Annotated in this window: 56 protein-coding genes and 2 tRNA genes (1 of these 58 running past the window's edge); 24 read left to right on the forward strand and 34 right to left on the reverse strand. The window is 61.8% G+C overall.

Annotated elements, in window-relative coordinates:
• The first annotated feature begins 131 nt into the window (after positions 1-131).
• Both AADZ90_RS09420 and AADZ90_RS09425 read left to right on the forward strand, forming a co-directional pair.
• On the forward strand, positions 132-1382 hold the full coding sequence (locus tag AADZ90_RS09420; RefSeq protein WP_367309735.1) for an efflux RND transporter periplasmic adaptor subunit: 1251 nt from the start codon (positions 132-134) through the stop codon (positions 1380-1382).
• A 3-nt stretch (positions 1383-1385) separates the two neighbouring features.
• Positions 1386-4445: an efflux RND transporter permease subunit gene (locus tag AADZ90_RS09425; protein WP_367309736.1), complete on the forward strand. Its 3060-nt coding sequence runs from the start codon at positions 1386-1388 to the stop codon at positions 4443-4445.
• 3 nt (positions 4446-4448) lie between these two features.
• On the opposite strand, the gene gltS is transcribed toward AADZ90_RS09425, so the two are convergent.
• The 4 genes from gltS to AADZ90_RS09445 all read right to left on the reverse strand — a co-directional run bounded on the left by gltS (position 4449) and on the right by AADZ90_RS09445 (position 8509).
• A complete protein-coding gene (gene gltS / locus AADZ90_RS09430) occupies positions 4449-5657 on the reverse strand; it encodes a sodium/glutamate symporter (RefSeq protein WP_367309737.1) in 1209 nt (402 codons plus the stop codon).
• A gap of 38 nt (positions 5658-5695) precedes the next feature.
• Positions 5696-6814 (reverse strand): M48 family metallopeptidase, encoded by a 1119-nt coding sequence (locus AADZ90_RS09435; RefSeq protein WP_367309738.1) that lies wholly within the window; start codon positions 6812-6814, stop codon positions 5696-5698.
• 1 nt (position 6815) lies between these two features.
• Positions 6816-7994, reverse strand: coding sequence for a DUF898 family protein (locus tag AADZ90_RS09440; protein ID WP_367309739.1), 1179 nt, complete (start codon positions 7992-7994; stop codon positions 6816-6818).
• 89 nt (positions 7995-8083) lie between these two features.
• Positions 8084-8509: a SufE family protein gene (locus AADZ90_RS09445; RefSeq protein WP_367309740.1), complete on the reverse strand. Its 426-nt coding sequence runs from the start codon at positions 8507-8509 to the stop codon at positions 8084-8086.
• Positions 8510-8627: 118 nt separating this feature from the next.
• Between AADZ90_RS09445 and AADZ90_RS09450 the strand changes: the two genes are divergently transcribed.
• Entirely contained in the window at positions 8628-9104 is a 477-nt protein-coding gene (locus AADZ90_RS09450) for a hypothetical protein (protein ID WP_367309741.1), read from the forward strand.
• A gap of 38 nt (positions 9105-9142) precedes the next feature.
• Here AADZ90_RS09450 and rnd read toward each other — a convergent pair whose 3' ends face one another.
• Genes rnd through purM form a run of 3 tightly spaced genes read right to left on the reverse strand, consistent with a single transcriptional unit; the run spans position 9143 to position 11955 of the window.
• Positions 9143-10297, reverse strand: a complete 1155-nt coding sequence (rnd, locus tag AADZ90_RS09455; RefSeq protein WP_367309742.1) for a ribonuclease D — start codon at positions 10295-10297, stop codon at positions 9143-9145.
• A gap of 9 nt (positions 10298-10306) precedes the next feature.
• A complete protein-coding gene (purN, locus tag AADZ90_RS09460; protein WP_367309743.1) occupies positions 10307-10915 on the reverse strand; it encodes a phosphoribosylglycinamide formyltransferase in 609 nt (202 codons plus the stop codon).
• Positions 10912-11955, reverse strand: coding sequence for a phosphoribosylformylglycinamidine cyclo-ligase (purM, locus tag AADZ90_RS09465; RefSeq protein WP_367309744.1), 1044 nt, complete (start codon positions 11953-11955; stop codon positions 10912-10914). The genes purN and purM overlap by 4 nt, the downstream gene beginning before the upstream one ends.
• A 334-nt stretch (positions 11956-12289) precedes the next feature.
• Between purM and AADZ90_RS09470 the strand changes: the two genes are divergently transcribed.
• Together AADZ90_RS09470 and AADZ90_RS09475 are read left to right on the forward strand one after the other, a co-directional pair.
• Positions 12290-12559: a hypothetical protein gene (locus AADZ90_RS09470; RefSeq protein WP_367309745.1), complete on the forward strand. Its 270-nt coding sequence runs from the start codon at positions 12290-12292 to the stop codon at positions 12557-12559.
• A 44-nt stretch (positions 12560-12603) separates the two neighbouring features.
• Positions 12604-12680, forward strand: a tRNA-Ile gene (locus tag AADZ90_RS09475).
• A gap of 462 nt (positions 12681-13142) precedes the next feature.
• Here the strand turns inward: AADZ90_RS09475 and AADZ90_RS09480 are convergent.
• On the reverse strand, positions 13143-13640 hold the full coding sequence (locus AADZ90_RS09480; RefSeq protein ID WP_367309746.1) for a YciE/YciF ferroxidase family protein: 498 nt from the start codon (positions 13638-13640) through the stop codon (positions 13143-13145).
• A gap of 96 nt (positions 13641-13736) precedes the next feature.
• Positions 13737-15050 carry an ATP-binding protein gene (locus tag AADZ90_RS09485; protein ID WP_367309747.1) on the reverse strand — a complete coding sequence of 438 codons (1314 nt, stop codon included), beginning with the start codon at positions 15048-15050 and terminating at the stop codon, positions 13737-13739.
• A 38-nt stretch (positions 15051-15088) separates the two neighbouring features.
• On the opposite strand from AADZ90_RS09485, the gene AADZ90_RS09490 reads away from it, so the two are divergent.
• The 5 genes from AADZ90_RS09490 to AADZ90_RS09510 all read left to right on the forward strand — a co-directional run bounded on the left by AADZ90_RS09490 (position 15089) and on the right by AADZ90_RS09510 (position 18088).
• The gene (locus tag AADZ90_RS09490) at positions 15089-15988 is read left to right on the forward strand and encodes an MBL fold metallo-hydrolase (RefSeq protein ID WP_411996989.1); all 900 of its coding nucleotides are present in this window, start codon (positions 15089-15091) and stop codon (positions 15986-15988) included.
• A gap of 60 nt (positions 15989-16048) precedes the next feature.
• A tRNA-Asn gene (locus AADZ90_RS09495) sits at positions 16049-16123 on the forward strand.
• Between the two features lie 124 nt (positions 16124-16247).
• A complete protein-coding gene (locus tag AADZ90_RS09500; protein WP_367309749.1) occupies positions 16248-17015 on the forward strand; it encodes a helix-turn-helix transcriptional regulator in 768 nt (255 codons plus the stop codon).
• Between the two features lie 279 nt (positions 17016-17294).
• Positions 17295-17624 carry a TfoX/Sxy family DNA transformation protein gene (locus AADZ90_RS09505; RefSeq protein WP_367309750.1) on the forward strand — a complete coding sequence of 110 codons (330 nt, stop codon included), beginning with the start codon at positions 17295-17297 and terminating at the stop codon, positions 17622-17624.
• A gap of 26 nt (positions 17625-17650) precedes the next feature.
• Entirely contained in the window at positions 17651-18088 is a 438-nt protein-coding gene (locus AADZ90_RS09510; RefSeq protein ID WP_367309751.1) for a DUF4112 domain-containing protein, read from the forward strand.
• Here the strand turns inward: AADZ90_RS09510 and ndk are convergent.
• Positions 18085-18507, reverse strand: a complete 423-nt coding sequence (ndk, locus tag AADZ90_RS09515) for a nucleoside-diphosphate kinase (protein ID WP_367309752.1) — start codon at positions 18505-18507, stop codon at positions 18085-18087. The genes AADZ90_RS09510 and ndk overlap by 4 nt on opposite strands.
• Before the next feature lie 107 nt (positions 18508-18614).
• Between ndk and AADZ90_RS09520 the strand changes: the two genes are divergently transcribed.
• Positions 18615-20459 carry an ABC-F family ATP-binding cassette domain-containing protein gene (locus tag AADZ90_RS09520; RefSeq protein ID WP_367309753.1) on the forward strand — a complete coding sequence of 615 codons (1845 nt, stop codon included), beginning with the start codon at positions 18615-18617 and terminating at the stop codon, positions 20457-20459.
• Positions 20460-20530: 71 nt separating this feature from the next.
• The gene (locus tag AADZ90_RS09525; protein WP_367309754.1) at positions 20531-21109 is read left to right on the forward strand and encodes a retropepsin-like aspartic protease family protein; all 579 of its coding nucleotides are present in this window, start codon (positions 20531-20533) and stop codon (positions 21107-21109) included.
• Between the two features lie 16 nt (positions 21110-21125).
• Here the strand turns inward: AADZ90_RS09525 and AADZ90_RS09530 are convergent, their stop codons facing one another.
• From AADZ90_RS09530 to AADZ90_RS09555, 6 genes are all read right to left on the reverse strand, one after another.
• Positions 21126-21890, reverse strand: a complete 765-nt coding sequence (locus AADZ90_RS09530; RefSeq protein ID WP_367309755.1) for an HpcH/HpaI aldolase family protein — start codon at positions 21888-21890, stop codon at positions 21126-21128.
• A gap of 1 nt (position 21891) precedes the next feature.
• On the reverse strand, positions 21892-22983 hold the full coding sequence (locus AADZ90_RS09535; protein ID WP_367309756.1) for an ABC transporter ATP-binding protein: 1092 nt from the start codon (positions 22981-22983) through the stop codon (positions 21892-21894).
• Between the two features lie 21 nt (positions 22984-23004).
• A complete protein-coding gene (locus AADZ90_RS09540) occupies positions 23005-24663 on the reverse strand; it encodes an alpha-glucosidase family protein (RefSeq protein ID WP_367309757.1) in 1659 nt (552 codons plus the stop codon).
• An 11-nt stretch (positions 24664-24674) separates the two neighbouring features.
• Complete coding sequence (locus AADZ90_RS09545; protein WP_367309758.1) at positions 24675-25928, reverse strand: carbohydrate ABC transporter permease; 1254 nt, start codon at positions 25926-25928, stop codon at positions 24675-24677.
• Complete coding sequence (locus AADZ90_RS09550; RefSeq protein WP_367309759.1) at positions 25928-26905, reverse strand: carbohydrate ABC transporter permease; 978 nt, start codon at positions 26903-26905, stop codon at positions 25928-25930. Before AADZ90_RS09550 ends, AADZ90_RS09545 begins: the two co-directional genes overlap by 1 nt.
• A gap of 107 nt (positions 26906-27012) precedes the next feature.
• Positions 27013-28356, reverse strand: a complete 1344-nt coding sequence (locus tag AADZ90_RS09555) for an ABC transporter substrate-binding protein (protein WP_367309760.1) — start codon at positions 28354-28356, stop codon at positions 27013-27015.
• Between the two features lie 244 nt (positions 28357-28600).
• On the opposite strand from AADZ90_RS09555, the gene AADZ90_RS09560 reads away from it, so the two are divergent.
• Positions 28601-29926 (forward strand): GH1 family beta-glucosidase, encoded by a 1326-nt coding sequence (locus AADZ90_RS09560; protein WP_367309761.1) that lies wholly within the window; start codon positions 28601-28603, stop codon positions 29924-29926.
• Between the two features lie 10 nt (positions 29927-29936).
• Positions 29937-30914: a glucokinase gene (locus AADZ90_RS09565; RefSeq protein ID WP_367309762.1), complete on the forward strand. Its 978-nt coding sequence runs from the start codon at positions 29937-29939 to the stop codon at positions 30912-30914.
• 44 nt (positions 30915-30958) lie between these two features.
• On the opposite strand, the gene AADZ90_RS09570 is transcribed toward AADZ90_RS09565, so the two are convergent.
• From AADZ90_RS09570 to AADZ90_RS09610, 9 genes are all read right to left on the reverse strand, one after another.
• Complete coding sequence (locus AADZ90_RS09570) at positions 30959-32674, reverse strand: ABC transporter substrate-binding protein (RefSeq protein WP_367309763.1); 1716 nt, start codon at positions 32672-32674, stop codon at positions 30959-30961.
• A 60-nt stretch (positions 32675-32734) separates the two neighbouring features.
• Positions 32735-33010 carry a DUF2160 domain-containing protein gene (locus AADZ90_RS09575; protein WP_367309764.1) on the reverse strand — a complete coding sequence of 92 codons (276 nt, stop codon included), beginning with the start codon at positions 33008-33010 and terminating at the stop codon, positions 32735-32737.
• Positions 33003-33365, reverse strand: a complete 363-nt coding sequence (locus tag AADZ90_RS09580) for a hypothetical protein (RefSeq protein ID WP_367309765.1) — start codon at positions 33363-33365, stop codon at positions 33003-33005. Before AADZ90_RS09580 ends, AADZ90_RS09575 begins: the two co-directional genes overlap by 8 nt.
• A complete protein-coding gene (locus tag AADZ90_RS09585; RefSeq protein WP_367309766.1) occupies positions 33365-34249 on the reverse strand; it encodes a carbohydrate ABC transporter permease in 885 nt (294 codons plus the stop codon). The genes AADZ90_RS09580 and AADZ90_RS09585 overlap by 1 nt, the downstream gene beginning before the upstream one ends.
• A complete protein-coding gene (locus AADZ90_RS09590; protein ID WP_367309767.1) occupies positions 34246-35115 on the reverse strand; it encodes a carbohydrate ABC transporter permease in 870 nt (289 codons plus the stop codon). The genes AADZ90_RS09585 and AADZ90_RS09590 overlap by 4 nt, the downstream gene beginning before the upstream one ends.
• Positions 35112-36182 carry an ABC transporter ATP-binding protein gene (locus AADZ90_RS09595; protein WP_367309768.1) on the reverse strand — a complete coding sequence of 357 codons (1071 nt, stop codon included), beginning with the start codon at positions 36180-36182 and terminating at the stop codon, positions 35112-35114. The genes AADZ90_RS09590 and AADZ90_RS09595 overlap by 4 nt, the downstream gene beginning before the upstream one ends.
• Positions 36182-37267, reverse strand: coding sequence for an ABC transporter ATP-binding protein (locus tag AADZ90_RS09600; RefSeq protein WP_367309769.1), 1086 nt, complete (start codon positions 37265-37267; stop codon positions 36182-36184). The genes AADZ90_RS09595 and AADZ90_RS09600 overlap by 1 nt, the downstream gene beginning before the upstream one ends.
• 48 nt (positions 37268-37315) lie before the next feature.
• Positions 37316-38917, reverse strand: coding sequence for a glycerol-3-phosphate dehydrogenase (gene glpD, locus AADZ90_RS09605; protein ID WP_367309770.1), 1602 nt, complete (start codon positions 38915-38917; stop codon positions 37316-37318).
• Positions 38918-39014: 97 nt separating this feature from the next.
• Positions 39015-39542 (reverse strand): hypothetical protein, encoded by a 528-nt coding sequence (locus AADZ90_RS09610; RefSeq protein WP_367309771.1) that lies wholly within the window; start codon positions 39540-39542, stop codon positions 39015-39017.
• 65 nt (positions 39543-39607) lie between these two features.
• On the opposite strand from AADZ90_RS09610, the gene AADZ90_RS09615 reads away from it, so the two are divergent.
• Entirely contained in the window at positions 39608-40144 is a 537-nt protein-coding gene (locus AADZ90_RS09615) for a DUF2975 domain-containing protein (RefSeq protein ID WP_367309772.1), read from the forward strand.
• Entirely contained in the window at positions 40144-40380 is a 237-nt protein-coding gene (locus AADZ90_RS09620; RefSeq protein ID WP_367309773.1) for a helix-turn-helix domain-containing protein, read from the forward strand. The genes AADZ90_RS09615 and AADZ90_RS09620 overlap by 1 nt, the downstream gene beginning before the upstream one ends.
• Before the next feature lie 55 nt (positions 40381-40435).
• Here the strand turns inward: AADZ90_RS09620 and tsf are convergent, their stop codons facing one another.
• From tsf to AADZ90_RS09645, 5 genes are all read right to left on the reverse strand, one after another.
• Positions 40436-41311: a translation elongation factor Ts gene (gene tsf, locus AADZ90_RS09625; protein WP_367309774.1), complete on the reverse strand. Its 876-nt coding sequence runs from the start codon at positions 41309-41311 to the stop codon at positions 40436-40438.
• 81 nt (positions 41312-41392) lie between these two features.
• Positions 41393-42286, reverse strand: coding sequence for a 30S ribosomal protein S2 (gene rpsB, locus AADZ90_RS09630; protein WP_367309775.1), 894 nt, complete (start codon positions 42284-42286; stop codon positions 41393-41395).
• A gap of 159 nt (positions 42287-42445) precedes the next feature.
• Positions 42446-43018: a GNAT family N-acetyltransferase gene (locus AADZ90_RS09635; RefSeq protein ID WP_367309776.1), complete on the reverse strand. Its 573-nt coding sequence runs from the start codon at positions 43016-43018 to the stop codon at positions 42446-42448.
• A gap of 76 nt (positions 43019-43094) precedes the next feature.
• On the reverse strand, positions 43095-43757 hold the full coding sequence (locus AADZ90_RS09640; RefSeq protein WP_367309777.1) for a hypothetical protein: 663 nt from the start codon (positions 43755-43757) through the stop codon (positions 43095-43097).
• 33 nt (positions 43758-43790) lie between these two features.
• Entirely contained in the window at positions 43791-44747 is a 957-nt protein-coding gene (locus AADZ90_RS09645; RefSeq protein WP_411996990.1) for a homocysteine S-methyltransferase family protein, read from the reverse strand.
• A gap of 199 nt (positions 44748-44946) precedes the next feature.
• Here AADZ90_RS09645 and AADZ90_RS09650 point away from each other — a divergent pair, with 199 nt between their 5' ends.
• Positions 44947-45567, forward strand: coding sequence for a TetR/AcrR family transcriptional regulator (locus tag AADZ90_RS09650; protein ID WP_367309779.1), 621 nt, complete (start codon positions 44947-44949; stop codon positions 45565-45567).
• Positions 45568-45577: 10 nt separating this feature from the next.
• Here the strand turns inward: AADZ90_RS09650 and AADZ90_RS09655 are convergent, their stop codons facing one another.
• Positions 45578-46873 (reverse strand): HupE/UreJ family protein, encoded by a 1296-nt coding sequence (locus AADZ90_RS09655; protein WP_367309780.1) that lies wholly within the window; start codon positions 46871-46873, stop codon positions 45578-45580.
• Positions 46874-46877: 4 nt separating this feature from the next.
• Between AADZ90_RS09655 and AADZ90_RS09660 the strand changes: the two genes are divergently transcribed.
• From AADZ90_RS09660 to AADZ90_RS09680, 5 genes are all read left to right on the forward strand, one after another.
• Entirely contained in the window at positions 46878-47744 is an 867-nt protein-coding gene (locus AADZ90_RS09660; RefSeq protein WP_367309781.1) for a DUF4198 domain-containing protein, read from the forward strand.
• A gap of 40 nt (positions 47745-47784) precedes the next feature.
• Positions 47785-48660, forward strand: a complete 876-nt coding sequence (locus tag AADZ90_RS09665) for a PfkB family carbohydrate kinase (protein ID WP_367309782.1) — start codon at positions 47785-47787, stop codon at positions 48658-48660.
• Complete coding sequence (locus AADZ90_RS09670; protein WP_367309783.1) at positions 48660-49559, forward strand: pseudouridine-5'-phosphate glycosidase; 900 nt, start codon at positions 48660-48662, stop codon at positions 49557-49559. The genes AADZ90_RS09665 and AADZ90_RS09670 overlap by 1 nt, the downstream gene beginning before the upstream one ends.
• Positions 49560-49637: 78 nt before the next feature.
• Positions 49638-50354, forward strand: coding sequence for a DUF502 domain-containing protein (locus AADZ90_RS09675; protein WP_367309784.1), 717 nt, complete (start codon positions 49638-49640; stop codon positions 50352-50354).
• Complete coding sequence (locus AADZ90_RS09680) at positions 50351-50962, forward strand: LysE/ArgO family amino acid transporter (RefSeq protein ID WP_367309785.1); 612 nt, start codon at positions 50351-50353, stop codon at positions 50960-50962. The genes AADZ90_RS09675 and AADZ90_RS09680 overlap by 4 nt, the downstream gene beginning before the upstream one ends.
• A 13-nt stretch (positions 50963-50975) precedes the next feature.
• Here the strand turns inward: AADZ90_RS09680 and AADZ90_RS09685 are convergent, their stop codons facing one another.
• From AADZ90_RS09685 to AADZ90_RS09695, 3 genes are all read right to left on the reverse strand, one after another.
• The gene (locus tag AADZ90_RS09685; protein ID WP_367309786.1) at positions 50976-51095 is read right to left on the reverse strand and encodes an entericidin A/B family lipoprotein; all 120 of its coding nucleotides are present in this window, start codon (positions 51093-51095) and stop codon (positions 50976-50978) included.
• A gap of 71 nt (positions 51096-51166) precedes the next feature.
• Positions 51167-52207 (reverse strand): patatin-like phospholipase family protein, encoded by a 1041-nt coding sequence (locus tag AADZ90_RS09690; RefSeq protein ID WP_367309787.1) that lies wholly within the window; start codon positions 52205-52207, stop codon positions 51167-51169.
• 9 nt (positions 52208-52216) lie between these two features.
• Positions 52217-52990 (reverse strand): 3-hydroxybutyrate dehydrogenase, encoded by a 774-nt coding sequence (locus AADZ90_RS09695; RefSeq protein ID WP_367309788.1) that lies wholly within the window; start codon positions 52988-52990, stop codon positions 52217-52219.
• Positions 52991-53165: 175 nt separating this feature from the next.
• On the opposite strand from AADZ90_RS09695, the gene AADZ90_RS09700 reads away from it, so the two are divergent.
• Both AADZ90_RS09700 and AADZ90_RS09705 read left to right on the forward strand, forming a co-directional pair.
• Positions 53166-54452: a calcium-binding protein gene (locus tag AADZ90_RS09700; protein ID WP_367309789.1), complete on the forward strand. Its 1287-nt coding sequence runs from the start codon at positions 53166-53168 to the stop codon at positions 54450-54452.
• Between the two features lie 253 nt (positions 54453-54705).
• Positions 54706-55788 carry the 5' portion of an extracellular solute-binding protein gene (locus tag AADZ90_RS09705; protein WP_367309790.1) on the forward strand. It continues 735 nt past the right edge of the window, so the window shows 1083 of its 1818 coding nt (coding positions 1-1083); the start codon lies at positions 54706-54708; the stop codon falls past the right edge of the window.

Consider the following 55788-nt stretch of genomic DNA (forward strand, 5'->3'; position numbering starts at 1 on the left):
AAGGGCGCAGACCGCCAGCACTCCTGTTCCGTAAAGAATCTGCGTCATCAAAGACATGGCAAAGCTCTCACTATTCACCGCGGATATCATCGAATAGGCTGGCGGCGAAGCTAAGGCTCTGGATGGTGATCATGAAGACGTTTCTCGCTCCGGCAGTTCTTGCTGCCACGATTCTTGTCGGACACGTCGCTGTTGCCCAAGGTGATGCCCCTGCGCCGCGACCGGCCAAGGTGGCGACGGTCACATCGGGCGACAGTGTTCTTCAGCGGACCTATCCGGCCATCGTCCTGCCCTCGCGCGAGGTCGAGCTGTCCTTTCGCGTCAGCGGGCGGATCGAGGAACTGCCCATTCGCGGCGCCATGCAGGTGGCCGAGGGCGACGTGATTGCCCGGCTCGACCCGCGGGATTTCGAAACCCAGATCCTGCAGCTTGAAAGCCAGCTTGATCAAGCCAATGCGGAACTCCGCGCCCTTCGCAGTGGTGCGCGGGCTGAAGAGATCTCTGCCCTCGAAGCGGCGGTCGCCTCTGCACAGGCGCAGGTCGATCAGGCCAGGGATCAGGCGGAGCGGACCCGCGAACTGGCCGAGCGCGGCGTCGTCGCAGATGCGCGGCTGGAACAGGACGAAGCCAACCTGCGCGTCGCGGAGGCCAACCTTCAGAGCCAGCGGGAACAGCTGCGGATCGGCCAATCGGGCGGCCGGCCAGAAGAAATCGAGGCGGCGGAAGCGGCGATACGGGGGCTTGAGGCGCAGCTTCAGGTCGCCCGCAACAATCTGGACGATGCGACCTTGCGTGCGCCGTTTTCTGGCATCATCGCGCGGCGCGATGCGGAAAACTTCACGAACATCCAGGCGGGGCAAAGTATCGCCCTGCTGCAAGCGCTTGCCGTGGTTAATCTTGCCTTCGACGTGCCGGGGCCGGATGTCACGGCTCTGACCCGCAACGGACCGGATCAGATCAGCAATCAGGTCGAATTCGATGCGCTGCCGGGGCAGCGCTTTGATGCGGAAGTCGTGGAATTCTCGGTCCAGGCGGATACGGCAACGCAGACCTATCGCGGCCGGGTTGCCGTCACTCTTCCGGAAGATGCCTTCATCCTTCCCGGCATGGTGGCCCGTGTCATTTCATCTGCGCCGGGCGGTGATCCGATGCTGACAGTCCCGTTGAGCGCGATTGGCGCCGATCCCGACGGGTCGTCCTTCGTCTGGGCGGTCGATGACAGCAGCAGTGTTTCGAAACGGTCTGTATCCTTGGGAGAGGTCGCAGGCGGCAGCGTCGCCATCTCTGGCGATATCGCCGAAGGGGATACGGTGATTGCCGCAGGGGTCAGTCAGATCCGTGAAGGGATGGTCATCCGGCCCGTTACCCGCATCGGAGGCTGATCCATGGACCTCGCCAAGTTCGCGATCGAGAAGCGGGTGATCTCTGCCGTCTCGACGCTCCTGATCCTGATTGCCGGCTATTTTGCCTATATGAACCTGCCGCGGTTCGAGGACCCGGAATTCATTATCCGTCAGGCCCAGATCATCACGCCCTATCCCGGCGCTGGCGCTGAAGAGGTCGCCGAGGAGGTGACAGAGGTCATCGAAAACGCCCTGCAGCAGCTTCAGGGCGTCGACGAGGTGCGATCAGTCTCGTCCCCCGGCCTCAGCAACGTCACGGTCGAGTTCACGATCCAGTCGACCCCCGATTACTTCGAGCTGTACCAGCGTTTCCAGCAAATGCGCGCCAAGATCGGGGATGCGCAATCCGAGTTGCCGCCGAATGCCTTGGCAAGCCAGGTCTTCGACGATTTCGGCGATGTCTACGCGCTCTACTTTGCCGTCACGGGCGAAGGCTACAGCCTGCCGGAGCTTTACGAATACGCGAAGGATCTGCAGCGGGAGCTTGTGACGGTCGATGGCGTCTCCAAGGTCGTGCTGAACGGTGTGCAGGATGAGGTCATCTATGTGGAGTACTCCCCTGCCCGGCTGATCGAGCTTGGACTGGCACCCCAGCAGATCGAGCAGATCCTCGAGGGCCAGAACCTCGTCGCGCCTGCAGGGTCGATCGTGGCGGGTGAGACCCGCCTGGAATTGCGCCCGGAAACCGCCGTCAGCTCGACCGAGGCGATCGGCAACCTTCTAATCACCAATCCGCAGACGGGCGCCTCTTTCCGTCTGTCCGATATTGCCGAGATCTCGCGCGGGCTGGCGGAACCGGCAACCACGCTGCTTTTCCGGGACGGTCAGCCCGCCATCGGGATCGGCATCTCGAACACGATCGGCGGCAATGTCGTGAATATGGGTGATGCGGTGAAGGCGCGGATGGATGCGCTGATCCCGGAACGCCCCGTCGGCATCGATGTCGTCCCGATCTCGGACCAGTCCGCGACGGTGCGGGTGTCGGTCAACGATTTTGTGGTCAACGTCGTCGTCGCGCTCGTCATCGTTGTGGGCACGCTGCTGGTCTTCATGGGCCTTCGCTCTGGCATCCTGATGGGGGGCATCCTGCTTGTGACGGTCGCGGGCACGCTTTTCGGGATGTATCTTTACGGGCTCGACATGCAGCGCATTTCGCTTGGCGCGCTCATCATCGCGCTTGGAATGCTTGTCGATAATGCCATTGTGGTTGTCGAAGGTACGCTCGTCCGTGTTCAGAAGGGAGAAACGGCGGCGTCCGCCTCACGCGCTGTCGTCGCGCAAACCCGGTGGCCGCTTCTGGGCGGCACGATCGTCGGCATTCTTGCCTTTTCGCCGATCGGGTTCTCCCCAGACAATACCGGCGAATATGCGGGCAGCTTGTTCTGGACGATCGCCATCGCCCTGCTTTTTTCGTGGCTCGTTGCGATCTGGCTGACGCCTTACTACTGCACGCTCCTCCTGAAGTCCGGCACCGCCGAAGACAAAGGGGAGAACGCGATCCTGCGCGGCTACCGCACTCTTCTGCGCCGGGCGATCAACGTTCGCTACATCACGGTCGGCGCCATCGCGCTGCTTTTCGCCTCATCCATCGCGATTTTCAGTGCCGTCCCGCCGGGCTTTTTCCCGTCCTCGACCCGCGACCAGTTCGTGATCGACTACTTCCTGCCCCAGGGCACCGATATCGCCGCGACCGAGGCCGACCTGCTTGAGATCGACGCGCATGTTCGCGGCATCGACGGCGTGACCGGCACCAACCTCCTTGTCGGCGGCGGCCATCTGCGCTTCATGCTCATCTACGAAAGTGAAGATCAGAACCCCGCCTACGGCCAGATCCTTGTCGATGTCGAGGATTACCGCCTGATCGACGAGATACGCGGCGATCTTCAGGCCCATATCGACGACACCTATCCGGATGCCAACGCCAAGGTCTGGCAGTTCGTGCTTGGCCCCGGCGGCGGCTCGAAGATCGAGGCTCGCTTCTTCGGTCCCGATCCCGTCGTATTGAGGCAGCTTGCAGAGCAGGCCAAAGGCATCATGGGCGACGCAGGCGCCATTGCGATCAAGGACGACTGGCGCGAGCAGGTGCAGGTCATCCGCCCCGTCATCAATACCGAAAACGCCCGCCGCCTAGGTCTGACGCAGAGCGAGATCTCGAATGCGCTCTACAACCACCTGAGCGGCGCGCGCCTGGGCGTCTACCGCGAGCGGGACGAGCTGCGGGATGTCATCATGCGCCCCTTCGAAGCCGATCGCGATGAGGTCGCCCGGTTGAGCGACGTGCAGGTCTACAGCCAGACAGTCGGCGGCTACATCCCTATCGCGCAGGTGGTCGACCGGTTCGAACTGGTCTTTGAGCCCGGCAACCTCCGGCGCATCGACCGCCAGCTGGCCATCACCGCCCAGGCGGACAACGCACCCGGCGTCCTGTCGGGAGACCTCTTTGCAGAAGTCCGCGGACCGATCGAGGCGATCCCGCTGCCGCCCGGTTACGCGATGGAATGGAAGGGCGAATACGGCAACTCGCAAGAGGCCAATGCCGGCCTTGCCGCGACCATGCCGCTTGGCTTCGGGGCGATGATCCTGGTGGTCATCCTCCTCTTCAACGCGTGGAAGCAGCCGCTGATCATCTGGCTGACTGTGCCGCTGGCGCTGATCGGGGTGATCTACGGGCTGGTTGCTTCACAAACGCCGCTCGAATTCATGGCGATCCTCGGGATCTTGTCGCTGACGGGGATGCTGATCAAGAATGCCATCGTCCTGATCGACGAAGCCGACAGCCAGATCGAGGCCGGGAAGGAGCGGATGCAGGCGGTCGTCGACGCTGCCGTCAGCCGGGTCCGGCCGGTCTCTCTCGGCGTGCTGACGACCGTGCTGGGGGTCGTGCCCCTGCTTTGGGATCCTTTCTTCCAGTCGCTCGCCGTCGTGATCATCTGCGGCCTCAGCTTCGCAACGATCCTGACGCTGATCATCGTGCCCACGCTCTACACCATTTTCTTCGGCATTCCCCGGGAGGACAGCCCAGCGCAGGAACAGGCTGCCTGACGCTCAAAGGCCCACGAAGAAGCGGATCGTGAAGGCATTCGCGAGGTCAACGAAGAAGGCCGAGACAAGCGGAAGTATGATGAAGGCCAACGGCGCGGCGCCGTAGCGCTTGGTCACAGAAGACATGTTTGCAATCGCGGTCGGCGTTGCGCCAAGGGCGAAGCCCGCGAAACCCGAACTCAGGACAGCCGCAAGATAGGTTCGGCCGACGACCCTGAACACGACGAAGAGGATGAAGAACGTCGTCATCAGAACTTGCATTCCGAGAACAATCAGCAGCGGCCCGCCCAGCTCTGCCAGGGTCCAGAGCTGCATGCTCATCAGCGACATCGCCAGGAACACCGACAGGCTGTAATCCGAGATCACGGCCAAGGCCCGGCTGCCCGAGGGCCACGTCATCCGTCTGAATACGTAAGGGATCGTGTTCGACATCACGATCCCCATCAGAAGGCACGGGACAAAGAGGGGCAGGCGCAGCCCCATCTCTTCGATGATCTGGTGAGCCACGTATCCCAGAAGGATGGCCACATGCGCAGCAAGCGTGGCCCGCATCAGGCTGATGTGGTTGACCACCTCGTCTGGTTCGCCCTCCTCCTCAAACTCAAGGCCGACAACCGGTGCAACATCATGCGGCCCTTCCAGACCGTTCCGGTCGATCAGCCATTTCGCGATCGGCCCGCCGATCAGGGCGGCGGCGACCAGGCCGAGTGTCGCCGTCGCGATGCCCACCTCGTCGGCGGCGGCAAATCCGGTCATCTCTTCGATCTGAGGGCCCCACGCGATCGCCGTTCCGTGGCCGCCGATCAGGGAAGCCGATCCAAGCAGCACCGAAACGGCCGTTGGCAGGCCGAAAAGCGTGACGCCCAGCAAGCCGACAAGGTTTTGCAGCAACAGGAAACCTATGGTCAGACACAATAGCATGATCAGAAGCCGCCCGCCCCGGAGCAGATCCACGATCCGGGCATTCAGCCCGATCGTTGAAAAGAACAGCACCAGCAGGTAGTCACGCACGTCCATTTCAAAGACGATCTGCTGTCCTGTTATCGTGAAGAACAGCCACGTGAGCAGGGCCACCGCGATGCCGCCCGACACCGGCTCGGGAATGTTGTAATCCCTCAGGAACGCAACGCTGCGCGTCAGAAACGCCCCTAAGAAGAAGACGATGAAGCCCAGCGTGACTGCGATGAAGGCCGGTACAACGATTTCAGTCATAGGACGTCCCGTTTAGTAGCGGCCAGTCCTGAGATCCCCTATTCGCAGATCGACCGCAAGGCCGACCACTCATCCTCGGTCAGAAGCGGTTCGGCAGCTGCCGCCGGTTTCATGCCCGTCGCCATATTGGTTGCTGCAATGCGCTCTCCGAACCCTGGATGGGTTTCCAGATACTTCGCCACCCCGGTGCGCTCTGTCTCAAACATCATCAGAACTGCAAAAAGCTCGCTCATGGCGCTCAGCGGGATCCCCTCACGGACCAGAACCTCGCGCGCGAACTCATCTGCGATACGTTCATTCTCTCGGGAGTATTCCGCAAAGATCAGTCTTTGCGACAGGCCCGCGACAACCTCGCCGCCGGTAAATTCGCCCATCGTCAGCTCCAGGATCCCGGTCGAGGCCGACCGGCGCAGCGTCCGCGTCGTGGCATGTTCGTGATACAGATGCCCGAGTTCGTGAGCCAGCGCCCCGGCCAGCTGTTCCGGCGTCTCAGCAATCCGGAAGATGCCGTTCATCAGCGTCATTTGCCCGCCGGGCTGGCCCATCGCATTCATCGGACTGGCGTCGATGACGGTTGCGTTGAAGCCGTGCGGCAGTTCGATATCGCCGATCAAACGGTCCATCAGCTTGACCAGCGCCGCATCTCCGGCGGGCGTCGAACAGATCCGCGCCGGTTCTCCGTCGTCTGACGCATAATACTCTCGCAGCATCGACAGGGCATTTTCCGCCAGTTCATCCGCAGTCTCCTGCGGCAAGGCCAATGTCAGCGCCGCAGACATCCGCGGCAGCAAGACGAAGTAGGACAGAAAGACAGAGGCAATCGCGGCTGTCCCCCAGGCGAGATAGCGCAGACGGCTGGCGACTGGCGGGGCCTTCCGCAACCTGTGTGCTAGCCTTTCCAGTACCGCCTGCCCATCGGGATCGCGCACGACAAGCCGCGCATCCTTGTAACCGCAATTCAGGACGAGCGGCGCCTCGTCTGCCCGATGCGCAGGCGCCCGCAGGTCTGAGAGCGGCCAGTTGAGGGATGCGTCGCCGACATGAATCACGATCCGCGTGGTATCGTCTTCCACACGAAACGTTGCCGCCTGGTCGACGGGCGTGACACCATCAAAAAAGGTTGCCTCGTACCAGATGCCGCGCCGATCCTGAGCCATCCTAGATGCCCGGGCCTAGATCAAGCACCTCCAACAGACCATCGGCCGCCAGCGTCGTTTGCATCTCCACCTGCCGGACCCGATCCAGACCCTCCGCCCCCTCGATCGAGACGCTTTCCGCGAAGAGCCGCGCCATCGGCAGCTTGATGAGCAGATGGCTCAGGACGCTCCACAGCACGTAGAGGAAACAGGCATAGGCAAAGATCGACAGGATGAAGAGGCGCTGCTCGGCCGCATCCCTGTTGAAGGCCAGCAGTTCGGTGTACGAGAGCGCATCGAGCCGCCCTTCGAAGGCCGATCGTCCGTAGGTATAGAGCAATGCGAGGATCGCGAAGACGATGATGCTGCCGATCATGAACCGCTTCGTCACCGCGACCGCATCCAGATCGGAGCGGAACGCCATTCCGCCTGCTCTCAGCGCGCTCGTCATCAGCCGAAACCGCTCGGCCCGGAAATAGGCCCACGCGGCGAGCCAGGCCGGAACGGTCAACCACAGCGCATACAGCGCGTCACGGTTGATCAGGAGGGCAGCCAGAACAACGGCCAGGTTTGCCGCCACCGCGATCTGGCCGTATCGCCAGGCCGGCTTTAGTAGGCTGGCATCGCCCCCTTGCCGAAACGGCGCATCACCGTAAGAGATGTTTTCATTCTCGAACTTCTGAAGCTCGAAGGCCGCGCGGGGAAACAGAAATCCAAGCGTCAGGATCGAGGCGCCGAGATACCGGAGACCGAGCAGCATGAAGCGAAATCCGCCCGGTGCCATCTGGAAGCGAACCCCTCGCCATGCGGTCCGGTTCACGATGTAACGCCAGCCTTGATATCGTGCGTACAAGACGACCGGCAGCAGACCGATCACCGACAGGATATAGGCCCCATAAGCTGTGTAGAGCAGGGCAATGCTGCCCGACATAAGCAGTACATTTACCACAGCCAGGTAAAACGTGAGAAACGAGATCGCGACGAGAAACCCCAAGAATTTCTCGCTCGCTGTGCCGGAATACTCGAAGGGCTGCCCGCCGATATTCACCGACGACCAATACCACTGCCTCAGCCGCGTCTTCATCCAAGACCGATAGAGCCCCAACGTTGCCGAGGTGATACAGGCAGTGATCAGAGAAAGCCGCAGAACCTCACCGCGTGTCCCGACAAATCCGGTTCGAAGCGCTCCGACAGCCCCCATCGACCCGCCCCCCAACAAAACAGCAGCGTCTTCTCTTTGTTAAGCAGATCCGTGCCTTGGACCAAGGTCTTTCGGCTAGCCCTTGCCCGTCAGGCCGCTTCGGCCGCCGCGATTCCGCGCAAGCGCTCCACCATCGCGCGGAGCCCGTTCGACCGCTGGGCCGAAAGATGATCGTTCAGGCCCAGCCTGGTCAACTCGGCCCTTGCATCGACGGACAATGCCTCCTCCAACGTCAGCCCGGCATAGAGCGCGTGCAAGATCGCGATCAGTCCACGCACGATCATCGCATCACTTTCGCCTTCGAAGTCGAGCACGGCGGAGGCCCCCTGCCCGTCAATCCGCGGTACGATCCACACTTGACTCGCGCAGCCCTCGACCTTGGTCGCCGGCACCTTCAGCGCATCGTCGAGCGGCGGCAGCGCTTTGCCCAGTTCGATGACGTGTCGATAGCGATCTTCCCAGTCATCGAGGAATTCGAACGTCTCGGCGATCTCTTCGAAGGCTTCTGTGGCCATATCTCACTCCTTTCATCTCGATTTAGGCGGCGACGGCGCAGAGGTCCATGGCTGTGGCTGCGGCTTTTCAAGCCGCGCGCAATGGGATAGCCCGAGCGACAGATGATGGGAGGATCCCTTGATACGCACGTTCTGCCTTTTGCTGTCTGTGGCCCTGGTATTGTCAGGCTGTCAGAGGATCCAGGAATCTCGCTTCAATCCGTTCAACATCTTGAGTGGGCCCCGTGTTGAACCGGTCGAGGGGCGAAATGCGCTGCTGCCGGACAGTGCCTTGCGGCCGGGTCCGCTCGACCAGCGGGGGCGGATAGATCAGATTGCCGGCGTTGCGACCGATCAGATCCCAGGCGGAATTATTTTGCGCGCGACAGGCATCGCCGAGGTGCAGGGTGCGTACGACGCGGAACTGGTGGAGCTTGGCCGAAGCGGTGGCACGTTAGTCTACGTGTTCTTGACCGAGTTGCCGCTGGGCACCGGAACCGGCACTCAGTTCTCAAGGCAGGTGATAGCGGCGGTCGCTCTCTCTGATCAGGAACTGGCCGGGATCACAACAATCCGAGTCGAGGGCGCGCGGAACGCAGTGACGGTCCGGCGGTAGCGTCTAAGGCGGGTAAGTCGCTGCGCCCGAGACGCCGATCAGAGCGCCACGACCTTCACCGTTTGCCCCTTCGCGGTGAGCGCTACCTCTCCTGCGCAGAGGCGCAGAGCATCGTTGCCAAAGACCTCTTTCCGCCAGCCGGTGAGCGCAGGAACGTCCCGTATCCCGGCCGAGATCGCATCGAGGTCGTCGGCGGTCGCGATCAGCTTCGACGCCACGCCTTCGCCTTCCGACTTCGCTTTGAGCAATACGCGCAGCAGATCGGCCAAGGCTGGATTGACCTGCATTCTATCCCGCGACCGGTTCGGCTGTGGCAGCTGGTCTTGCGGCAGGGCAAGCGCCGTCTCGATGGCCTTGAGAATGCCGTCGGCGATATCGCCTTTTCGGGCTTCGCGCAGAAGAAGTCGGGATCGGCCGAGATCCTGCAGACTTTTCGGTTTGGTCGAGGCAAGCTCGTTCACCGCATCGTCTTTGAAGATGCGGGTTCGGGGGATGTCCCGCTCCTGCGCGTAGCTTTCCCGAAAGCGGGCGAGTTCGCGAACGATCGCAAGATAGCGTGGGGAGTTTGTGCGGGTCTTGACCCGCTTCCAGGAATCCGCTGGATCGTTCACGTAAGTGGCGGGATCGGTCAGCACGGCCATCTCCTCGGCCACCCAGCGTTCTCGGCCGTTCCTGGCGAGCTGATCGCGGAGCTTTTCGTAGATCACCCGCAGGTGGGTCACGTCGCCGATCGCGTACTTCTTCTGGGCATCCGACAGGGGCCGGCGTGACCAATCCGTGTAGCGGGACGATTTGTCGAGCGACTGTCCTGCTAACTTTCGTACAAGGGTTTCATATCCTACCTGCTCGCCGAAGCCGCAGACCATCGCGGCAACCTGCGTGTCGAAGAGAGGCGCTGGGATAATGCCCCGGTCGTTATGAAAAATCTCGAGATCCTGGCGGGCGGCGTGGAAGACCTTGGTCACACTCGGATTGGCAAAGAGCTCATAAAGCGGATCGAGAGAGAGGCCGTTGGAGAGCGGGTCGACAAGGACAGCCGCGTCCGAGCCGCCGTCATGGGCAAGCTGAACGAGGCAAAGCTTGGAGTAATAGGTGCGCTCGCGCAGGAACTCGGTATCGACAGTGACATAGGATTGCGTGGCGGCCTCGGTACAGAAGGCGGCCAGCGCATCGGTGGTGGTAATCGTCTGCATTGCGCTCCCTTAGCGCGGCTTTGCCTCCGGGGAAAGGTCGAGGCGCGTCCGGTCCCCCGCTGCGACGCGACGGAGGACGCGCGCATAAAGGTCGTGTTCGAGCGGGAGGAGGCGTTTGGCGAGAGTTTCAGGCGTGTCGCTTCCGAGGATCGGCAGACGGATCTGACCGAGGATCGGCCCATCGTCGAGGACCGGCGTCACCTCGTGAACGGTCGCGCCGTGTTCGGTATCGCCTGCTTCGAGAGCGCGGGCATGGGTGTGAAGGCCCGGGTATTTCGGCAAGAGCGAGGGGTGGATGTTGAGGATCTGGCCGGGCCACCGCTTCACGAAAGTGGGCGTGAGGATGCGCATGAAGCCGGCGAGGCAGATCAGATCCGGCCGGGCCTTGGTGAGAATATCCTGCAGCGCGGTTTCGAAGGCGGCGCGGCTGTCAAAGGCGCGGTGATCGACCGTCGCGGTCGGCACGCCAAGGCGCGCGGCTCGGTCGAGGCCCCCTGCCCCAGGCACGTTCGAGACGACGAGGACGGGTCGCGCCGGATGGTCACCTGTCATGGATCGGACAAGCGCCTCCATATTCGAGCCGGAGCCCGAGATCAGAATCGCGACGCGGAGGGTCACGCGAGGTCGTTAAGGACCCGCAGGCCGGGTGTGTCGGTCACTGTGCCGATACGGTGAACGGTTTCCCCCTCCTTCGAGAGCTGGGTTTCCAACGCGTCTGCGTCGCCAGGCGAGACCGCAAGGACGAGCCCGATCCCGGCGTTGAAGGTGCGCAGGAGCTCATCATGCTCCAAAGCGCCTTCGCGGCGGAGCCAGTCGAAGACTGGTGGAAGGTTCCACGCGGACAAATCGATCTTCGCGCCGCAACCCTTCGGCAAGAGGCGCGGCAAGTTCTCAGGCAGGCCACCGCCGGTGATATGGGCGATCCCATGGATGCCGCCTGCGCGGATCGCAGCCAGCGCCGGTTTGACGTAAAGCCGCGTCGGAGCGAGAAGCGCCGCGCCGAGCGTATCGTTGGCAAAGGGCGCGGGCGCATCCCAGGCAAGGCCTGTCCGCTCCACGATCCGGCGGATCAGGGAGTAGCCGTTAGAGTGGGGCCCGTCCGAAGCGAGGCCAAGAAGGATATCGCCCGGCGCAACATCACGGGGCAGCGCAGCGCCGCGATCCATTGCGCCGACGGCGAATCCCGCAAGGTCAAACTCGCCCGGTCCATACAGCCCCGGCATCTCGGCCGTCTCACCGCCGAGGAGCGCGCAATCGCAAGCGACGCAGGCCCTGGCCACCCCTTCTACAATCCGGGCGGCATGATCAACCGACAGTTTGCCAGTTGCGAAGTAGTCTAGGAAAAAGAGCGGCTCTGCCCCTTGGCAGATCAGATCGTTGACGCACATCGCGACGAGGTCGGTGCCAAGGTCGTCCACGTGCCCCGTCTCGATCGCGATCTTGAGCTTGGTGCCCACCCCATCGGTCGCTGCCACGAGGATTGGGTCGTCATAGCCTGCTGCCTTGAGGTCGAAAAGCCCGCCGAACCCGCCAAGCCCACCAATTACGCCTGCACGTTTGGTCGCCTTGGCCGCAGGTTTGATCCGGTCGACAAGCGCGTTGCCCGCCTCGATATCGACGCCTGCATCGGCATAGGTGAGGCTTGTCTTGCCGGTCATCTCCGCCCTCCGACGATCCCTTGCGGACCGGTAGCGGAACACTGGGCAAAGCGCAACGCGGGCGATCCATGGTAGGGGGTGTCAGGATGACTTCGGGATCCTTGCCGTCCCCCCGGGATCGGGGGTGGAGCGGGTTTCACTGGACAGATGGGGGAACGATGACGCAAAATGTTCAAGGGCGAGAGCGGTCTGGAATTCCCGACTTCGCGTTGCGCCCAGATACGGGCAAGTTGGTCCGGTCAGAAATATGAACTTGTTTAGAGAAACGCGCAGGTTTTCTGCAACTTTAGAGCGTTTCAATGAATTGATGGTATGATGTGTTTGGAGTGCTGCCATGCGTTCTTTTCTTGCTCTATTCGCCTTTGCTGTTGCATCGGGTGCTGTCTATGCGGATAGCCCGCAGGCAAGATTCAGCGACTATCCCGATGAGCCGTGGAGCGTTCTTCCCGCCGAGGCCGATCTTGAGGCTTTGATGGCGCCGTTGACCTATGACGACATCCTCATGATGGCCGATCTGGACGGCAATCCGTCGATAATTACAGACGAGGAAGCGCGGATGATCGCCTTGCTTCAACAGGTGCTTTTGGCCGGCCCGGTTCAATAAGGTCGCTTGACCGGCCCGCGCCGCCTGATAGGACGGAGCCCGGCGGGCCTGTAGCTCAATTGGTTAGAGCAGAGCGCTCATAACGCTTTGGTTGGGGGTTCAAGTCCCTCCGGGCCTACCACCTTTCAAAGAACTCTCCGCAGTCGGCCCAAGGAGCGGGATCCTCGTTCTTCCTGATCGAGAGCGAGCAATTTCTTGATCGCTGTTCAATCATCAAGAAGGCTTCGATAGCGATCCCGGTTCTGAGATTTCGAAAGCGTCCCGCCAGTCTTCTCGTCAGTCTGATGGTCGCATCTTGCGCGACAGATCCTTTTGATACGTTGTTCGCGCCGGTCGTGCTGCCAATCGGGATGATCCGCTGATGCTCGCGCAGTGGAGCGTTATGCGTCGGTAGGGGGGCCGGGGAGGCGGCGAAATGTCGATTGCGGCAACGTTTTCTCAACCGCCGGAGTTTCGGCCTGATATTTCGGGTTATCCTGAACTGATCGTGGTGCCTTTTAGATAGGTCCACAGGCAGAGTAGATACCTCAAAAAAGAGAGGCGATCCGAAGATCGCCTCAGTTTTGCGCAGTCTTGGTTGTTATTAGGCTGCCGCAGCTGCATTCACCGTGCGCGTGGCAATCTCGGTCATTGTCCGATCGCCTTCGTAAGCGCTGTCCAGGCACCGCTCGAGAACCGGAATGTCCTGCGATTGGCCGAGACGTTTGGAGAAGGCGAGCAGTGTGCCGTATCCTGCAATCGCGTAGTGAGCGAGGCGCTGGTACTGGCTGATGATCATCGCGTCGCGCGCGTCGTCGTCGGAGAAGTCAGCTTCGATCGCGTGAGCGCGCGCTTCTTTGACAAGACCTTCGGTGCCTTTGCAAAATTCACCATCGGGATCGATGCCGTGACGTTCGCAAAGCTCAGCAATGTCTCTCATGCCAGTTTCGATTCCGTCGACACCAGCCTTGAGTGCGGCTGCAAGATCTTTGTCAGAGGCTGCCTTGGCCATATCGGCTGTGATCGGTGCCGATTGCTTGCACGCGCTGTAAAGGTCTTGAAGCTGGTCGAGATAGACGTCCTTGAGGCTATTCATTGCCATGAGATCCTCCTTATTTTCTTACGTTCACTGCGCCAATGCGGCGGCGTTACGGATCGTTCCGAAAGAAATGTCAGATGCGACAGCTTTGCGCAGGGATCAGCGTGCGATGACAAGATCGGCGCGCAGGCCGCCTAGATCCTGACTGTCCCCTAGGCGCAGCATTCCCCCGTGGGAGCGGGCGACGTCAGCAGCGATTGCCAATCCAAGCCCTACCCCGCCGCCCCTGTCCTGGTTGCGAGCCGGATCAAGACGAGAGAACGGGCGAAGGGCCTCTTCCCTGTCCTCTTCGGGGATGCCGGGCCCGTTATCCTCGACGGTGAAGCGCGCCGCCCGCTCGGTGATCGAGAGGCTTAGGCGCACCGTGCTGCCATGGCGAGCGGCATTCGCGATGAGGTTTTGGAGCGCGCGGCGGACAGCGAGGCCGTTTATCTTGATCTCCCCCTCACCTTCGACCGAGCCGAGCGTCACTGTACGGCCCGCGCGTTCGGCGTCCTGTGCAAGTTCTTCCAGCAGCTGGCGGGGATGGATCTTTTCCCTTTCACCCTCTGTCGTGCCGCGAGCAAAGTCGAGGTAGGCGTCGAGCATCTGCTGCATCTCTGCAACGTCCCGTAGGAGTGGTTTTGCATCGTCCTCATCCACCATCGACAGGCCGAGCTTCAGCCGTGTCAGTGGCGTGCGCAGGTCGTGACTTACGCCCGAAAGCATCATCGTGCGCTGCTGGATCTGGCGTTCGATCCGGGCGCGCATGTCAAGAAACGCGTTGCCGGCCGCGCGGACCTCCGCGGCGCCGGACGGCGCGTACTTCGTGACCCGGCCGCGCCCGTAAGCGGAGGCCGCGGCGGCGAGGCGATTGATCGGGCGTAGCTGGTTCCTCAGGAATACGGCCGAGACGAGCGTCATAAACGCGCCGAGGACGATCATGATGACGAGAAGCTGGTGCGGATTGGAGGCCGAGACCCGCCTGCGGGAGAACTCAACCTCGAGGACGCCGCGCGCCGTATCGATCCACAGGAAGACGCGGCGATTGCGCGTGACATCGATAGCGATGATGCTGGGCAAGTCCGACCGGAGGGTCGCGATCATGGCCCGTCCGGATAGATCTCCGAACCGCCTGAGATCACCAGACAGCGGCGGATCGACCGGCAGCGCTATATCGAAATCAAGCGGCGCCGCGACGGATTCACCTGCGGCGAGCGCCCGGCCCGGTGGGGCGCCTTCGACCATCTCGACCAGATGGGTGAGTTCGCGCACAATGGAACGCGTCATCTGTTCGGTCACGTCTTCATAGTGCCGCTGGATGAAGACGATGGAGACGATGAGTTGAAGGCTCACCACCGGGAAAACCAGGATCAGTGCAGCCCGGCCGTAGAGCGAGCGGGGCATATAGCTTTTGAGCCAGCTGAAAGACATGACGCACGCTACCGTGCCAGGCGCAGAGGGAAAAGCGGGTGAACGGGGCGCCGGAGCCTGGGGTTGCGGAGGAGATCGAGCCGGGGATCCGACGCATCCTCGCGCCGAATCCGTCCCCCATGACGTTTCGGGGAACCAATACCTATCTGATCGGGCACGAGGACGTGGCAATCGTCGATCCGGGCCCCGATCATCCCGCGCACTTGCACGCGATCCTGGAAGCCACGCGTGGCGCCAGGATCGGCGCGATCCTTGTCACGCATGCCCACATCGATCATTCGCCCCTCGCCCGGCCTCTTGCGGTTCAGACTGGCGCTGCAGTTTATGCGTTTGGCGACGCGCTTGATGGGCGACGACCTGTCATGGAGGCACTTGCAGCGTCGGGTTTGGCCGGCGGCGGCGAAGGGCTCGATGTCGCCTTTGCCCCCGATGAGCGTCTGTCAGATGGCTCGGAGCTGTCGCAGTGGGGGCTGACAGCGATCCATACTCCAGGCCATCTGCCGGGGCACCTGTGTTTTGCGCTTGGTGATGTGGTGTTGACCGGAGATCACGTGATGGGCTGGGCGTCTTCATTGGTTTCCCCGCCCGACGGTGATCTAGGCGCCTTTATGGAGAGTTGTCTTCGCCTGCGTGACCATCCCGCGCGGCGGTACCTGCCTGGCCATGGCCACCCGGTGGAAGATCCAATGGCGCGTCTCGACTGGCTGATCGCCCATCGTAGGGAGCGGGAGCGCCAGATTGCGGCGGTTCTTGACGCGACGCCGCGGTCAATCGGTGAGATTGCCGCGGCCGTCTACACCGATACGCCCCCTGCCCTTTTGCCTGCGGCAGAGCGGAATGTCTTTGCCCATCTCATTGATATGATTGAGAAGTCGCGCGTTACCTGCATCGGGCCACTTGCGGTGGATGCTCGGTTTCACGCTGCAAATGTCGTCTAAGAATTTCCCGACATACCTCTGGACGCCGGAATTTCCCGTTGCTATAGCGCTGCTCTGTGTTCCGGCGTAGCTCAGCGGTAGAGCAGTTGACTGTTAATCAATTGGTCGTAGGTTCGATCCCTACCGCCGGAGCCAATATCCTCTCATCCAATTCACCTGTTGCCTGAGTGTCGAGTCTGGAAAACCTCCACCTTCGGCAACTGGAACGGCCCCTGTTTTCGCGATACACCCGATATGAGGGAAATGGAGGGCGTTCGGTATGACGCTGGTCGCCGCTGCTGGCAGACTGGAGCGTGTGGAGTCGATCGAGGCATTGTGGGCCGGAATCACCGATGCGCTTGCGCCCCTTGGGTTTGCGTTCTTCACCTACCTGACGGCCCGCTCGAACGGTGCGCCGCCTTTTCTGCGCACCAACATGCCATCGGTCTATAATGCATTCGAAGCCAACGCGGACCCCTTTCTGAACTGGTGCTGCGATAGCTATGAGCCGAGCTATACCGGCATCGCGTTCATCGACGACTATCCCGAGATCAGCGGTACCGAGCGGGCCTTTATGGAGGCGGCGGCCGAGGTCGGGTTTCGCAGCGGGTTGGCGGTGCCGGTGAGGCTTGAGGGAGCTGCCGAGGCGGGTGGCTTCAACCTTGGCACACGGATGAGCAAGGAGCTCTTCCTTGATCAGGTCGCGCCCAACGCGGAGGTGGTTCAGCTGTTCTGCCTGCTGATGCACCGTCGGATCGAAGAGCTTTCACGCCGAGCCCGTGCGGAAGGGCGCGGATCCGGCGATTATCTGAACGGCGCGTCTGCATCGCAGATGGCGAGCCGGATGAGCCAGCTGAGCCCGCGGGAGCGGGAGATCCTGTTCCTGCTGTCCCGGGGGCTGTCGCGAAAGGAATGTGCCAGGCTTCTCCAGATCTCGCCCAACACGGCGTCGGACTATATCAAGAGCCTCTATCGCAAGCTCGATGTGTCGAACCGGGTCGAGGCGGTTCAGGCGCTGATGGCGACCGGAACGACGATGGAAGTCTGATGCTGGCAGTGGCTTGACTGTCACAAAATCTGAACTTTTCGAAATGCCACGTTGTTGCCCAGATGATTCGGTAGTTTGATCACTGGGTGAGGGGCGCAGAGAACGTCCCCAATGCTAAGGAGACGAGGCATGGCATCGACAGTACGTCCTCCCAAAGACGCGACCCCGCGCAAGCCGGGCCAGCAAACGCCGCAACCCGCCCCCGTTCGCTTTACAGACTTCGCGAGCATCTGAGGGCCGCCCTTCCGGGCTGACGATAACGCGGCTACGGTCACTGCTATGGCAGCGATCACCACGATCCGAAATCTCGGCCCCGCGATGGAGCGGGACTTCAGGAAATGCGGTCTGACGACAGCAGAAGAGATTCGCGCGCTTGGTGCAGATGAGGTGTATGGACGGCTGATCGGTACGGGGGTTCGTCCGCACTTTGCCGCGTTCCTCGCCCTCGTCATGGGGCTGCAGGATCGCGACTGGTTGTCTCCCGATCCAACGGAGAAGGCGCAGTTGAGGAAACGCTTCGATTCGATCCGGTCGGTGACGAAGGACGCGCAGACAGGGATCGAGGCAGAGCTGGACCGGTTAGGTATTCGTCCAAATCAGGGAACTTGAGTGCGGGATCTGGGCGTTGGATCCCTATGAAGGATACTCACAACATTGCAGACGATCCGGAGCTTGAAGCGCTTGAACGGCTTGCCCGCCGGATGGACAGTGCGTTTCGCATTCCGCTGACCGGTATCCGCATCGGGTGGGATAGTCTCATTGGGCTGATCCCGGGCATCGGAGATGCGGCCGCAGTCGCCCCAGCAGGATACATCGTCTATCGCGCCCGCCAACTCGGCGCGCCTGATCATCTGCTGCTGCGGATGGGCAGCAATATCGTATTGGATGCGGTGCTGGGCTCTATGCCGCTTCTCGGCGATCTTTTCGACGTTGGCTTTAAGGCGAACCGGCGAAACGTTGCTCTTCTTCGCAAACACCGCCAGGCCGAACGTAAAGCGGCCTCCGCGCCGGTGAAGGGCGAAGGCCGTCTATCGTCGCATCGCCCGGAGATCTCCGGACCTGCGGCGCGTTAGCCGACGAGTTCGAGACCTGCGAAGAAGAACGAGATCTCTTCCTTGGCCGTCTCCGGTGCGTCCGACCCATGGACCGAGTTCTCGCCCACTGACTCCGCAAATTCAGCACGGATCGTACCGGGGGCGGCGTCTGCAGGATTGGTCGCCCCCATCACTTCGCGGTTCTTCGAAATGGCGCTGTCACCTTCAAGGACTTGCACCACCACGGGGCCTGACGCCATGAAGTCGGTCAGTTCGTCGAAGAAAGGGCGCTCCTTGTGGACGGCATAGAATTCGCCCGCTTGTGCCTTTGTCAGCTTGATCCGTTTCTGCGCGACGATGCGGAGGCCCGCTTCTTCGAACTTGGCATTGATCTTGCCAGTGAGGTTGCGCTTGGTCGCATCGGGTTTGATGATCGAGAGCGTGCGTTCCACAGCCATATGTCCTTCTTGGTTGTCGGGAGCTAAAAATCGGCGTTCGCGTAACACGGGGTCTAAGCGATGACCAGACCGTTGACTGGGGCGGACGGCTGCGGCACTGACCGCCCATGCTGCGGATCGAGGACATCACCTATTCGGTCGAGGGCCGCCCTTTGTTCGAGGGTGCGTCCGCCGTTATTCCGGATGGACACAAGGTTGGCCTTGTCGGCCGGAACGGGGCGGGCAAGACAACGCTGTTCCGTCTGATCCGAGGAGAACTAGCGCTCGAATCCGGGGCGATCTCTGTCCCGAAAGGCGAGCGGATGGGTGGTGTCAGCCAGGAGGTTCCGGGCTCTGACGTATCACTTCTGGATACGGTGCTCGCGGCCGATACCGAGCGAGCGGAGCTTCTGGCGGAGGAGACGGAGGATCCTGCCCGCATTGCCGAGATCCAGACCCGACTTGCCGATATTGATGCCTGGTCGGCCGAGGCGCGAGCCTCGATGATCCTGAAAGGGCTTGGCTTCACGGACGAAGAGCAGCGGATGCCCTGCTCTGCCTTCTCGGGTGGGTGGCGGATGCGCGTGGCGCTGGCAGGCGTGTTGTTTGCGCAACCGGATCTGTTGCTGCTCGACGAGCCGACCAACTACCTCGATCTTGAAGGGGCGCTGTGGCTCGAGAACTATCTGGCCAAGTATCCCCATACAGTGCTGATCGTGAGCCATGATCGTGGGCTTCTGAACCGGGCAGTTGGCGGGATCCTGCATTTGGAGGACCGCAAGCTTTCTTACTACCCCACACCCTATGACCGGTTCGCTGAAGTACGGCGGGCGCGGATCGCGGCGGCGGAGGCGGAGGCGAAGCGGCAGGACGCGCGCCGGGCGCATCTGCAGTCCTATGTCGACCGGTTTCGTTACAAGGCCGACAAGGCCAAGCAGGCGCAAAGCCGCCTGAAGATGATCGCGCGGATGCAGCCGATCACCACCCCGCAGGAGGCTGCTTTGCGGGCCTTCACCTTCCCCGCGCCGGAAGAGCTGTCGCCGCCCATCATCACGATGGAGGGGGTTGCCGTTGGATATAATGGGACACCGGTGCTGGACCGGCTTGAGCTGCGGATCGATCAGGACGATCGCATCGCACTGCTGGGCCGCAACGGGGAAGGCAAGTCGACCTTATCGAAGCTTCTCGCTGAACGTTTGGCGCCGTTGCAGGGCAAGACTGTCCGCTCGCGAGCGCTGCGGGTGGGGTATTTTGCCCAACACCAGCTTGACGAGCTGCGCCCGGAGGAAACGCCACTCGAACATCTGCGCCGTGCCCGCCCACATGACACGCCCGGGCAGCTCCGTGCACGGCTCTCTGGTTTTGGCTTGATGGCCGCACAGGCGGAGACACCAACGGGCCGGCTTTCGGGCGGGCAGAAGGCGCGCCTGTCGCTCTTGCTCGCCACGCTCGATGCACCGCATCTTCTGATTCTCGACGAGCCGACGAACCACCTGGACATCGAAAGCCGAGAGGCGCTGGTCGAGGCTCTGACCGCTTACAGTGGCGCTGTGATCCTTGTGAGCCATGACATGCATCTGCTGGAACTTGTCGCAGACCGCCTTTGGCTGGTCAAAGACGGGCGGGTCAGATCCTACGATGATGACCTTGAGGCTTACCGACGGATGTTGCTGGCTTCCGAAAAGCCGGCGAAGTCCGACAAGGTTTCAGAGAAACCCAAGCGGCCATCCCGTGAGGAGTTGCTGGAGCTACGGGCAGATGTTCGCAAGTGCGAGGCGCGGATCGAGAAGCTTGAGGAGATGCGAGAGAAGCTGGCGCAAAAGCTGGCCGATCCGGCAATGTATGAAGATGTTAAAATCGCCGAAACGGAAGTTTGGCAAAAGAAGTATGCCGAGGTGATGGACGGGCTCGACCGGGCGGAAGCTCTTTGGCTGGCGGCTCAGGAACGTCTGGATACGGCAGAGACGCCTTGAACGTGCGGAACCGGACACTCTTAGAGGACTTGCCCCTTTCGGACTGGGAAACGGCTGACTAGGTAGAACGTATGAGCGACATGCCGATCGATATGCTGTTCTACATCGCGTTTCTTTGCGCGGCGGTCATTGGGTTGTTTATGCTGCCGTCCCGCAAGGAGGGCGACGACAGCGGCCCGCCTGCATCCGTGTGGACTTTCCTGGCGCTTGGCGCGATTGGCGGAATTGGTTTGTGGGGCAACCTGACCGATGAAAGGTTGAGCGTGCAACGCGTCGGTGAAAGCGGCGCCATCACAGTTCCGCGGGAGAGCGATGGGCATTATTATCTGACGCTCGATGTAAACGGGGTGCCTGTCCGGTTTGTTTTCGATACTGGCGCAACGGAAATGGTGCTCACGCTTGAAGATGCCGCACGGGTCGGGCTTGAGGAAGATCGGCTTGCCTTCTTCGGATCGGCCAGCACAGCGAATGGCATTGTGCGAACTGCTCCGGTTGTTCTTGACGAAGTCTCGCTCGGTGGGGGGACGGATTACCGGGTACGGGCCTGGGTCAATGAAGGCGAGATGGAAGAAAGCCTTCTGGGCATGGGGTATCTGCAGCGGTTCGATCGCATCGAGATTACGGGGGACGAGCTGATCCTGGAGCGCTAGCTAGCTGCCCCGCGTGTCAGCTGAGATCGGTTCTGAGGCGCGCCAAGGCATCGCTGAGGATCGTCGCATCGCCTCCAACACCCAGGAAGGTCACACCCTTTTCTCGGTATTCGGCAAAGCGGTTTGGATCGAAGGTGATGATGCCCGCCGCCTTGCCTGCGGCGGTGATTCTGGTGATCGCATGGTCGATTGCCCTCTCGACCTCAGGAGCGTCGGGACGACCGGGATAGCCCATATCTGCGGAAAGATCTGCCGGTCCGATAAAGACGCCATCGACGCCATCGACGGCGGCAATGTCATCGATCGCCTCAATGGCAGCAGCACTTTCCGCCTGAACGAGAAGGCAGATCTGGTCGTTCGCGGTGGCGACATAATCGGTAATCCGGCTGTAATCGGAGGCGCGTGCGAGCGCCGCACCCATCCCACGAGCCCCCTGCGGCGGATAACGGACGGCAGAAGCAGCCGCACGCGCCTCTTCCGCGCTGTGAACGAGGGGGACCAGAACACTCTGGCAGCCGAGATCGAGCACCTGTTTCAGGATCCACTCGTCGCCAGCGGGCACACGTACCACGGCGGGGCAGTTCTGTGCGGCGAGTGCCTGAAGTTGGGCCTGTATCGTGGTGAGCGTGTTTGGCCCGTGCTCTGCGTCGATCAGGCACCAATCGAGACCGGCGCCGCCCGCGAGTTCAGCCACCGAAGCGCTCGCAAGTGCAAGCCAGAGGCCATGTTGCACGTCGCCTCGTGCAAGCGCAAACTTCAGAAGGTTTTTCGGCGCAGGCACGTCAGTGGCGGTAGAGAAGCGACTGGCCGTTCGAAAATAGATGCACCTTCTCTGGTGCGGCTGTCATGCGGACTTTCTGGCCTCTCAGATCGGCATGGATACCGGGCAGTTTGCCAATGATCGCATCGCGATCACCCTCAGGCTCGAAATAGAGGAGTGTGACTTCGCCCAAAGCTTCGGTGATGCCGACGGTGCCGTTATAGATGTAGTCACCATCTGTTTCGACGAAGTCTTCCGGGCGGACGCCGACATTCACCTTGAGGCCGCGATCGGAGGTCTGGGACGGGACGGCGCTGATGGCAGTGCCCCCGCCTTCGAGGCGAATGGTGGTGTGATCGCCGGTTTCGACAATTTCCCCTGGCAACAGATTCATAGAGGGTGATCCAATGAATTGCGCGACGAATTCGTTCTCGGGCCTCTGGTAGAGCTCGAGCGGGCTGCCGACCTGAGCGATGCCTTTGTTGGCCAGCACCACGATGCGGGAGGCTAGCGTCATCGCCTCCACTTGGTCGTGGGTCACGTAGATCATCGTGGATTCAGGCATAGACTCTTTGAGCTGCGCGATCTCAATCCTGGTGGCGACCCGCAAGGCAGCGTCGAGGTTCGAGAGTGGTTCGTCGAAGAGGTAGACCTTCGGGTCGCGAACGATAGAGCGGCCGATGGCAACTCGCTGCCGCTGACCCCCCGACAACGCCTTGGGCAAACGGTCGAGATAGGGTTCCAGTTGAAGAATACGCGCAGCGTTGTTGACGGCCTCTTCGATCTCTTCATTTGACTTCTTCGCGAGTTTTAGGGCGAAAGACATGTTGTCCTTAACCGTCATATGCGGATAGAGAGCGTAGCTTTGGAACACCATCGCGATGCCGCGCTGGGCGGGTGGCACGTCGTTGACCTTCTGCCCGTCGATCTCCAGCGTTCCGTCAGTGATCTTTTCGAGCCCAGCGATCATCCTCAGGAGCGTCGACTTTCCGCATCCGGAGGGCCCGACGAAAACGATTAGCTCGCCCTGTTTGATGTCGAGATTGATATCCTTGAGTACTTCCACCGTGCCGCCATATGTCTTTGCGACGTCGGTTAGTCTGAGATCCGCCATCGGTTCCTCCCGTTATTCTTTCTAGTCGCCACGCTTGAGCGCGAGACAGGGCTGCCAGGGCCCGAGATGCAGCCGGTAATCCGGTGTTGGTGCGGCACCGCCGAGTTCTGACCCGATCGTCATCCAATCACCCGCGGGCATACCGTGGACGGAGGGCGTGTCGGACAGGTTGAAGGCACAAAAGATTGTCTGATCCTCGTAAGTGCGGGTGAAGGCGAGGATGTCGCCGTAAGCGAAGATGCCCTCATGCCGGCCGTGCAGAAGCGCCTTATGGGCGCGGCGGAACGCGATGGCGCGGCGGTAATGATGCAGGATCGCGCCTGGGTCATCTTCTTGCACGGCTACCGCACGATTGAGGTGGTCATGGCTGATCGGAAGCCAGGGATCACCTTGAGTGAAACCGGCGTTCTGGTTGGACTGCTCCCAAACCATCGGTGTGCGGCAACCGTCGCGGCCCTTGTATTCCGGCCAGAATTCGATGCCGTACGGGTCTTGCAAATCCTCGAAAGCAACGTCCGCCTCGGGCAGGCCCAATTCTTCGCCTTGATAGAGGCAGACGGATCCGGGCAGGCACATGAGCATCGTGGTGAAAGCTCTGTGAGCCGCAGGGGTCAGTTCCCACCTTGAAGTATGGCGCGTCACGTCGTGGTTGGAGAAGGCCCAGCAGGGCCAACCGTCTTTGGCGACGCGGTCGACCTCGGCAAAGACTTCGGCGATGCGTTGGGCGTTCAACTGGTTCTTGGCGAGGAATTCGAAAGCATAGCACATCTGCACCCCATCGGTCCCGCGTGTGTATTCACCAAGAAGCTCGAGCCCCCGCTGTGCGTCACCGACCTCTCCCACCGCGGCGGCGGCGGGATATTCGTCAAGCAGTTCGCGGAAGCGGCGAAGGAACCCGAGGTTTTCCGGCCGATTCTTGGAGTAGACGTGGTCCTGATGATTGTAGGGGTTCACCGAGGGCGCGATATACGCGTTGCGGCTTTCTTGGGGGAGCGCGGGATTGTCCCGTAACTCCTTGTCGGCAAAGTAGAAGTTGATCGTATCGAGGCGGAATCCGTCAACACCGCGATCGAGCCAGAAGCGTGTGACACCGAGAAGCGCGTTCTGAACGTCCTCATTGTGGAAGTTGAGATCCGGCTGGCTGACAAGGAAGTTGTGCAGATAGTACTGCTCGCGCCGCGCATCCCATTGCCAGGCAGGCCCGCCGAAGATTGAGAGCCAGTTATTGGGTGGTGTGCCATCGGGCTTGGGGTCGGACCAGACGTACCAATCGGCGCGGCGGTTGTCGCGGTTCTGGCGGCTCTCCTCAAACCACGGGTGCTGGTCCGAGGTGTGCGACAAGACGAGGTCGATCATCACCTTCACACCCAGCCGATGCGCAGTGTCGATCACCGCATCGAAATCGGCGAGCGTGCCGAACATCGGATCGACATCGCAATAATCGCTGACGTCGTAGCCGAAATCCTTCATCGGCGACGTGAAAAAGGGCGAGATCCAGATCGCGTCAACACCGAGCGAAGCAATGTAGGGCAGCCTCTGGACGATGCCCAGAAGGTCGCCGACCCCGTCGCCATTGGTGTCCTGGTAGCTGCGCGGATAGATCTGATAGATGATGGCGCCGCGCCACCAATCCTTATCCACTTGTGTGCCGCCGATCACCGGCCGCTCCATCGTGTTCATCTGGCGAACCCTTATTTAACCGATCCAGCGAGCAGGCCGCGGACGAGATAACGTTGCATCGTGAAGAAGACGATCAGCGGCACGGCAATCGAGATGAACGCCGCCGCGGCGAGGATGCCCCAATCGCCGCCGCGCGAACCAAGCAGGTCGTCGGCGATCTTGACCGTCATGACCCAGCTTTCACTGTTGGACGGCAAGAAGACCTTTGCCACGAGCAGATCGTTCCATGTCCAGAGGAACTGGAAGATCGCGAAGGAGGCAAGCGCCGGGAAGGACAGCGGGAGGACGATCCGAGTGAAGACCTGGAAGTCGGTCGCCCCATCGACCTTCGCGCTTTCGATGATGTCGCGCGGCAGGCCGACCATGTAGTTGCGTAAGAGATAGATCGCGAGCGGTAGACCGAACCCCGTATGAGCAAGCCAGATGCCGAGGTAGCTTTGCCCGATCCCCACCATGTTGTGCAGCCGGAGCATCGGGACGAGCGCCAGCTGAAGCGGCACGACAAGAAGGCCCACGACAAGGGCGATCAGAAGGCCCCGTCCTGGGAAATCCATCCAGGCAAGCGCATAGGCCGCGAAGGCCGCGATCAGGATCGGGATGATCGTCGCCGGGATCGTTACCGTCAGCGTGTTGATGAAGGCGCGGTCCATGTTGTCGGAGTTCAGGATGATCTCGTAATTGTCGAGACTGAAATCCGGAGGTTGTTCCGCCGTGATATAAAGCGACGGCGCGCGGTCGATCTCATCCGCGTCGGCATAGACGAAATCACCGTTCGCCTCGATCGAGAGACTTCGGTCGATCGAGGCCGAGAGGATCGGGCGACCCTCCTCATCCTGTTCGGGGATCGGTGGATCCTCGCCTGTGGGCCAGCCGAGTTCGATTCGTTCGTCGTCGGTGGATCCGTCAGTCTCCTGCACGGTGGCGTTGAATCGGGCATAGGTCTCGCCCGGGCGGGCGGCGTCGGGCGCGCGGCTGGCGATGCCGAAAGCGGAAACGTCTCCTGCCCCGTCCTGGCCGAAGACATTGCCTTCAAGGATAAAGAGGCCGTCTCGCTGGGTTACCCCCTCAGGCTCGGGCTGGACGCGGAACGCCTGCTCTACCGGAAAGGCGGAGGCCCACCAGCCACTTTCGCTGATCTGGTCGCGGTCGCGGAAAGACGAAACGAGAAGGCCGATCGTAGGCACGAGCCACAGGATGACAAGGAAGGCAACGGAGAGGTTTGTGACGATGGAGAGCGAGGATTTGGTGCCGGCGATATTGTCCATCAGCGCATCTCCTTCCGGGCATTAATGATGTTCCAGATCATCACCGGCAGGACGATGATCATGATGACGAAGGCGACGGCGGTGGCCCGCCCGTCGTCCCGGAACATGAAATCCATCATGTAACTCGGCAGGATCTCGGTATCGAAATTACCGCCGGTCATGGCGTAGACGATGTCGAACACCTTGAGCACGAGGATCGTGATCGTTGTCCAGACCACAACGATGGTGCCCATGATCTGCGGGATCTTGATCTTGAAGAAGATCTGGAACGGGTTCGCGCCGTCGATGATGGCGGCCTCGATCGTTTCTTCGGGAATGCCGCGAAGGGCGGCAGAGAGGATGACCATGGCAAAACCCGTCTGGATCCAGATCAGGATCACCATCAGGAAGAAGTTGTTCCAGAACGGGATCTGCAGCGGGTCAACCGGGACCATGCCCATCATGTCGCGAACGGCGTTGATAATGCCGATATCGGGGTCGTTGGCGTAGACAAATTTCCAGATCAGCGAAGCGCCGACGAACGAGATCGCCATTGGCATGAAGATCAGCGACTTGGCGATGTTCCCCCAGGAAAGCCGGTCAGTCAGCTGCGCGACCAGAAGGCCAAGAAAGGTCGCCATGGCGGGGACGACAAGCGCCCAGAGGACGTTGTTGAAGAACGCTGTTTGAAACCCGTCCTCGGCGAACATTGTCGTGTAGTTGCCAAGACCGACAAACTCATCCCCCGCGCGGTTGTAAAGCGAACGGATGAACGAGCCGATCACCGGATAGACGAGGTAGAGGCCAAGCGCGAACATTGCGGGGAAGAGGAAGAGCCAGGGTCGGACCTGGTTGGCGCGGTTTATGTTACGGCCCGCATCATCACCGCGTGGCGGGAAGATGACCTTATCCAGGACAAGGTTGGAGGCATAGAAGTATCCCACGCAGCCCCCAACCCCGACGATGATGGTGATGAGACCCTGCAGAATCGGTGACATCCGCGATCCTCCCCCGATTGTGAATGCGGCCCGGTTCACTCCGCGCCGTCTTGTTGGTTTTGCGCCCGGTGGGGCGTGGCCCCGCCGTTTGAACGGCGGGGTCGTGCTTAGTTCATCGAGCTCCAGCGGTCCTGGATGCCGGAGGCGACGCTTTCGGCATCTTCGCCGGTCACGTAATCGACCATGCCGGTCCAGAACGCCCCTGCCCCGATCTCGCCCGGCATGAGGTCCGAACCATCGAAGCGGAAAGTCGTCGCGTTCAGAAGAACGTCGCCCAGCGCCTTATTGGTATCGTTGGCGTAGAGATCGGTGTTGACGCCGCTATGGGGTGTCAGGAAGCCCGACAACGCCATCCACGTCTCGTGCGCGATCGGCGTCTGCAGATACTCGATCAGCGCATGGGCGGCCGGGCTATCGTTGGTGATCGCCCAAAGCGTGCCGGCACCCAGAACGGGTTGACCCAGATCCTGCCCCTCATAGGCCGGGAAGTAGAAGAAGTCGGCATCCGAGTCTTCTGGAAAGAAGGTCGGGATGAACGACGCCTGGCGGTGCATGTAGCATTCCGGCGGAATGGCAAACAGGCCGGCGGGGCTATCGCGGAAGTCTGTCGTGGCCACTGCCTGCGCGCCGCCATTTACGTAGTCGTCATTCTTCGCAAAGTAGCCGAATTCCTCGATCGCGCCGACGACGGCAGGATCATCGAACGGGATCTCATTGGCCACCCACTGGTCGTAGACTTCGGGCGGCTGTGTGCGAAGCATCATATCCTCGACCCAATCAGTCGCCGGCCAGCCTGTAGCGGCGCCGGAGCCCAGACCGATGCACCAGGGCGTACCGCCATCATCAACAATCTGATCGGTGAGTTCTTTCAGCTCTTCCATCGTCTCGGGCACGTCGTAGCCCGTCTCGTCGAAAGCCTCGGGGCTGTACCAAACGAGCGATTTCACATCGACCTTGTAGAAAAAGCCGTAAAGGCTTTCACTGCCGTCCTGCCCGGCATAGGTGCCGAGATCGACCCAGGACTGCCCGGCGGCGTAGTTTTCGGCGAGCCAATCAGCGGTGCCGTCTGCCAGCGGCGTCAGAAGACCCTGCGAAGCCATGTCAGAGGCAAGACCTGGCTGCGGGAAGACGGCGACGTTCGGGGCGGAGCCCGCGCGGGAGGAGATCACGATGTCCTGCTCGAAGCTGTCAGAGCCGGAATAGTTCACGGTTGCACCAGTTGCCTCGGCGAAGTAGGCCAACACCTTCTCAACGTTTTCGGCATCGAGACCGGTCCACGGCCCGGTGATCTCGATCGTCTGACCGCTCAGGTCATGGGCATCGGAGAAGGCGTTGAAGCTGTCCCAGTTGAAATCGCCCTCTCCCGGGGTGAATTCGAGATGGCCACCGGCCTGTGCCGCCCCTGCCGCAAGTGCGAGCGCAGCGGCACCGGCGAGATAACGTGTTTTCATGTGATCCTCCCGATCGTGTCACCGGCAGATGTCGCGGTGACCATCTGTTACAGGGCCCGGAATCGTTGCCGGGCTCTCATGTTGGCACATGCGAGACTCGCAGCACGTTATGGGCGAGTCAACCGGACACCGGCCCCGAAAAGCCTTTGCAAGTGCAGCATTTACAAAGGAAAGCGATGCTTTGACCCTGAAAAGCACGCGAAATAAGGTAGCGCTAACACTCATTTGCATTGGAGAGCTTGCCGTGACCTTTACTCACTCGCGTGGGGACTTCCCCAATGGCTTCATTTTTGGCGCAGCAACCTCGGCCTATCAGATCGAGGGGCATCGATTCGGCGGTGCAGGGCCGACTCATTGGGACACCTTCGCTCAGACACCAGGCAACGTCATCCGGGCGGAGAACGGGGCCACCGCGTGCGACCATTACCACCGATACAACGAGGATCTTGATCTGCTCAAGGCTGGCAACTTCGATGCCTATCGCTTCTCCACGAGTTGGGCGCGGGTGATGCCGGATGGGCGGACACCCAATCCGGACGGCCTTGATTTCTACGACAGGCTCGTCGACGGGATGCTCGAGCGTGGGTTGCAACCCTGGGCGACACTCTATCATTGGGAGTTGCCGGCGGCACTGGCCGATCAGGGTGGTTGGCGGAACCGGGACATCGCAAACTGGTTCGGGGAGTTCACCCGAACGATCATGGGCCGGATCGGAGATCGGGTACATGCTGCAGCCCCGATCAACGAACCCTGGTGCGTCGGCTGGCTAAGCCATTTCCTTGGTCACCATGCACCCGGGCTGCGTGACATCCGGGCGACGGCGCGGGCGATGCACCACGTTCTGCTGGCCCATGGCACGGCCATCCAGGCGATGCGCAGTCTGGGAATGACCAACCTCGGTGCTGTTTGTAACTTTGAATGGGCCGCGCCTGCCGATGACTCGGCAGAGGCCAGAGCGGCGGCCGATCTCTATGACGGTTACTACAATCGTTTCTTCCTAGGTGGGCTGTTCCACCGGGCTTACCCAGAGAATGTGCTGGAGGGGCTCGGGCCACATCTGCCAGAGGGATGGCAAGACGATTTCGACACGATCGCTACGCCGGTCGACTGGCTTGGCATCAACTACTACACGCGTAAACTGATTGCGCCCGATGAGGGTCCCTGGCCCGCCCATAGGGAAATCGGGGGGCCGCTGCCGAAAACGCTGATGGAGTGGGAGATTTATCCGGATGGACTTCACGGCTTCCTTACCCGGACCCATTCCGAGTACACGCGAGGCCTCCCGATCTATATCACCGAGAACGGAATGGCGTCCGCCGATAGAGTAGCAGGTGGCGAGGTCGCCGATCCCGACCGCATTGCGTATCTGGAGGCTCATTTCTCGGCAGCGCTTCGCGCATTGAGCGAGGGTGTGCCTCTGAAGGGCTACTTTGTCTGGTCGCTTCTCGATAACTACGAATGGGCACTCGGATACGAGAAGCGGTTCGGGCTGATTCACGTGGACTGGGACAGCTTGCAGCGCACCCCGAAAGCATCCTATCACGCGCTTCAATCCGCCTTCGCGCGCTGAAGGAGCGTCCATGACAGAGCTCAGCCTCGTTGCCGATATCGGCGGTACGAATACCCGCGTGGCCCTTGCCGACGGGCGCACCGTCAAGTCCGACACCATCAAGCGCTACCGCAATGCAGATCACGACGGGCTGGAAAGCGTCCTGCAGACCTACATGACAGAAATGGATGTCGATCCGGTTGCGGCAGGCATCGCCGTGGCCGGGCCCGTTCGTGACGGCAAGGCGACGATGACCAATCTTGACTGGACGATGGACAAGGAAACGCTCGAGCGGGCGGCAAATTCCGATACCGTGGCAATCCTGAATGACCTGCAGGCGCAGGGGCAGGCGCTCGGCTATCTTGACCCGTCACTCGTCACGCTGCTGGTCGAAGGGCGCGAGCGGGATAACCCGAATGCCGCCAAGCTGGTGATTGGCATCGGGACGGGATTCAATGTCGCCCCCGTCTACAATGTCGAGGAAGGGCGGGTCGTGCCACCCGCCGAGGCGGGTCATGCCAACCTGCCGATCCGGACGGAGGCCGAGCTGCGGTTGTGCCAATACGTTTCCTCAGCGCATGGGTTTGCGGCGATCGAGGATGTGGTTTCTGGCCGCGGGCTTGAGCGTGTCTATCGTTGGCTCGGCCATGAGGTGGGCGACGAGCGCGAGATGTCGGCAAAGGACATCATGGAGGAGTGCGCGAGAGACAAAGAAGGCCGCGCCGCAGAGGCCGCGCATGTCTTTTCGCGGATGCTGGGCCGGGTCGCTGGAAATCTGGCGCTGGTCCATCTGCCTTTCGGCGGCATCTTCCTTGTCGGCGGTGTGGCACGCGCGCTCAGCCCTTACCTTGTGGAGTATGGGTTCGAAGACGCTTTCCGCGACAAGGGGCGGTTTGCGGATTTTATGAAGAACTTCTCGATCTACGTGATCGAGGACGATTACGCAGCGCTCATTGGATCGGCGAGCCACCTGCACGCGCTGCGGTTCGGCAAGCAACCGATCTCCTGAACGAAAAGGGCGCCACGGGGGCGCCCTTTTCCGATTTCTCTGGCCTACTGCCAGGACTGGATCAGCTCGTCGTAGGAGACAGTCTCAGGCTCTTCATCCTCGTTCTCAAGCTTGGCTTTCGGCGCACCGGCCTGATCGAGCCAAAAAGACGGATCCTGCTCTTCGTTCATGACCGGACCAAGATCACCCTGGACCCCTGCCCGCTCAAGCCGTTCGAGCACCTGCTCCTGCTGCTCGCAGAGGCTGTCGAGCGCCTCTTGCGCGGTCTTCGCACCCGACGACGCGTCACCGATGTTCTGCCACCATAGCTGAGCAAGGCGCGGATAGTCCGGCACGTTCGTCCCTGTCGGCGACCACGCGACGCGGGCCGGCGAGCGGTAGAACTCGATCAGACCGCCAAGGTTCGGCGCGCGTTCGGTGAAGCTGTCGTGGTTGATCGTCGACTCGCGGATGAAGGTCAGGCCCGCATGGGACTTTTCGACATCCACGGTGAGCGACGTCACGAACTGGGCGTAGAGCCAGGCCGCCTGCGCGCGATCGACGGGTGTCGACTGCATCAGCGTCCAGGATCCGGCATCCTGATAGCCGACCTTCATGCCGTCCTCCCAATAGACGCCATGCGGGCTGGGCGCCATGCGCCAGCGGGGCGAGCCGTCCTCGTTCAGCACCGCCGTCGCACCCTCGCCCACCATGTCGGCGGTGAAGGCGGTGTACCAGAACATCTGCTGCGCGATGCTGCCCTGCGACGGGATCGGCCCGGATTCGCTGAACGTCATCCCGGCCGCGGCGGGCGGGGCATAATCGTTCAGCCACTGGACGTATTTCTCGATCGCATAGACCGCCGCGGGAGAGTTCGTCGCCCCGCCCCGCGCCACGCACGAGCCGACAGGCTGTGAGTTCTCGTTGACGCGGATGCCCCATTCGTCGACGGGCAGGCCGTTCGGCTCGCCCACGTCGCCCATGCCGGCCATTGACATCCAGGCATCGGTAAACCGCCAGCCGAGGCTCGGGTCCTTCTTGCCGTAATCCATGTGGCCGTAGATCTCACCTTCGACGCCCATATGGCTCAGGTCGCGGCCCGTAAAGAATTCGGCGATATCCTCATAAGCCGACCAGTTGACCGGGACCCCCAGCGGATAGCCATACTCGGCCTCAAAATCCGCCATGTTCTTGTCGTCGGTGAACCAGTCGTAGCGGAACCAGTAGAGGTTCGCGAATTGCTGGTCAGGCAGCTGGTAGAGCTTGCCGTCCGGACCGGTGGTGAATTGCAGACCGATGAAATCGTCGAGGTTCAAGTTCGGGTTGGTGACATCCGCCCCCTCGCCCGCCATCCAGTCGGTCAGGTTGCGCACCTGCTGATAGCGCCAGTGGGTGCCGATCAGGTCGCTGTCGTTGACATAGGCATCATAGACGTTCTCGCCCGATTGCATCTGGGTCTGCAGCTTTTCGACGACGTCGCCTTCGCCGATCAGGTCGTGGTTGACCGTGATGCCGGTGATCGCCGTGAAGGCGGGGGCAAGCACGTTGGCCTCGTATTCATGGGTCGTGATCGTCTCGGACACGACGTTGATCTCCATCCCTTCGAAGGGCTGGGCGGCGTCGATGAACCACTGCATCTCGGCTTCTTGGTCTTCCCGGGTCAGGGTCGAGCGTTCGATATTCTCGTCCAGAAACGTGCGCGCCGCATCCATGTCGGCGAAGGCGGGAATGCCAAGGCCGACAAGCGCGAGCGCCGTGGTGGATCTGAGGATCAGGTTCATGTGGTTCCTCCCTTATTGAACCGTTTAAGTGGCCGGGTTGGTCCCGGCACGAAATGGCCGTCAGACGTAGCGAAAGACCGCTGCGGCATAGACGGCGCAAATGACGAGTGCCCAGTATTGGGCCAGATCGGTGAATCCGAGCCAGGCGATGTTGATGAATGCCGAGCCCAGAAGCGTGATGAACAGCCGGTCGCCCCGCGTCGTCTCGATCCCCAGAATGCCGGTGCGGGGCGTCTCCGGATAGCGGATCGCGAGGATCGTGAAGGCGATCAGCAGCGTCGCGATGACCGCGAAGAAGGCCGCCGTGGGCCAGGTCCAGGCCATCCAGTCAAGCATCTGTCTCTCCCTCCTCAGTCTTGGAGTTCAATTCTGGTAGCGCCTTGTAGGATGAAACCTGTGCGGAAAGGGCCAGCACCACGCCGCCGAGATGTTCTAAGGTATGCCAAGCGAATGTGGCTCGCTCATCTAGTGAGCTGGCGATATCGCGTCTAATGTCCAACACGTCATCGTATAAACTCCCGGTTCCCGCCCTTTGAGTGCGGGTCAGGTCGAACGAGGCCTCAGCGCCGAATGTCCAGTAGAAGTCCTTGTTGGACATATCCAAGTGGGTTTCGCCCCGACGTTCAAGCGCGTCAAATGTTGCGTTGAACCAAGTTCGTATCTCGCTAAGGGGAACAGAGGTCTCGACCATCACACCCTCCCCAGGGCGAAGCCCTTGGCGATGTAGTTGCGGACGAAATAGATCACGAGCGCACCCGGCACGATCGTCAGCACGCCCGCCGCCGCCAGCACGCCCCAGTCGAGGCCCGACGCCGACACCGTGCGGGTCATTGTGGCGGCGATGGGTTTGGCGTCGACCGTGGTCAGGGTGCGGGACAGCAGCAGCTCCACCCAAGAGAACATGAAGCAGAAGAACGCCGCCACGCCGATGCCCGACGCGATCAGCGGCATGAAGATGCGCACGAAGAAGCGCGGGAAGGAATAGCCGTCGATATAGGCCGTCTCGTCGATCTCTTTCGGGACGCCGCGCATGAACCCTTCGAGGATCCAGACCGCGAGCGGCACGTTGAAAAGGCAATGGGCCAGCGCCACCGCGATATGGGTATCGAAAAGGCCCACCGCCGAATAAAGCTGGAAGAACGGCAAGGCGAACACGGCAGGCGGGGCCATCCGGTTGGTTAGCAGCCAGAAGAACAGGTGCTTGTCGCCCATGAAGCTGTAGCGCGAGAACGCATAGGCCGCAGGCAGCGCGACGGCGAGCGAGATCACCGTGTTCATCACGACGTAGATCAGCGAATTCACGTAGCCCATGTACCAGGACGGGTCGGTCAGTATTTTCTGATAGTTCTCCAGCGTCGGGTTTTGCGGCCAGAGAGAGAAGGTGCCCAGGATCTCGGCATTCGTCTTGAGGCTCATGTTCACGAGCCAGTAGATCGGCAGCATGAGAAACAGCAGGTAGAGCCCCATGACGATGGGCGACCAGTTCATCTGGCGTCGCCTGCGGGTCGCTGTGGCGCCTGCGGTCAGATCGCCGGGGATCGAGGCGGCGCCGGGGGCCGCGGGTGCGTCGGTCATGCGTCCCTCCGGTCGAGATTGGTCATGACGGTGTAGAACACCCAGCTGACAAGCAGGATCACGAGGAAATACATCAGCGAGAATGCCGCTGCCGGGCCGAGGTCGAACTGGCCGAGCGCCATCTTCACGAGGTCGATCGACAGGAAGGTCGTGGCATTCCCCGGCCCCCCGCCGGTGACGACGAACGGCTCGGTGTAGATCATGAAGCTGTCCATGAACCGCAGAAGGATCGCGATCATCAGGACGCCCGCCATCTTGGGCAGCTCGATATAGCGGAAGATCTTCCAGCGCGACGCCTGGTCGATCTTGGCGGCCTGATAGAACGCGTCGGGGATGGATTGCAGCCCGGCATAGGCCAGCAACGCCACCAGCGAGGTCCAGTGCCAGACATCCATGACGATGACCGTGACCCAGGCGTCGACCACGTCGCGGGTGTAGTTGTAGTCGATCCCGATCGCATCAAGCGTGTAGCCCAGAAGGCCGATATCGACCCGGCCGAAGATCTGCCAGATCGTGCCGACCACGTTCCACGGGATCAGAAGCGGCAGCGCCATCAGGACAAGGCAGACCGAGACCCACACGCCTTTCTTCGGCATGTTGAGGGCCACGATGATCCCCAGCGGGATTTCGATGGCGAGGATGATGGCCGAGAACATCAGCTGGCGGCCAAGGGCATTCCACATCCGTTCGGAGGCCAGCATCTCTTCGAACCATTCGAGGCCGACCCAGAAGAATTCGTTGTTTCCAAAGCTGTCCTGGACCGAATAGTTGACAACCGTCATCAGCGGGATCACGGCCGAAAACGCCACCAGAACGAGAACGGGAAGGACGAGGAACCAGGCCTTTTGGTTGACGGTCTTGTTCATGCCGCCCCCTCCGGCGCCACGCGCCAATCATTGCGGTAAATGTTGATCCCGGCGGTATCGAAACGCAGGCGCGGCTCCGCCCCAATCTCGACCCCTTCGCCTGCCAGCACGTTGACCTTCGTCCCGGCAAGCTCGCCCCTAACGATGCGGTGGCGGCCCACATCCTCCACCCGGGTCACGGTAAAGGGCAGCCCCTCGCCGCCGAGATGCAAGTATTCGGGACGGATGCCCAATTGCGCCGATCCCGAAAGCGGATAGCGTGCGCCAAGGGCGACCTCATGTCCGGCAATCGCGGCACGATCACCCGACAGCTCTGCGTCGAACAGGTTCATGCCGGGCGAGCCGATGAAATAGCCGACGAAGGTGTGTTCCGGCCGCTCGAACAGCTCTTGCGGGGTCCCGACCTGCACGACGCGGCCGTCATACATCACCACGACCCGGTCGGCGAAGGTCAGCGCCTCGGTCTGGTCGTGGGTGACGTAGATCATCGTGTGCCCGAACTCGTGGTGCAGCGACTTGAGCTGCGTGCGAAGCTCCCACTTCATGTGCGGATCGATCACCGTGAGCGGTTCGTCGAAGAGAAGTGCGTTGACATCTTCACGCACCATGCCGCGCCCGAGAGAGATCTTCTGCTTGGCGTCCGCCGTGAGCCCCCGCGCCTTCCGGTCGAGGACATCCTCCATTCCGATCATCCGGGCGACGGTCTGCACCCGCTCGGCGATATAGGCGGCGTCGGCGCCCCTGTTGCGGAGCGGAAAGGCGAGGTTCGCGCGGACGGTCATCGTGTCGTAGACCACAGGGAACTGGAAGACCTGCGCGATGTTGCGCTCGGCCGTCGGCGCATGGGTCACGTCCCTATCGCCGAACAGGATGCGGCCGCGGGACGGTTCAAGAAGACCGGATATGATGTTGAGAAGAGTGGTTTTTCCACAGCCAGACGCGCCCAGAAGCGCGTAGGCTTCGCCGTCGCGCCAGGTATGGGTCATCTCCTTGAGCGCCCAGTCGTCTTCCTTCGACGGGGCGTCGAGATAGGAATGGGCCAGCCCATCAAGGGTGATCGTCGCCATCAGGCCGCCTCCGCATAAGCTGCCGGCGCGACGAGCGGGCCGTCTTCGGCAAAGACGTAGACGTGGCGCGGGTCGAGGTAGACCGCCAGATCCTGCCCCTGCTCCAAGGTGCGGATGCCGTGGACGAGACCCACCCAGCGGTCGCCGTGATGGTCCAGATGAACGAAGGTTTCCGAGCCCGTGATTTCGGTCACGGCGAGGCGCGCATCGAAGCGCATCGCTTCGGACAGCGGCTCCAGCGACAGGTGATTGGGTCGGAAGCCGGCGAGATAAGCGCCGTCGGCAAGCTGGGCCAACCGGCCCGCCGCCGCGATCTTCTGACCGTCACCGAAGGTGAGGCCGCCACCGACTTTGCGGATCTGAAGAAAATTCATGGGCGGATCGGAAAAGACGCGCGCCGTCGTCGCATCGACGGGCGTGCGATAGACCTGGGGCGTCTTGCCGAACTGCGTGACACGGCCCTGCCAGAGCGTTGCCGTGTTGCCGCCAAGCAGCAATGCCTCCTCCGGTTCGGTCGTGGCGTAGACGAAGATTGCACCGGAAGCCTCGAAAATCCTTGGAATTTCTTCACGCAGTTCTTCGCGCAGCTTGTAGTCGAGATTGGCAAGCGGTTCGTCAAGCAGAACCAGACCCGCCCCTTTGACCAAGGCCCGCGCCAACGCACAGCGCTGCTGCTGACCCCCCGACAGCTCAAGCGGCTTTCGGTCCAGCATCGGCGTCAACCGCATCAGTTCTGCAGTCTCGCGCACGGCCTGATCGATCTGCTCCCGGGACCGGCCCATCAGCTTGAGCGGAGAGGCGATGTTTTCGTAGACGCTCATCGAGGGGTAGTTGATGAACTGCTGATAGACCATGGCGATCTGGCGGTCCTGCACGCGCATGCCGGTCACGTCCTTCGCATCCCAGAAGATCCGGCCTTCCGTCGGATGATCGAGGCCGGCCATTAGGCGCATCAATGACGTTTTTCCGGCCAGCGTCGGGCCGAGAAGGACGTTCATCGTCCCTTTCTCGAGCGTCAAGGACGTCGGGTAAATGTGGGTCTCTGCCCCCACGACCTTTGTCACGCCGTCAAGCCGCAGCGCCATCGTTCCTCCCTTCCGGATCCCGGGCAGCTTATCCGCCTCTTTGATCCGCTACTCGGCTGCGAGCGCCTCCGTTTTGGCCCGCTGCTTCGTCATCCAGTCGTCTAAAGCTGCGATGGCCTCCGTCTCCAAACGCAATCCCAGTTTCGACCGGCGCCATACGACATCCTCCGTCGTCCGCGCGTATTCCTTATCCATCAGCCACTTAACTTCCCGCTCCGTCAAGGTGGCCCCGAAGTCTTTGCCAAGATCTTTCGCTGATTTGGCCCCGCTGAGCATCTTTTTCGCCTCTGTCCCGTAGGCGCGGATCAGACGGCGCGCCCAGCGATCGTCCAGAAACGCAAAGTCCGAGATTAAGCTTTCAACCAAGCGGTCCTTCTCGGTGACCTTGAAGTCTCCGCCAGGCAGCGGCACCTCGGCGGTCCACTTGTCGGGGGTTCCGGGGAAGAACGGCGCGATCTTGTCCATCGCGCTTTCGGCGAGGCGCCGGTAGGTCGTGATCTTTCCGCCGAAGACGTTCAGGACGGGCGCGCCGCCCGCATCGTCGACCTTGAGCGTATAGTCGCGCGTCGCGGCAGTCGCGCTGGAGGCGCCGTCATCGTAGAGTGGTCGGACGCCGGAATATGTCCAGACCACATCTTCTGGCGTGATCGGATTCTTGAAGTACTGCGAAGCGAAGTCGCAAAGATAGGCGATTTCCTCCGGTGTTGCTTCAGCCTTTCGCGCGGGATCGTCGTGTTCGGCATCGGTCGTGCCGATCAGCGTAAAATCCTGCTCATACGGGATCGCAAATATGATCCGCCCATCGGTGCCCTGGAAGAAATAGCACTTGTCGTGGTCATAGAGCTTCCTGGTGACGATGTGGCTGCCACGAACAAGGCGAACGCCCTCGCGGCTGTTCGACCGGACGACACCGCGAATGATCTCGCCCACCCAAGGACCGCCGGCATTGACGATCATGCGGGCCCGATGCGTGGTCTGATCCCCATCCACCTCGGTCACGATCGTCCAGTGATCCTTGGTCCGCTCAGCGGAAACGACGCGTGTCCGGGTCATGATCTCGGCCCCGCGCGCTTCCGCATCGCGGGCGTTCAGGACGACCAGTCGGGAATCCTCAACCCAGCAATCCGAATACTCGTAGGCCTTCTCGAACTTGTCCTTCAGCGGCGCGCCTTCCTTGCCGTGCCGCAGATCCACGGTGGCTGTCGAGGGCAGGATCTTCCGCCCGCCCAGGCTGTCATACATCAAAAGCCCCAGCCGGATCAGCCAGGCTGGGCGTCGGCCTTTCATCCAGGGCATCACGACGTTCAGCAGCTTCGATGTCGGCGTCTCGCCCTCGAACCGCATATCCTTATGGTAAGGCAGCACAAAGCGCATAGGCCAGGCGATGTGTGGCATCGCCCGCAGCAGGACCTCCCGCTCGATCAGCGCCTCGCGGACCAGCCGGACCTCAAAGTACTCGAGGTAACGCAGGCCGCCGTGAAAGAGTTTGGTCGAGGCGGAAGAGGTCGCACTTGCCAGATCGTTCATCTCGGCCAGCCGGACGCTCAACCCGCGCCCGGCCGCGTCCCGCGCGATCCCGCAGCCGTTGATCCCGCCGCCGATGATAAAGAGATCCACAATCTTTTCGGCATCCTGGCTGTCTGCCGGCATCCATCCCTCCCACTCGGCCTTGTCCCTATCAAACGCTTGGGGGCGAGGTGATGCAAGCGACACCTCGCCCCCAAGGCAGCCTTTCCATGGATCTAGCTCAGCAGGGGGGGAGATCCTCTACTTCTAAAACATCGAGAGCACGCCTGACCGGTGTCGGCCGGATCAGGGGGAGAACGGGACCGTCCTCCTCTAGGGTCATCGAGACCGCGAGACGCGCCCTCGGCGCAGGCCCCTCATCGATCAGGCATCCGCCGACACCGATGCTGAGGCTTCCGGTCGTGCCATCCTCATCCTCTGCCTTCCAGGTGCGGATCTGGCTTTGCAGGTCCCGGAATCGCTCAAGATCGCCTTCGGCAATCCGAAAGGTTTCAGCCTCGCCCGCCTGGCCGCGCTCCAGAACGAACGTGCCCTCCACGCTCTCATCCTGTTCGTCCCGAACGCCCCCAAGTTGAAGGATCGCGCTGTCTTCGATGATGCCAATCCCGTCCGGCAGATCCATGAAAACCACGAAGCCCGCCGGATCGGCTTCGATCGGGGAAAGTTGACGCAGCTGAGAGATGGTCGACGGGACGACGGAGGTGCAGGCAGTCAGTCCTGCCGCAAAGAGAATCACAAGAGAGCGCATGTTTCACCTTGAAGATTTTATAATTCATGTTTTACATTAAACATGTAATTCAAAACGAGGATATCATGCAACCCCAAGACCGCATCGCCCGTCTGTCAACTTGGCTTCATCGGGGCACGCTTTTCGTTCTGATCCTTATCCCCTTCGCGTTGCTCTATGTGCTCGCGTCCAATGGTTTTTCGCGCGAAACGCTCCCGACAGAGTTTCCCGGAGTCACCGTCGCAGAGGATCTATCAGCCACTCAGCTTGCGATGATCCGGCTGGTCGGGCTGGCCCCGCTGCTGATCACACTCTTTGTACTGGACCAGATGCGCCGCCTTTTTGCGGCCTATCAGGCCAATCGGATCTTCGTTGCGGAAAGTGCCGGGCATCTGCGCTGGATCGGAATTGGCCTTGTGACTCTCGCGATCAGCCAGATTATTGTTAATAGCATCCAGATCCTGCTGCTCACCTGGTCGAATCCGCCAGGTCAACGCTCCCTCACCGTCGGTTTCTCCGATGCCGAGATCGGGTTCCTTCTCGCAGGCGGTTTCGTCACCCTGATCGGCTGGATCATGTCAGAGGCAACGCGCCTCGCCGACGAAAACCGGACGTTTGTCTGATGCAGATCATCGTGCGTCTCGACGTGATGTTGGCCCGGCGCAAGATGACCTCCCGCGCGCTGGCCGAGGCGATCGGGATCAGTGAACAGAACCTCAGCCTCCTCAAGTCCGGCAAGGTCAAGGGCATCCGGTTCGAGACACTGGCCAAGATCTGTGCCGTGCTCGACTGTCAGCCCGGTGACCTGCTGGAGGCAGAGCCGTCCGAGGACGACGCGACCTTCCTGGAGAGCGCATAAGAAAACCGCCGCCCGATAAGTCGGACGGCGGTCAAACCTTTGAGATTTGAGGGGCTTAGACCTGCGCGGCCTTGGCCACCTCGGCGGCAAAATCCTCGGTCTCTTTCTCGATCCCTTCGCCGACCTCGAGCCGGACGAATCCGGTGATCTCCGCCCCGGCCTCCTTCGCAGCCTGCGCGACGGTCAGGTCGGGATTGATGACGAAGGATTGGCCAAGAAGCGTCACTTCTGAGAGGAACTTCTTCATCCGGCCTTCGATCATCTTCTCGATGACCTGTTCCGGCTTGCCGCTCTCGCGGGCGATGTCGATCTGCACCTGACGCTCTTTGTCGACGACGGACGGGTCGAGATCAGCTTCGGAGAGGGAGGCCGGGTTCACTGCAGCAATATGCATCGCCACCTGCTTGCCGAACGCTTCGTCGCCGCCGGTCATCGCGACCAGCACGCCGATCTTGCCCATGTTCGGCGCGGCGGCATTGTGAACGTAAGAGACGACGGTCTCGCCCTCGACGCTCGCCATCCGGCGGATCGACATGTTCTCACCAATCGTCGCGATCTTGTCGGTCAGGACTTCCTGCACCGTCTTGCCGCCCATGTCGGATGCCAGCAGCGCCTCGACATCGGCCGCGTTCATAGCAAGCTTGGCGATGCCGGCCACCATTTCCTGGAATTCGGCATTCTTGGCGACGAAGTCGGTTTCGGAATTCACCTCGACCGCAACGCCCTTGCCGCCTTCAACGGCAACCGCGACCAGACCTTCAGCAGCTGTCCGGCCCGACTTCTTGGCGGCTTTCGCCAGGCCCTTCGTCCGCAGCAGATCGACCGCTGCGTCCATGTCGCCATCGGTTTCAGTCAGTGCCTTCTTGGCGTCCATCATGCCGACGCCGGTCATCTCGCGCAGTTGTTTCACCTGGGCTGCGGTGATCGCCATTTTGCCTCTCCTTCAAATATGCGGGGCGCCGGACGGGAGATGCCCCCGCCCGGTAACAGTCTTAAGACAGAAGCGGGGAGCTTAGACCTTCTCGCCCGGTTCGCTGTTCTCGATGTCGAGCGGGGCGTCCTTTTGGGCCGCATCGTCGTGCACGGCTTCGTCCGACAGCTCCTGCTCGACGACTTCCTTCGCGGGCGCGTCGGCCGGCTGGAATTCGGGGTCGGCTTCCGGGATCGTCTCTTCGCTGCCGTCGACAAGCTCGCCCACGTCGATACCGGCCGCGCCCATCTGGGCGGTCATGCCGTCAAGCGCCGCACGGCTCGCCAGATCGCAGTAGAGTGCGATGGCGCGTGCCGCGTCGTCATTGCCGGGGATGATGTAGTCCACACCTTCGGGTGAGCAGTTCGTGTCGACGACTGCAACGACCGGGATGCCCAGCTTGTTGGCCTCGGCGATGGCGAGGTCTTCCTTGTTCACGTCAATGATGAACAGAAGATCAGGCAGCCCGCCCATTTCACGGATGCCGCCCAGCGACGCTTGCAGCTTGGACTGCTCACGTTCCATGCCAAGCCGTTCTTTCTTGGTCAGGCCCTCGGCGCCCTGGTCCATCGCTTCGTCGATGGTGTTCAGCCGGCCGATCGACTTCGACACGGTCTGCCAGTTGGTCAGAGTACCCCCGAGCCAACGGTGGTTCATGTAGTACTGGGCGCATTTCTCCGCCGCTTCGGCGATCGGCTTCTGGGCCTGGCGCTTTGTGCCCACAAACAGGACCCGGCCGCCCTTGGCGACGGTCTCGCGGACGGCGCTCAATGCCGCATCCAGCATGGGGACGGTCTGGGTGAGGTCGACGATGTGGATGCCGTTGCGAGCGCCGTAGATGAAGGGCGACATGCGCGGGTTCCAGCGTTGCGTCTGGTGGCCGAAGTGAACGCCCGCTTCAAGCAGCTGGCGCATGGAAAACTCTGGAAGAGCCATGTGATCGTATCCTTTCCGGTTTCAAACCTCGGCGGAGGATCAGGGTTTCCCCCAACCGGTGGACGCATACGGGATGTCTCCCCGCACGGCCCGCCTCCGCCTGTGAAGTGAGCGCGCATATAGAGGCCCCCGCGCCGCAGCGCAAGGGCCGATTTGCCCTTATTTTACGGGCCGGATCAGGAGGATCCATTCGGTGTTGTCCGTTTTCCACCCGTCCCGGACGACCGGTCGCCGGGCGGTCTCCGAAAACCCGAGCGACGCATAGAGCGCCCGCGCCGGGACGTTGCCGTCTGCAACGATAAGCGAAAGCGGTTGCGGCCCTGCAAGCTCCACCGCGCGTTGCATCAGGGCGCGGGCAACGCCCTGTTGTCTGTGCCTGGGGTAAACCGCCAGTACATTGACGTAGAGCGTCGAAAGTGCCCGATTTTCCAGGTCGGCAAGTGGTCGGAATATCGTCGGCATCTCGTCGGAGGGGGCAACGGGTTCTGGTCCGATTTCGTAGACGATCAGCAGCCCAGCTACGTGATTGTCCACCTCAGCCACCGTTGCGTTCCGCCAGGAAAACGCGCCTTCGTCTCGCCGGGCGCGCGCGGCGCCGACATCCCAAACGTCCTCTCGCTCGGCGGCCATCGACTGCCACAGCATCTGTGGAAGCCCCTCTCCCGCCTGGTCGACCAGCCGGGCCATGTCGTTTGCATCCGTCGGCGCCGCAGCCCTCAATTCGATTGTCATCACCTTTTTCCTTCCCATCGCGAGAGGTGGCGAACCACTGGTCCGCCACCCCTCTCACATTATCCGGACAAGAACCTCAGTCTTCGAAGTACGCGCTATCGAGGCCGTCATAGGCCCCTTCCCGGCGGCGCGCCTCGACGGGCGTCACCTTGGTAAACCCATCAAGGCCTGTGCGGCCGTCTTCCTGACCGCGCCGAGCCTCGTCTCGCCCGGTGTCGAGTTCGATCTGAAGGCGCACGCCGAAGCCGTCGGACATCCCCAGCATCACCTGGGTCATCTGCCCGGTCGTTCCGGCATAGGCACCGGCGCCGCCGGTGATCGCGCGCTGGACGGGCATGAAGGTCTTCGCCCCTTCGGGACCTTGCGTGATCAGCAAGTCCCCATCATCGAACTCGTAGATCTGGCGCGAGATCAGCATCGTGCCTTCGGTCGTCCGCATCCCCTCGCCCACGAACCAGCCGTCGCAGGTCCATGTACCGAGGACCAGCTCGGGATAGGCGGGGCTGCCATCGGGCCGCACGCCTTCTTCGCCGTCGCTAAGCGTGCCTTCCGGATAGATATACCCCTGGGTCACGAAGGGGTTGCCGAATGCGGGCATTCCGTCATCGAAAACGGGCGTTGAGGCGAAAATGAACCTGGTGTGATCCTCGGCCACATCGAACGCCATCAGTTTGTCGGCGTTTGCCGATCCGGCCAGACAGGCCGCAAAAGCCGCACTGGAAAGATACTTGAAAAACATCATCTTAATCCTTGTTTCCTTTGATTGAGTAAATCAGGCCGCGTAGCAGACGGTCTCTGCCATGCAGGCCACATGCCGGTGATCGGTGCCGCAGCATCCGCCGATCACACGAACATTGGGGAGGAGCGTCAGAAGCTCTGCATGAGCCGCGCCCAGTTCAGCCGGGTTTCCGGCGTCGAGATCGTCGGCCGCGTCGAGCTCTGCATGGCTCATGCGCGAGGCGTTGACCCTGAGCCCACCGATCCGCTGGCGCCAGCCGCCGCCCTGCCGCAGGACGGGCAGGAAGTGATCCGGGTGGGCGCAGTTGATCATGTAGTGGAGCACCGATCCGCCCGTTGCCGCCTCGGTCATGCCGATCGCATCTTCAAGCGACTGGCCGGAGGGCAGGCGCCCGTCGGTTTCGACCGTGAACGAGATCACCGTCGGCAGGTGCATCCCCTGCCCCGCGCGCGCGAGGCCGATCGCCTCTTCCACATGGGTCATGGTCACGCCCGAGATCGTGTCGACACCCGCTTCGGCCAGCGCGGAGATCTGCGCCTTGTGGACCGCCTCGGCCTTTCGCGCGCTGCGGGTCTGCTCGGCAACATATCCGTCGCCGAGCGGTCCGATCACGCCGTTCACGATGACCGGCACACCTGCCGCCGCTTCGCTTTCGGCGATCTCGCGCACGAAGGCGGCGCAGCGCCGGTTCACATCCGCGACCTGCCGCGCGGTCAGTCCCAGCGCGCCGCCCCAGATCGTGCTGGCCCGCCAGGTGGGGGTGTCGAGGACAAAGCCGGTGCCCGCCCGCCGCGCGATATCGAGGAACCGAGCGTAATAGCGCCGCAGCGCCTCGCGCCCCTTCCGGTCATCGATCAGCGTGAACGCCGCGAAGGCGGGCAGAACGAAACCCTCGTCGAAGATCATCGCCGTTTCGAGCCCGCCGTCGGTCAGCCAGGGTCGTCGCGCGTTTTTCAGGGCCGCGACAGGCCCTTTCTCCTGCAATTCCATCATCAACTCCGTTTGGTCATTTGATGATGGCGGAATGCCGCAGGCGGGCTTTGTTCCTCTAGTCGAGCTGCGGTATAGTAAGGTTAACCTGACCTTCATGACGGTAGATCAATGGGTTAGGGAGCGAAGTTGCCGAGGCGAGGGCCCGTGCCCCGCGGTCAACTTGACCAATGGTACAGTCAGAAAGCGTCTTTTTACGATGGCCAGGCAATCAAACACCCGCGGACGGATCCTCGACACCGCGGAGGCGGCAGTGCTTGAGAAGGGGTTCGAGGCGACGTCGATCGAAGAGATCGTGGCGGCGGTGGAGATCACGAAATCCGGGTTCTTCTACCATTTCCCGGACAAGAACGCGCTCGGGACCGCGCTGATCGCGCGGTATATCGACAGCGAGGATGTGCTATTCGACGGGATCTTCAGCCGCGCGGAGGAACTGGACGACGATCCGCTGCATGCCATGCTGATCGCATTGAGGTTCCTGGCCGAGATCGTGGAAGATCTGCCGGGCGGGCATCCCGGCTGCCTGGTCGCGACGGCCGTCTACCAGTCGCGGCTCTTCGACCGGGCGGTGCATGAGATGAACCAGCGGGCCGCGCTGCGCTGGCGGGCGCTGTTCCTCGAGCGGTTCGAGCGGATTGCAGCCGCCTATCCGCCCCGGGCGGAGGTGGCCCTGGCCGATCTGGCAGATGCGGTTCTGTGTGTCGTGGAAGGCGGGATCGTCATGTCGAAGGCGCTTCGCGATCCCAAACTGCTGGTCCGTCAGCTGATGCTGTTGCGGAGCCAGGTGAAGCTGCTCTTCACCCCGCCCCGCATGGTGTGACTGTCGTAACCTAGAGCAAGGTCCGCTCGATCACCCACCAGGCGCCGATCACGGCGATCGCGGCCGAGGCCGGGATGGCGACGAACTGCCGGTAGGCCACGGTGCCGACCGACGACGCCGCGACGCAGACGGCGCAGAGGAAGCCCAGCACCGAAAGCGGCAGCAGGAACGGCGCGATATAGGTCGCGGCCCAGTCGGGCATCGCGTCGGCCCCCACTGCCATCCCTGCGACGCAGAGAAGGGCGAAGACGATGTAGCCGGCGACCACCCCCGTCTCCATCCCCGCGATTTGGCTGGCGCGGAGCGCGGCGGCCGAGACGGCGAAGGCGACGGCGATGACGACGAGCTGGCCGACCTCGACGCCCACGTTAAAGCCGATCAGCGCCGGGATGAACGCCGATTCGGGCAGGCCGAATTCGCCGAGAACGCTGGCGAATCCCAGCCCATGCAGAAGGCCAAAGGCGAAGACGACCGCGGGGCGCCAGGGTTTGAGGCCCGGTGTGAGGATGTTCTCGACCGCGACATAGACGATGGAGGCCGCGATGATCGGCTCCACGATCTCGGGCGGGACATTGACGATGCCCAGCGCGGCAAGCGCCAGCGTGATCGTATGGGCAAGCGTGAAGGCCGTGACCTGCCAGAGAAGCGGGCCGACACGCTGGGCAAGGAAGAAAAGGCCGAGAACGAACAGGATGTGGTCAAGGCCGAGCGGGATGATGTGATCGAAGCCGACGCCGATATAGTCGGCGAAGACAGCCCAGCCGGATTGCACCGTGCCGCCCGCGATCGCGATGGCGGGGCTGATCTCACCGCCGCTCAGCGTCTGCGTGAAAGCCACGTCGTCGGGCACGCCGTTCTGGCGCAGGGTCAGGTCGCCATAGCTGCGCGTCCAGCCGATCTGCACGGTTTCCGCGTCGACGGACAAAGGCGCGGTGAGGACGAGCGTTGTGGTGCGCCGCAGGTCGAAGTTTTCGACATCTTCGACCTCGACACCGGCCAGATCGGCGAGGACCGGGTCGCCATCCGCGGTGATCACGATGTTTTCGGCAATCTCTGGCCAGTTGGCCTCGACCTGGTCTGCGATCTCCTCCGGCGGCAAGGCGCGCAACGCGTCATAATCGGCGGCATTTTCGGCAGCGTCGGTATCCTCGAGCCCGTCAAGGTCGATGCCCGCGAGAATCGCTTCGGCCGTCGTCGCGATCTCGATCGACAGGGTGCCCTCTTCGGCGGTGAAATTCGCGATGCTCGGAAAGACCTCGTGGGCTGCGGCCATCCGCACCAGAGCGACCCAGAGAAGCAAGGCCATTGACATGACCCGAACTGCGCACAAGCTCACTCGCATCGAACCGGAGGTTTTCATGCGCATCCTGACTGTCCTTTTCACATTGCTGATTGCGGGCCCCGCCGCTGCCCACGAGTTCTGGCTTGAACCGCAGGAATATCAAGTGGAAACCGGGGGGATGCTGGCCGCGCAAGTCGTGAATGGCGAGAAATTCGAAGGCGTTAAGCTCGCCTATTTCCCGCAGCGCTTCGCCCGGTTCGATGTCGTCAGCGGCGGAGAAGCCGCGCCCTATGAGGGGCGCGCGGGCGACACGCCGGCCTTGCAGCTTGAGGATCCGCCGGACGGGCTGCTGACGCTTGTCTATGTCTCGAAGCCGGCCAGCCTGCGCTACGAGGCGTTCGAGAAGTTCCAGACCTTCGCAGACCATAAGGATTTCGCCAACATCGAAGCGCGGCACCGGGATCGCGGGCTGCCGATGGAGGATTTCACCGAAAGCTACACCCGGTTTGCCCGCAGCATCGTGGCCGTGGGCGACGGGACCGGGGCCGACGCACCATCCGGCATCGAGACCGAGATCGTGGCACTGGCCAACCCCTACGTCGAAGCCCTAACCGAAATGCCGGTTCAAGTCTTCTATCAGGGCGCGCCGCGCACGGATGTGCAGGTAGAGCTTTTCGCAAAGGCGCCCGACGGCAGTGTCGCGGTCACGCTGCACCGCACGGACGCCGAAGGGATCGCGCGCCTGCCGGTCCGGCCCGGCCACAGCTACCTCGCCGATGCGGTCGTCCTTCGCGAGCCGTCCGAGGCGGCGCTGGACGCCCGGGCGGACGCGGTCTGGGAGACGCTCTGGGCCTCGCTGACCTTCGCCGTGCCTGCCGAAACCCCGCCGTCCTGAAGGACTTGCGCTGCGAACCACAACTCGCCATCAGGCGGCCATGAACCGGATCGTCTGCATCGGCTCTGTCCTGTGGGACATCATCGGCCGCACGGAAAACGCGATGTCCCTGGGTGCGGACCGGCCGGGGCGGATTACCCGCATCCCCGGCGGCGTTGCGATGAACATTGCCCAGACGCTCGCCCGGCTGGGGGTGACGCCGGTTCTGCTGACCGCGCTCGGCCGGGACCATCCCGGCGACGAGTTGATCGAGGCGGCCCGCGCGCTTGGCATGGTGACGGACCATATCCACCGCTCCGACCTGCCGACCGACACCTACATGGCGATCGAAAGCGGCGGTGACCTGACGGCGGCCATCGCCGATGCGCACTCGCTTGAGGCGATAGGCGATGCGATCCTCGGGCCGATCCTTGACGGTGCTCTCGGGCGGCCCGACGCCCCGTTTGACGGGGTTATCGCGCTTGACGGCAACCTGACCCACGCGCTGCTGGCCGAGATCGCGGCCCATCCGGCCTTCGCAAGCGCCGACCTGCGGGTCGCCCCCGCCTCGCCCGGCAAGATCGACCGGCTGATGCCATTCCTGAACTGCGATCACGCAACGCTCTACATCAATCTCGAGGAGGCGAACGCCTTGTCCGGAACCGCAGACGTCACCGCGCCGGAGGCGGCGGTCACGCTGTCGCGCCTCACCAGGGCGCGCGTCCTCGTCACCGACGGCCCGCGCGCCGCCGCGATGGTGGGGCCGGACGGCGTGCTGACCGCCATCCCACCTGCCGTGACCGCCTTGCGGGTGACCGGTGCGGGAGACACCTTCATGGCGGCCCATATCGTGGCGGAACGGGCGGGCAAGGCTCCAGCCGCTGCCCTTCCCGCAGCGCTCGAGACCGCGGCGCGCTATGTATCGGGGACCGATTGATGCTGCCGCTCGACCGCTCGCCTAAAGTGGCGGAGGCCTCAGGGCCACTCGTCGCGCTTGAATCGACGATCATCACCCACGGGATGCCGTATCCTAAGAATGTCGAAACCGCCCGCGCGGTCGAGGCGGTGATCCGCAAGGAGGGCGCCGTTCCTGCGACGACGGCGGTGATGGACGGGCGGCTGAAGATCGGCCTGACCGACGCCGAGCTCGACCGTCTGGCGAAGACCGAAAAGGTCACCAAGCTGTCCCGCGCCGATATCGCCCATTGCATCGCGACCGGCGGCACCGGGGCGACCACCGTCGCCGCCACGATGATCGCGGCCCGCGCGGCCGGGATCGAGGTTTTCGCGACCGGTGGCATCGGCGGTGTCCATCGCGGGGCTGAGGACAGCTTCGACATCTCCGCCGATCTGACAGAGCTTGCCCGCACCCCCGTCACGGTCGTGGCAGCGGGCGCCAAGGCGATCCTCGACCTGCCGAAGACGCTGGAAGTGCTGGAAACGCAGGGCGTTCCCGTCATCGCCTACGGGCAAGATGCCTTCCCCGCCTTCTGGTCGCGAAGCTCCGGCCTGGCCGCCCCCTTGCGCTGCGATGACCCCGCCGAAATCGCGGCAGCCCACCGGATGCGTCGGTCGCTTGGGCTGGACGGCGGACAACTCGTGGCCAATCCTGTTCCCGAGGGCGACGAAATCCCGGCGGACGAGATCACGCCGATCATCGCGCAGGCCCAGGACGAGGCCGATGCGGCAGGTATCAGCGGCAAGGCGGTCACGCCGTTCCTGCTGGCGCGGATCTTCGAGCTGACGGGCGGGCGCTCGCTGGAGACGAACATCGCGCTCGTTCTAAACAATGCGCGTCTGGCGGCGCGAATTGCGCGCGAACTGCATGCAAGCTAAACCGTTGACACGGATCGCAGTTGTGGCCTGTCGCTACCTTGCCTAGATAGGGCGCGGACATCGGACCATGCGCGCAGAATGACCCAGCCCTTCTCCCCAGAGCCGCCCCGGCGGCCCACGCTTCTCGCGCGTTTGCGCGCGAACTTCCTGGCGGGGCTTGTCGTCATTGCGCCGATCGGCCTGACGATCTGGCTGATCTGGACGGTCATCGGCTGGATCGACGGCTTCGTCCTGCCGCTGGTGCCCGACCAGTACCTGCCCGATATCCTGATCCGCCGCTGGCTGGGCCTCGACGTGACCGACCAGGCCTCGATCCGCGGGATCGGCGTGATCGTGTTCCTCGTCTTCACGATGCTGGTGGGGTGGGTCGCCAAGGGCCTGATCGGACGGTCGATCATCCGCTGGGCGGAAAGCATCGTTCAGAGGACGCCCGTCGTCCGGTCGATCTATAACGGCGTCAAGCAGATCGCCGAGACGATCTTTGCCCAGAGCGAGACGAGCTTCGAAAAGGCCTGCCTGATCGAATATCCCCGCCGGGGGATCTGGGCGATCGGCTTCATCTCGACGACGACCAGGGGCGAGGTCCGCGCGCGGGCGGGCGGGCAGGAGATGACCTCCGTCTTTGTGCCGACCACGCCGAACCCGACCTCGGGCTTCCTGCTGTTCTTTCCGACGGAAGACGTGATCGAACTGGACATGACCGTCGAAGACGCTGCCAAGCTCGTGATCTCTGCCGGGCTGGTCTATCCCAACGGCGACGGAGACGAGCCCAAGCCGGTACCCGACACGCAATGATCGGCGCAACAGCGACGGGTTTCGTCACCGGGTTTGCCCTGATCCTCGCCATAGGCGCCCAGAACGCCTTCGTCCTGCGCCAAGGGCTGCTTCGGACGCATGTCTTCTCTCTATGCCTCCTTTGCGCGACGTCCGATGCGCTCCTGATCACCGCAGGTGTCGCAGGTTTCGGCGCGGTGGCCGAACATTACCCAAGCCTGCCTCTTATCATGACGGGCGGCGGCGCAGCCTTCCTTCTGGCCTACGGCCTTCTCCGCTTTCGGGCGGCCTGGAGGGGCGACTACGCGATGACACTTGAAGGCCGCTCCCCTTCGCTTGCCGCAACGCTCGCGACCGGGGCCGCCTTCACGTGGCTGAACCCGCATGTCTACCTCGATACGTTGGCCCTGATCGGTGCGGTATCGCTGCAATACGAAGAGGCAGCTTTGCGCACCGCCTACGGGGCCGGCGCCGTCACCGCGTCGTTCGTCTTCTTTTTCTCCCTTGGCTACGGCGCGCGGCTTCTCGCCCCGTTCCTGAAATCTGAACGGGCATGGAGATGGCTCGATATCGGGATCGGCGTCGTTATGTGGGCGCTCGCCGCGAGACTTGTGGCGGATCTCTTCTAGCGGCCCTGTCCCCTCAGTTCGCCGCTCGCTGGATTGCCTGCCCACCGCGCTGGATGTCTTGCCCCATCCCTTCGACCGTGTTGCATCCCGCGAGCGCCAGAAGCGCGCCTGTCATCACAATGATCCGGACCATCGCAAAGCCTTCTTGTCTTTCAGTCGGTTGTCTCATGCTGAACCACATAGGGCTATACTGGTTCCCGGTCGTCAATCGAACATCACCCGCAGATCGACGGAATCCCGCTTGCCGATATCGTCGAAACTGGCGTTCAGAAACGCATCGGCCGCAACCCGTCCAGCCGTCTTGAGCCGCGCCAGTACCGCGGGGTTCGGGACCAGCTTGGTTGCCACGCTCAACTCGTTCATCAGGCCGTCATCGGCGATCATGTGGACAAGCACTTTCTTCATCTGCCCTTCCTGGATCTTGCCGTCTTCGATCAGGCGCTTGACGAAATTGATCGCCCTGAGTTCCCGCAAGAGGGACGAGTTGAACGAGATCTCGTTGATCCGGTTCTGGATCGCCTGCGCGTCCCGCGGCACATCTTCACGATGAAGCGGGTTGATATTCACCACGATCAGGTCGTCGGGCAGGTGCGGCAGGTAAAGCGGGAACAGGGCCGGATTGCCGGTATAGCCGCCGTCCCAATAGGCCTCCCGTTCCCCCGTGCGCTGGTCGTCGATCTCGACCGCACGGAACAGCGTCGGCAGGCAGGCGGAAGCGAGGATGACATCGGGCGAGATCTCCTCGCCGTGAAAGACGCGGATCTTTCCCGTCCGCACATTGGTCGCGCAGATGTAGAGATCCGGCCCGCTTACGGCGCAGACCGTGTCGTAGTTGAACCGCTCGACGATGCGGCGCAGCGGGTTTTCCATCGGGAAGGGAGAGGTATAGGGCGTCAGGAACCGCATCGCGATATCCATCGCCTGATAGGCGGGCGAGCTCTGGATCGTGTTCGCCAGAACCGCGGAGGGGGGCGACAGGGCCGAAATCCAGGCGGCCATCGCATCGTTCGTCACCGCCCCTACCTTGGACCAGAGGTGATCCAGGTTGTCCCGCGCGCCCTGCCGCCCGCCTGTGATCATGCCGGATTTGACCGCCGCCCCGTTCAGGGCGCCCGCCGATGTGCCCGAGATCGCGGCGATCTCGATCCCGTCTTCCTCGAGCAACCGGTCGAGCACGCCCCAGGTGAACGCCCCGTGGGCGCCGCCGCCCTGAAGCGCGAGGTTGATCCGCTTGGGCTCAGCCATGGGACCGGCTCATAAGGCCGTCCAGCCGCCATCGACGCTGATCGTCGTGCCCGTAATCTGGGCCGCCGCGTCCGAACACAGGAAGGTTGCGACACCGCCCAGCTGTTCGACTGTCGCGAACTCCTTGGAGGGCTGCCTTTTCAGCAGCACTTCGCGGATCGCCGTCTCGCGGTCCATGTCGTATTGCTTCATCGTGTCGGGGATCTGCGACTCGACCAGCGGCGTCATCACGTAGCCCGGGCAAATCGCGTTCGCCGTGATCGGCTCTTCCGCCGTCTCAAGCGCGACGACCTTGGTCATGCCGACGACCCCGTGCTTGGCGCTGACATAGGCCGATTTGTAGGGCGAGGCGGTCAGCCCATGGGCCGAGGCCAGGTTAATCACCCTGCCCCACCCCGCCTTGCGCATCATCGGCAGCGCGACAGCGGTCGTATGAAAGGCCGACGAGAGCATGATCGCGATGATCGCATCCCATTTCTCGGCCGGGAATTCATCGATCGGCGCAACATGCTGGATACCCGCATTGTTGATCAGGATATCGCAGCGCCCCGCTTGCTCCACCAGCCGGCGCGCCTGATCGCCCTTGGAGAGGTCCCCCTGGATGTAGCGCGCGCTCGTCCCTGTCTCTTCCGAGATCTCCTTGGCGAGCTGATGGTCCTCCTCGTTGTCGGTATAGGAGTTCAGCACGACGTCCGCCCCCGCTTTCGCAAGCTCCTTCGCCATGCCAAGCCCGATCCCTGAATTCGATCCGGTGACGATGGCGGTTTTTCCTTTGAGTTGCATGGCACCTCCTGATGGCAAAGGTCATTGCAACTGCAACATAATGCTGCAGCTGCAAATACCACTGGCAAATGAGCAACATTTTTGGGCATATGGCGTTCACTGATCTCATGACATGTAACTATCAATCGAAGGGGTTAAGATCTCATCACGAATTCAACCAAAGCAGGAAACGGATATGATACCGTTCTTTCCAGAACCGATGTTCCTAAATCCTACGAGTGATAGCTTCTTGTTTGGCTTTTTTGATGAGTTCGGAAACTTTTACGGAACCTATGTCAGCGGAAGCGATATCGTCTACGATGAAGAAGGTTTTCCGCTCTCAGGCATGGTAAGTTCTATCGAGGTCGCAAGTTGGGACGTGTCAGGCAACACGCCAGTTCCGATCGAGGGCGACCGTCCACTCTTCAGCATCAGCCATCCAGATCTGACAGTGGAAGAACTGAATGCATTTTCACCCACATGGTTCTTTGTTGAGTTTGACGAGGATCTCCAGCAACTTCTGGGCGTCAAGGATGGTATGATCTATCGAGCCTTCGATCCTTTCTTGAGCGAAGAGATCCGTGGCAGCGACCGCGATGACATCATAGTCGGAGCCTCATCAAGTGAATTCATCGATGCCGGAGCCGGGAATGACAGGGTTTTTGCGGGTGATGGCGATGATGAGGTACTCGGCAGAGACGGAGATAACAAACTCTTTGGTGGCGAGGGAGATGACTTCCTGAGCGCATTCGACGGGGATGATATCCTTGTAGGCGGGAACGGTTCCGATCGGATCGAGGTCACGGGTGGAAACAACATCATACGTGGCGGTGCTGGTAACGACTTTCTCGGCGGAGGAGATGGCAACGATTTCATTGTGGGCGGTCAAGATGATGACCGGATCTTTGCTCGTGACGGGGATGACGTTCTAAGAGGTGGTGATGGAGCGGATCGTCTGTTTGACCAGAACGGAAATGACAGGGTCTTTGGTGGGAAAGGTGACGATGCTCTATCCAGCTTTACGCTCGAGCCGGTCACAGCGTTGGGTCAGGATGATGACGTTCTTCGCGGAGGCCAAGGAAATGATAACCTGACTACGGCAAGTGGCGCGGACCGCCTGTCCGGTGGTGCCGGAGATGACATTCTGGGAGCGTTCGACCAAGGAGGTGTTGCCCTCCGTGATATGCTTCATGGTGGAAGCGGCAGCGACACCTTCTTTTTCTTCGAGGATATGGTTGTTGGCGATGTGGTTGTGTCAGACTTCGATGCCGCAGAGGACTTGATCGCACTTCAACTACGCGATGACAGCACCGCAGAGGAACAGTTCGATCTGTTCTTGGCGGGGGCGAACCAGGTGGGGCGCGATGTGGTCTGGACAGATACGAGCGGTGACTACACCGCGCTGCTTCGCAATACCGATCTGGATGAGTTGACGATCGACAACTTCATCTTCGTCGGTGGCAACGACTTCTCCGGCTCCTGATTCTCTCGCTACCGCTCCCGTTTACCGGGGGCGGCGGTCTTTCTCAGATGCTTCGGACCACCCATAAAAAAACGCCCGCACAAGGCGGGCGCTAAGTTATTGAGGCAGGTTTCATACAGGCAAGAAACCTATCGAGCAGTAACACTCTTATAAGCAATCGCCCGCCCTTATCCAAGCTAAAAGTTTGAAAAGACTAAGGGCGACGTTTACCCTGACGACAAAGATCAAGAAGAGGCAGGGGGCATCTGGAAACATGGGAAGGCAGCGTATTCCTTCACCAAAAGCGGTGCTGATCGCGATTGTCGTCGCGTCACTTCCGGGCCACAGCGTGGCAGAACCGCAGCACGCTATCGCTATGTATGGGGAGCCCGCGCTGCCCCCAGATTATGTGGCGCTGCCTTATGTCAACCCCGACGCGCCGATCGGCGGGCGGATCGTGACGGGCGAGGTTGGCAGCTTCGACAGCCTCAATCCCTACATCTTGAAAGGCAGCGTTCCCTGGCAGCTTCGGTTCCTCACTTCGGAAAGCCTGATGGGCCGGTCCTGGGACGAGCCGTTCACGCTTTACGGATTGCTCGCTGAAACCATCGAAACTGACCCGAATCGCAGCTGGGTTGAGTTCACCCTTCGGGAGGAGGCGCGCTTCTCCGACGGTTCGCCCGTGACCATCGAAGACGTCATGTGGTCCTACGAGACGCTCGGCACCGAAGGCCACCCAAGATACCTCGGCTTCTGGCAGAACGTGGCCAGCATGGAACAGACCGGCCCCCGTTCCGTCCGGTTCACCTTCAGCGAAGAGAATCGCGAGCTTGCCCTCATCATTGGCCTGCGCCCGATCCTCAAGAAGGCCCAGTGGGACGGGATCGAGTTCACTGACAGCGGCCTTGACGTCATCCCCATCACCTCGGCGCCCTATGTGGTTGACGAGGTTGATCCGGGGCGCTCCGTCACGCTTCGCCGGAACCCGGATTACTGGGGCTGGGACCTGCCGTTCCGCAACGGCCAGCAGAACATCGAAGAGATCGTGATGGAGTTCTTTGGCGACGGCACCGCCCAGTTCGAGGCGTTCAAGGCGGGCATCCTGAACTCCAACCGCGAATTCAACGTCGCCAAGTGGAACAGCCAGTACGAGTTTCCGGCAACCCGCTCGGGCGACGTGATCAAGTCGGTGATCCCGCACCAGCGCCCATCAGGCATGACCGGGTTCGTTATGAACACACGCCGGGCGCCCTTCGACGATTGGCGCGTGCGGGATGCGATGATCACCGCTTTCAACTTCGAATTCATCAACGAAGCCGTCACCGGCGGCGAACAACCCCGCATCACCTCGTACTTT

Source organism: Aestuariibius violaceus, from assembly GCF_040779325.2.
In the GTDB taxonomy this organism is placed as follows: Bacteria; Pseudomonadota; Alphaproteobacteria; order Rhodobacterales; family Rhodobacteraceae; genus Aestuariibius; species Aestuariibius violaceus.

Bases quoted from the DNA above. Each gene is read 5' to 3' on its own strand.
- AADZ90_RS09420 (WP_367309735.1), top strand. From the start codon at position 132: ATGAAGACGTTTCTCGCTCCGGCAGTTCTTGCTGCCACGATTCTTGTC.
- AADZ90_RS09425 (WP_367309736.1), top strand. From the start codon at position 1,386: ATGGACCTCGCCAAGTTCGCGATCGAGAAGCGGGTGATCTCTGCCGTC.
- gltS (WP_367309737.1), bottom strand. From the start codon at position 5,657: ATGACTGAAATCGTTGTACCGGCCTTCATCGCAGTCACGCTGGGCTTC.
- AADZ90_RS09435 (WP_367309738.1), bottom strand. From the start codon at position 6,814: ATGGCTCAGGATCGGCGCGGCATCTGGTACGAGGCAACCTTTTTTGAT.
- AADZ90_RS09440 (WP_367309739.1), bottom strand. From the start codon at position 7,994: ATGGGGGCTGTCGGAGCGCTTCGAACCGGATTTGTCGGGACACGCGGT.
- AADZ90_RS09445 (WP_367309740.1), bottom strand. From the start codon at position 8,509: ATGGCCACAGAAGCCTTCGAAGAGATCGCCGAGACGTTCGAATTCCTC.
- rnd (WP_367309742.1), bottom strand. From the start codon at position 10,297: ATGCAGACGATTACCACCACCGATGCGCTGGCCGCCTTCTGTACCGAG.
- purM (WP_367309744.1), bottom strand. From the start codon at position 11,955: ATGACCGGCAAGACAAGCCTCACCTATGCCGATGCAGGCGTCGATATC.
- AADZ90_RS09470 (WP_367309745.1), top strand. From the start codon at position 12,290: ATGCGTTCTTTTCTTGCTCTATTCGCCTTTGCTGTTGCATCGGGTGCT.
- AADZ90_RS09480 (WP_367309746.1), bottom strand. From the start codon at position 13,640: ATGGCAATGAATAGCCTCAAGGACGTCTATCTCGACCAGCTTCAAGAC.
- AADZ90_RS09485 (WP_367309747.1), bottom strand. From the start codon at position 15,050: ATGTCTTTCAGCTGGCTCAAAAGCTATATGCCCCGCTCGCTCTACGGC.
- AADZ90_RS09500 (WP_367309749.1), top strand. From the start codon at position 16,248: ATGACGCTGGTCGCCGCTGCTGGCAGACTGGAGCGTGTGGAGTCGATC.
- AADZ90_RS09505 (WP_367309750.1), top strand. From the start codon at position 17,295: ATGGCAGCGATCACCACGATCCGAAATCTCGGCCCCGCGATGGAGCGG.
- AADZ90_RS09510 (WP_367309751.1), top strand. From the start codon at position 17,651: ATGAAGGATACTCACAACATTGCAGACGATCCGGAGCTTGAAGCGCTT.
- ndk (WP_367309752.1), bottom strand. From the start codon at position 18,507: ATGGCTGTGGAACGCACGCTCTCGATCATCAAACCCGATGCGACCAAG.
- AADZ90_RS09520 (WP_367309753.1), top strand. From the start codon at position 18,615: ATGCTGCGGATCGAGGACATCACCTATTCGGTCGAGGGCCGCCCTTTG.
- AADZ90_RS09525 (WP_367309754.1), top strand. From the start codon at position 20,531: ATGAGCGACATGCCGATCGATATGCTGTTCTACATCGCGTTTCTTTGC.
- AADZ90_RS09535 (WP_367309756.1), bottom strand. From the start codon at position 22,983: ATGGCGGATCTCAGACTAACCGACGTCGCAAAGACATATGGCGGCACG.
- AADZ90_RS09540 (WP_367309757.1), bottom strand. From the start codon at position 24,663: ATGAACACGATGGAGCGGCCGGTGATCGGCGGCACACAAGTGGATAAG.
- AADZ90_RS09545 (WP_367309758.1), bottom strand. From the start codon at position 25,928: ATGGACAATATCGCCGGCACCAAATCCTCGCTCTCCATCGTCACAAAC.
- AADZ90_RS09550 (WP_367309759.1), bottom strand. From the start codon at position 26,905: ATGTCACCGATTCTGCAGGGTCTCATCACCATCATCGTCGGGGTTGGG.
- AADZ90_RS09555 (WP_367309760.1), bottom strand. From the start codon at position 28,356: ATGAAAACACGTTATCTCGCCGGTGCCGCTGCGCTCGCACTTGCGGCA.
- AADZ90_RS09565 (WP_367309762.1), top strand. From the start codon at position 29,937: ATGACAGAGCTCAGCCTCGTTGCCGATATCGGCGGTACGAATACCCGC.
- AADZ90_RS09570 (WP_367309763.1), bottom strand. From the start codon at position 32,674: ATGAACCTGATCCTCAGATCCACCACGGCGCTCGCGCTTGTCGGCCTT.
- AADZ90_RS09575 (WP_367309764.1), bottom strand. From the start codon at position 33,010: ATGCTTGACTGGATGGCCTGGACCTGGCCCACGGCGGCCTTCTTCGCG.
- AADZ90_RS09580 (WP_367309765.1), bottom strand. From the start codon at position 33,365: ATGGTCGAGACCTCTGTTCCCCTTAGCGAGATACGAACTTGGTTCAAC.
- AADZ90_RS09585 (WP_367309766.1), bottom strand. From the start codon at position 34,249: ATGACCGACGCACCCGCGGCCCCCGGCGCCGCCTCGATCCCCGGCGAT.
- AADZ90_RS09590 (WP_367309767.1), bottom strand. From the start codon at position 35,115: ATGAACAAGACCGTCAACCAAAAGGCCTGGTTCCTCGTCCTTCCCGTT.
- AADZ90_RS09595 (WP_367309768.1), bottom strand. From the start codon at position 36,182: ATGGCGACGATCACCCTTGATGGGCTGGCCCATTCCTATCTCGACGCC.
- AADZ90_RS09600 (WP_367309769.1), bottom strand. From the start codon at position 37,267: ATGGCGCTGCGGCTTGACGGCGTGACAAAGGTCGTGGGGGCAGAGACC.
- glpD (WP_367309770.1), bottom strand. From the start codon at position 38,917: ATGCCGGCAGACAGCCAGGATGCCGAAAAGATTGTGGATCTCTTTATC.
- AADZ90_RS09610 (WP_367309771.1), bottom strand. From the start codon at position 39,542: ATGCGCTCTCTTGTGATTCTCTTTGCGGCAGGACTGACTGCCTGCACC.
- AADZ90_RS09615 (WP_367309772.1), top strand. From the start codon at position 39,608: ATGCAACCCCAAGACCGCATCGCCCGTCTGTCAACTTGGCTTCATCGG.
- AADZ90_RS09620 (WP_367309773.1), top strand. From the start codon at position 40,144: ATGCAGATCATCGTGCGTCTCGACGTGATGTTGGCCCGGCGCAAGATG.
- tsf (WP_367309774.1), bottom strand. From the start codon at position 41,311: ATGGCGATCACCGCAGCCCAGGTGAAACAACTGCGCGAGATGACCGGC.
- rpsB (WP_367309775.1), bottom strand. From the start codon at position 42,286: ATGGCTCTTCCAGAGTTTTCCATGCGCCAGCTGCTTGAAGCGGGCGTT.
- AADZ90_RS09635 (WP_367309776.1), bottom strand. From the start codon at position 43,018: ATGACAATCGAATTGAGGGCTGCGGCGCCGACGGATGCAAACGACATG.
- AADZ90_RS09640 (WP_367309777.1), bottom strand. From the start codon at position 43,757: ATGTTTTTCAAGTATCTTTCCAGTGCGGCTTTTGCGGCCTGTCTGGCC.
- AADZ90_RS09645 (WP_411996990.1), bottom strand. From the start codon at position 44,747: ATGGAATTGCAGGAGAAAGGGCCTGTCGCGGCCCTGAAAAACGCGCGA.
- AADZ90_RS09650 (WP_367309779.1), top strand. From the start codon at position 44,947: ATGGCCAGGCAATCAAACACCCGCGGACGGATCCTCGACACCGCGGAG.
- AADZ90_RS09655 (WP_367309780.1), bottom strand. From the start codon at position 46,873: ATGGCCTTGCTTCTCTGGGTCGCTCTGGTGCGGATGGCCGCAGCCCAC.
- AADZ90_RS09660 (WP_367309781.1), top strand. From the start codon at position 46,878: ATGACCCGAACTGCGCACAAGCTCACTCGCATCGAACCGGAGGTTTTC.
- AADZ90_RS09665 (WP_367309782.1), top strand. From the start codon at position 47,785: ATGAACCGGATCGTCTGCATCGGCTCTGTCCTGTGGGACATCATCGGC.
- AADZ90_RS09670 (WP_367309783.1), top strand. From the start codon at position 48,660: ATGCTGCCGCTCGACCGCTCGCCTAAAGTGGCGGAGGCCTCAGGGCCA.
- AADZ90_RS09675 (WP_367309784.1), top strand. From the start codon at position 49,638: ATGACCCAGCCCTTCTCCCCAGAGCCGCCCCGGCGGCCCACGCTTCTC.
- AADZ90_RS09680 (WP_367309785.1), top strand. From the start codon at position 50,351: ATGATCGGCGCAACAGCGACGGGTTTCGTCACCGGGTTTGCCCTGATC.
- AADZ90_RS09685 (WP_367309786.1), bottom strand. From the start codon at position 51,095: ATGGTCCGGATCATTGTGATGACAGGCGCGCTTCTGGCGCTCGCGGGA.
- AADZ90_RS09690 (WP_367309787.1), bottom strand. From the start codon at position 52,207: ATGGCTGAGCCCAAGCGGATCAACCTCGCGCTTCAGGGCGGCGGCGCC.
- AADZ90_RS09695 (WP_367309788.1), bottom strand. From the start codon at position 52,990: ATGCAACTCAAAGGAAAAACCGCCATCGTCACCGGATCGAATTCAGGG.
- AADZ90_RS09700 (WP_367309789.1), top strand. From the start codon at position 53,166: ATGATACCGTTCTTTCCAGAACCGATGTTCCTAAATCCTACGAGTGAT.